Below are 54,383 nucleotides of genomic sequence, written 5' to 3'. Positions count from 1 at the left end.
CGAGCTGGGAGCGGACCCGCACGCCACCGTGGCGGCCGCCCGCGACACCGAGCGGCGCGCCGTGGAGCGGGTCGCGCAGGTCACCGCGCAGGCCCGATCCGGGAACCGTGGCGCCGAGCTCGACCTTGCCGGGGCCGAGACCGAGGCGCGGCACGCCGCGGCGGACGCCCGCCGCATGGAAGAGGCCTACAACCGGGCGCTGCGGGAGGCCTCGCTGGCCGCCCTCAGTGACATCCGGCCCATGGGCCCGGGCGCCGACACGATGGCCGTGGGCGGCCCCGACGGCGACAGCAAGGAGGCCGTGAAGCGGTCCCTGCAGTTCCTGCCCACGGACTGGCTGAGCGCGGCCGAGGAGCTGACGGTCCACCCCGACGGCCTCACCCGCGGCTACTACAACGTGGACCTGGGCGAAGCCGCCCTTGGAAGTGAGGGCGCCTCGGTGGCGTCCGCGCCGACCCTGGACGCGCAGGCCCTCCACCAGCTCGGCCACCACATGCAGCACTCCATCCCGGACCTGGCGGCCGCCTCGGAGGCCTACCACTGGCTGCGGACGTCCACCGGCCGCATCGGGAACCGCAAGCGCAACACGCAGGTCCGTCTCGCCGACCGGTTCCCCACCCGCGGGCACCGTGCCGACGCGACGGCCCGTGACGGCTACTGGGCGGACCTACTGGCCGGCATGGACGCCCGCGACGGCAAGTCGTGGCAGCTCCTGCCCGTGGGCCTTGAGTCACTGTTCTCCGACTCGTGGTATCTGGACGACGACCTGCGAAAGTTCCTGTTCGGCGCACTCGCCGTACTGGGCCGCAGGCCGTGACGGCGGAAGGGATGTGGCGGCGGTGAGCGTCGTGCAGGTGAAGGGCGCATTCGATGACGGGTCGCTGTACTCGGTGCGACTGACCGGGCAGCGGGCCCGGCCCGTCATCGGGTCGCAGCGGGTCGCAGCAATGTTCACGCGGCTGCCGGACCTGGACGGCACCAACGCCCGCGCGGTGCTGGGGGTGCTGGAGTCCTGGACGAAGGTGATGGAGGTGACGGGGCAGGTGCCCGCTCCAGCGGGCCCGCCCCGCCCCGCCGGGGCCGTGCACTGACCGCAGGAGACGCGGGAGAATCGCCACCCGCATCAGCAGCGGCCCGGAGCAACTCAGGCCGCGCAAGGCACCGGAGGGGCAATGCTGGCAAGGCAATTGACCATGACCGACGACTACGCGGCCATCGTATCCGCCGTAATCGCGGCGGTGTTGGTGCTCGGCTTCGTTGAAACGCATGCCTTCCTCCACATGGGCAGCGAGCACGCGAAGAACGCGTTGGCTGAAGGGCTCGCTGCCAAGGCCGATGCAATGCGCAACATCGACGCGGGCATCGCCCCCTCTGAGGCTCAGCTTGCACGGCTGGCCGCCATGGATACGCGCGCCTCTAGGGCCAGAACAGCCGCATCCGGCCAGTTAATGGCGGCAGGTTGCGTATGGATCGGGCTCGTTCTGGCCTTGGTTGCAGCTCTATGCCTGGTCGTTCTCTGGGCAGCGGTGGATGGGCATGGGCCCGCGCGTTGGCTGGCGATCTACTCCAGCTTCTGTGCCGCGCTTGGCGTCTTCGGAGTTGCCCTCGGTGCGCTGGCACGGGCACTGCAACCGCTCCTCGGGGCGTTCCGGAACTATTTGCGGGCCGAGCGGTTCGAGCTTGACATGGATCCGCAGAAGGCCGCAGAGCTACAGCGCCACCTCGCCGAATACAGGCGCTCCCATCCCGCCCCTGCCCCCGCCGAGCCGGGCACTGCCCCCTGAAGGCAGCAGCCGGTCCCGCCGGGCTCGACGCAAGGCCGCGCCGCGCTCCAGGGTGCGCGCCATGAGACCGACTCTTCGCCGCTCGCCCGACTTCCACGCCGTCATCGGCGTCCTGGTCCTGCTCGTCATCGTCGTCCTGATCGGCGCCGTCGTCGCCGCCTGCGCCCCGTCCAACCCGGGCGGAAGCGCTCCGGTGTCGAGCCGCTGGGACGACGACGACCACCACCACGGCGGTTGGCACCACGGCAAGAGCTCCACCAAGCCGCCTGCCCGGAAGCCCCAGATCAAGACGCCCCGCGCGAAGACCCGCAGCGGCACCGGCCGGGGCCCGTCCCTCACCAAGTCGGCTCGCCGATGAGGGGCGACGCGACGCAAGGCCGCCCGGGGGGTCATGGTCCGGCCCGTGCGTAGATTCCGACTGCAGCTCCAGGTCAAGGGCGCCCCCGGTGGAGGCCCCGCCATACCGCCCATGGACCCCGCCGCCGCCGATCCGGCCGCGGCCGCCGACCCCAACGCCGGCCAGCCACCCATGCCCACCGACGACTCCCGCCCGTGGGCAGGTGACCTGTACGACGAGGGGGACGAGACGCAGCCCGACGACCCGTCGGTCACCGACCATTTCTCCGACCCGAACGGGGAGGAGGCTTGGCTTGAGAAGGCCCCGGACGGCACCCTCACCGGGTGGGTCCGTGACGCCACCGGCCAGGTCTACCGGTACTCCGACGCCGACGCGTGGGCCACTGACGTGGACGACGCCGGGATGACGCCCTCCGGCGGCGGTGCGCCCGCCCCCGACGACATGCCCGACGGCGAGCCCGCCGACGGCGAGGAGGGAGACGGCCTGGAGGAGGGCGACGAGGGCGACCTGCCCGGCCTGGACGAGGAGCCGGACGACGAAGAGGACGAGGACGACCCTTCCTCGTCCCCCAACCCGTTCAAGAAGTGACCCGGAGGCAGGCACGATGAGCGACACCACACCGCCCGCCACGCTCACGGAGGGCTTCCGCTCCGCCAAGGCCGGAGCGGAGGCCGCGCGCACCGGCAAGGCCGTGGAGGCCTGCCCGTACCCGGCCGACGGAGACGTAGTGCAGCGCTTCCACCGGCACTTCTGGATGCTCGGCCACGACAACCCCGGCAGGCACGACACCCGGTGACCCGCAGGCCTTCCCGACAGCCGGCACCCGTCGACCAGGAGCTGCACGACGCGATCTACCGGGCGCTGCGGACCGCCCGCGTCATCGACCCCGACGACGGCACCGTGCCCTTCTACAAGGCAGACGAGTACGTGGTGTGGACGGGCCCGGAAGCGCTCATCGCCACCATCGCCGCGCACGTGAAGCCCTTCACCGCCATCGCCCCGGCGGTATAGCGCAGGACGGTAGGCACACGCGGCGCGCACGGTACGCAGGCCAACGCCCCCGGCCTGGAAGGACCACCGTGCCGCCGCGCCCCCGCCCTCAGCCCCCCGAGCGGGGGACCTCCCGAGCCATAGCCGCCGTGACCGGTGTCGAAGACGACGTCGGCGACGTGATCCTTCCCGGCGCCTTCACCGAGACGCTGCGCAAGCGCCCGGTCAAGCCGGTGTTCTCCCACGAGTGGAAAGACCCGATCGGGGTCTGCCGCGGCGTGGAGGAGTGGATGCCGGGCGACTCCCGGCTGCCGAAGTACACGCCCATGGGCGAGCCGTGGCCCCCGGCGGCCGGCGCCCTGGTCGCCGACGTCGCGTTCAACATGAAGACCACCCGCGGCCGCGACGTGTACGAGCAGGTCAAGCAGTGGCACGAGGAGGGCGGGGGCGCCCAGTGGTCGATCGGCTACACCGTCCCCAAGGGCGGTGCGACCAAGCGCGCCGGGGTGCGGCTGATCCGCAAGCTCGAACTGTTCGAGGTCAGCCCCGTCCTGCACGGCGCGCACCCGCTGACGATGAGTCTGCAGGTGAAGGGCAACCCCGCCGGGGCCAACGGTGAGATGGAGTACAAGGCCACCCCGGGCCAGCCGCACGGCGAACCGAACGTCGGCGAAGGCGTAATGATCGCCCTGTACCCGGACCTGGACACGGCGGAGCGGATCGCGCACCCCGACGGCACCGCCCCGGAGGAGCTGCACGTCACCCTGGCCTACCTCGGGCAGGCTGGCGACCTCGGCGGGCACCCCGACGACCTGCCGGACCTGGTGCGCGACCTGGCGGCCGACACGGAGCCGCTGCAGGGCACCATCGGCGGCATCGGGTTCTTCCCGCCGAACGAGGACGGCACCCCGTGCTGGGTGCCCGTGGACGTGCCCGGCCTGACCGCGCTGCAGGACCGCGTCGCGTCCCGCCTGGCCACGTCGGTGTTCTCCGAGCAGCTCCGCACCGACCACGGGTTCACGCCGCACCTCACCCTCGGCTACGACCTGCCCGCGGACACCCCGGCCGTGCCCCCAACCCCGGTGCATTTCGATCAGTTGTGGGTTGTGGTCGGGCAGGAGCGCACGCCGATCCCGCTGTCCCTCCTTGAGGAGGACGCCCAGCCGCCCGCCGCGCCCACGCCTGCGGCAGCGCCCGCGGCCGCGCCTGTGGAGACCAAGTCGGCCCGCGCCGCCGTGGCGGCCGCCCGCCGCCAGACCAAGACCGCACGCGCCGCCGTAGCGGCCGCCCGCCGGCCCCCGAGCCGCCCCCGCACCCGCTACCAGACCAAGACCGCCCGCGCCGCGGTCGCGGCCGCCCGCCCGCCCCTGGAGACCAAGAACATGACCGGCCACATGCCCGGCTCCTTCGAGGAGCAGCGCCGCGCCCTCACGGACGCCATCCGCACCCTGTTCCACCCCGACAGCAACGACGACTCGGGCCCCCTGGACCACTGGTGCTGTGTTGAGGCGACGTACCCCACCCACGTGATCGCCACCGTCGGCAGCCCCGACTACTCCTCGCCCGCCACCTACTCCGTGCCCTACCGGTTCGAGGGCACCGACCCGGTCCTCGGCGCCCCGCAGCGCGTCGCGGTGACCGTCGTAGCCGTCCCCAACGACGAGGACTACGACGAGGACGACGCCCCGGCGACCCCGCAGGAGACCGCCGACGCCCGGTACATCGAGCCCGCCGCCGCAGGCCTGGACGACGCCACCAGCGCCCTGGAGGCCTCCGAGGCCAGCCCTGCCGCCCTGGCCGCACTGCGGCCCGTCATGCAGCGCCTGATGGCGACCTTGGCCCGCAAGGGCATGCCGATGGACGCGCCGCAGCAGTCCACCGTCCCCCTCGGCGACGGAACCGGCCCCGACGACGAAGACGACCAGGAGGACGACGACGAGATGGGCTGGGATGACTGGGACTACGGCGACGACGGCGACGACGGCATGAACAGCGGCCGGCCCGTGCCGCCCCCGCCGCCCAGCAGCGACATGGGCAGCGACTACGCCGGGGCCGATGACGCCGCCTACGACGCCCTGGACTACGGCGGCCGCAGCGACAGCGACGGCGACGGTGACGGCAGCTACGACAGTGACGGCGACGGCGACACGGTCACGCTCAACCCCGACGACGTCCACAAGCAGCTCGCCGAACTGGACGACTGACCTGCGCGATTGCTCCCCGCGCACCTGGTGCGGGGAGCACGCGACACAAGCACTCCACCCCCTGTCACATGACTCCGACGATCGGGTCGTCCCGGTGCTGGCCGGGCGAGCGACCGCGCCCAAACGCACACCCACCAGCACCCCCGAGGTATTCACCCCATGAGCACCGAAGGCATCAGCCTCAAGACTCTGACGACCGAGCTCGCCGCCAAGCGCGCCGAAGCGCAGCGCATCGCGGACACCTGGCAGGTCGACGAGAAGAACCGCTTCACGATCTCCACCGCCCAGAACGACGCCTACCGCAAGGCCATCCGCGAGGCGCAGGAGATCAAGGGCCTCATCGACTCCCGCCGCCAGGCCGACGAGATCGACGCCTACCTGGACGCCCCCGAGACCCCGTCGGCCGCCGGCCGCTACTACGGCGGCAGCGACAACGGCATGGAGGCCAAGAGCCTCGGCGACCTGTTCGTGGAGTCCCCGGAGTACAAGCGTGCGGCCGCCAACGGCTTCACCGACCGCCCGTACATCCGCACCGAGCTGGAGGGGAAGTCGATCTTCTCCCTGTCCGCCGGTACCCAGACCATCAACGCGTTCGGCTCCGCCCAGGACATCGGCCTGGTGGAGTACCAGCGCCGGAAGACCCACATCCGGGACCTGTTCCCGAAGGCCACCACCAAGGCGAGCATCCTCTACGGCATCCGCGAGACCGGGTGGACCAACAACGCCGCCCAGGTCAAGGAGCGGTACGCCGCGGACGGCGTGTCCCCGGCGACCGGCGGCCCGACCGACGTGTTCGGTAAGGCGCAGGAGTCGGACATCACGTTCGAGCCGATGATGTACCCGGTCGTGGAGATCGCCACGATCCTCCGCGTCCACAAGAACACCCTCGCCGACGAGCCCATGCTCAAGAGCTTCCTGTCGGGCCGTCTCACCGAGGCCCTGAAGTTCCGCGAGGACGTCGACCTCCTGTCCGGCACGGGCGGCTCGCAGGCCCTCACCGGCCTGTTCAACACCCCCGGCGTCCAGACCTACACGGGTTCCAACCAGGACGGGTACTCGGTGCAGGTCCGCCGCGCCATCACCCGCTCCCTGCTCGCCGAGTTCGAGCCGACCGGCCTCGTCGTGGCCCCCGACATGTGGGAGAAGGTCGAGCTGGAGACCGACGACACGGGCGCCTTCCGTGTCGCCATGTCCGTCGCCGTCGGCGCGGAGAAGAAGGTCTGGCGCATCCCCGTCGTGGAGACGACCGCGATGCCGTCCGGCAAGTACCTGCTCGGCGCCTTCGGTATGGGCGCGCAGATCTACGACCGGCAGAACACCACGGTCACCGTGTCCAGCGAGGACCAGGACAACTTCCAGCGCGGAGCCGTCAGCATTCGCGCTGAGTCCAGGGTTGGCTTCACCGTCGACCGTCCCGAGTCCTTCGTGATCGGTTCGTGGACGACCCCCGCCTGATCTGACCGCAGGTAGGGCATGAAGCGGCCCCGGGCACACGCCCGGGGCCGCTCTGCGTGCTGCGGGCGACGCAAGCCGGGCCGGGCAGGCACCGTGACCGCCGACCGTGCCGCACCCCTGGAGGACCACGATGGCCGCCCGTACCCGTAAGCCCGCCGCCGAGGCGGAGGAGCCGCTGCCCGAGCAGGCGCCGGAGGAGACCCCCGCCGCCCCCGAGCCCGAGCCCGAGGTGACCCCGGAGCCGGAGCCGGAGCCCGTGACGCCGCCCGTGTCGGCGGCCGCGCCACTGGAGGCGCCCGCGCCGAAGCCGGAGAAGACCGAACCGGCCGCGCCCGCCCCGAAGCCCGCCACCGACGTGCTGCCCGAGCCGCCCGTGATCGGCCTCATCGTGGACGAGGAGACCGGCGAGCCCCCCGCCGACCTGGCGGCCCTGTTCACCCCGTTCACGACGTTCGGCACCGTGATGGTCTCCCAGGCGCGGCTGATCGAGCACGTCGCCGACGCCTACGGCCGCCGCTCCATGCGGCTGCTCGTCGCCCGGCACGCCCAGGTGTCCGCCGAGACCGCCGCAGCCGTCCTGCAGCGCCTCCAGGACCAGGCTGACGTGCGCGCCGTCATCGAGGACTGACCGGACCAGCAGAAGGGAGGGAGCACCGTGGGCACGTGGGAATGGCGTCCGGTCGTGGACATCACGGCGGCCGGCGGCCGGGCGCTCGCCGTGGAGCTGTACGACACCCCGGACCGAACCGGCACGCCAGTCGCCACCGTCCCGGCGCCCACCGGGCCCGACGCGGCAGGCCGTTGGGTCTTCGACCTGCCGGACCTGCCCGACGGCCGGTACTGGGGGGCGGTGCAGTACCTTCCGCGGACCGGGGCCGCGCAGGCACGGGACCGCAACCCGCGCATCGACCTGCCGACGGACACCGGCCTTGTCACCTCCCCGGAGGAAGTCGCGGTCCGGCTCGACATCAAGCTGCCGCTGAGCGCGGAGCAGCGCGACCGGTTCGCGCAGGCCATCGAGGACGCGCAGGGCGACGTGCGGAACTACCTCGGGCGTGACCTGGCCGTCGGCTACGCCACGTACCCGGGCGTCTCGCCGAACTGGGCGGCAGCGCGCCGCATAGACGACTGGCGGACGTGGCGGCACCTGGTCGTGGGCGACGACTTCGACGTCGTCGCCGTCGTGGACCGCGGGCACGGCCTGTACGACGTGACGGTGCGCACCGGGCTGGAGCCCGAAGCGGAGACGGCGGTCCGCCGGTACGTCACCGCGCACGCCGGGGAGGCCCTGCGCTCGCGCGGCAGTGACGGCACACGGCGCACCACATCGGTGTCCGCCGAGGGCCAGTCCGTGTCGTACGAGGCGACGCCCACGACCGGCCAGCCCGGGTCGCTTCCCTCGCTGGAGGATCTCGCGCCGTACCGGGCCATGCCCGTCGGCAGCCCGCCGCGCATCCACCGCATGCCCTGGCCCTACTCCTGACCGGCACCGGGCGACGGTAGCCCCGCCCAGAAGCCACCATCCGCCCGAACCAGCCACCCACGCGCAGGGAGAGCACCCCCATGGGCATCTTCAAGGCATCCGACGGCAGTCGGGTCACCAAGGCGGCTTTCCCCGCCGTCGCCGACAACTCCGACCCGCTGATGGTCGTCTCCGAGGATCTGACGTCCACCCGCCGCTGGGACGGCGACGCGCTGCCGCAGGGCACCATGCAGATGATCTCTCTGCGCGCCGGCACCAAGCTGCGCCAGTCGAAGATCAACGAACTGTTCCCCCCGGCGACCATCACCTCCGTCTCCCCGGCTACCGGCGGCGTCGCCGGCGGCACGGTCGTCACCCTCAAGGGCACCTTCCTAGACGGCGTCACGGCCGTCACGTTCGGCGGCACGGCGGGCACGGCCCTGACCGTCGTCTCCGACACGGAGGTACGCGTCACGACCCCGGCGAAGGCGGCGTCCACCGTCGACATCGTCGTCACCGACGACGGCGGCACGGTCACCAAGACCAGCGCGTTCGTCTTCGCCTGACAGGTCGGGTCGAGCCGTGGCCGTTCTCCTGCCGAACCGTTCCCTGTCCGTCCAGCGGGCAGGGACACACCCGTGGGACCGGGACGCCTACGGGCAGCCCGTCCCCCCGGACCCGGCGACCGTGACGGCCCCGGCCGGCCCCGCCCTGCCAGGCGCAGCGACCGAACAGCCCGACGGGTCATGGACGCTGCGCCTGGACCCCTCGCAGTGGCCTGTGCGGCCCGGCGACCGCATCACCGACGGCACCCTCACGTGGGTGCTGTCCGGGGCGTGGCTGCGCGCCGTGCCCGTCGACAGCGGCGCCGACTACATCCAGGCCAACGGCGTACTCGACCCGCCAAAGGCGGTGTGATGGCGAAGTTCAAGGCCGTGCCGGGACTCGAAGAAATGGTGGCCCAGATGGTCGCCCCCGACGTCGAGCGGATCGCCCGGCAGGTGGAGACCGAAGCGAAGCGGTTCGCCCCGCCCACCAAGAAGTGGATCACCGTCGGCGACGAGCGGGTGCGGCCCACGCACGCCGAGGCGCACGGCCAGGAAGTCCCCGACAACCTGCGGTTCGTCGTGACGTCCATGGACTGGGACCGGCAACACCGCGGCGTCGGCGAGAAGACGTACTTCCGGTGGCCGAAGGATGAGACGAGCCGGGCCGTCGCCAACCTGTTGAACTGCCGGTGCGCCCGCCAGGTCGACAAGGACGGCATCGCCCGCCTGATCCACACGGCCCCGCCCGTCATCACCGGGAAGAAGGTCACGGCCACCGTGGTCTGCCAAGGCAACTGGGTGGTGCAGTCCGAGTACGGCACCGTCTACGAAGGTCAGCTTGTCGCCACAGGCGCGCACTTCATGGCGCGGGCCGCCGCGGCGGTCGCATCCCGCCGCTGAGCAGGCGACACAAGGCCAGGCCGGGCCTCAACCTCCCGCCCATGACTGACTCCACCAGCACCAGCAAGGCCACCAAGGCCACCGCCGCGGCCGCCGCGTCGACCGTCGCAGTGCCCGCCATTGCGACCGGCGCCCCCACCGAGCAGATCCCCGCCGTCGGCCCCGCGCTCGCCCTCGGCGAGGCCCCCACCGTCGTCACCCTCTCCCACCACATCAGGATCGACGGCCGCGACTTCCTGCCCGGGGCCAAGGCCGCCGTGTCCGCCGCCTACGCCCGCCAGCTCCGCGCCAACGGCTACGCCGCCCGGACCTGACGATGAGCAACGCGGCACGGCTGGCCGGTGCGGACCCCCTCCCGCAGGTGCTGGCCTACCTGCAGCAGCACCCGGACGTGACCGAGGCCCTGGGCGGCCCCGGTCACGTCTCCGGGCTGCTTGAGGAGCCGTGGCCGCACATCACCGTCACCCCCGGCCCGGGCGGAGACCTGCGCACCCTGCGCTGGGACACCGTCATGGACATCTCGATCGAGGCGTACGGACACCCGTCGGGGTGGCCGGGGCCAGCGGAGCTCCGCCGCCTGGCGCTCCTCGCCGTCGCCGCGTGCATCGACCTGCCCGACGCGGACCGCCCGCCGGGCGCACCCGTCATCACCGCCGTGTCCCCGTCCGGGTCGCTGGCGTGGACGCCACTGGAGACCGGCCAGCCCCGCTGGTCGACGGGAGTGCTCGTCACCTCCCACCCGGCCCCCGCCTGAGCACGCGACGCAAGCACCCCCCAGCGGTGAAGCTCCCCAGCGCGATCCGCCCCCACCACGTCCGGGAGAGCCCATGCCAGGCGCCGTCACCAACCCCCAGCAGCTCGTTGTCGCAGCGCGCACGTTCGTCTACCTCGCGCCCGTCGCCACCGCGTTCCCCGCCGACGTGGACACCGCGCCCGCCGCGGAATGGATCAGCGTCGGCCTCACCGAGGAAGACGGCCTCAAGTTCTCCACCGAGCCCGACTTCCAGGAGATCACCTCCGCCCAGTCCGACTTCCCCGTGCGCCGTGTGCAGACCAAGGACGCCGCGTCGATCGAGGTCACCCTGCAGGAGTGGTCCGGCGCGAACTTCCAGGCTGTGTTCGGTGGCGGCACCATCACCAAGACCGGCACTGCCCCTTCGGAGGTCTACAAGTTCACGCCGCCGCAGATCGGTGAGCGCATCGAACGCGCTTGCATGCTGGAGACCTACGACGGCGACAAGATCTACCGCTTCGCCTTCCCCCGCGTGTTCCAGATCGAGGGCGTGGAGCTGGAGTTCAAGAAGACCAACGCCTCCACCCTGCCGCTCAAGCTCGGCATCCTCGGCGGCGACGGCACGGCTCCTTGGTACGCGATCACCAACGACCCCGCGTTCGACGTCGCGCCCTGATCAAGCCGGTTATACGCACCCCTTCCCACAGAGCCTTGGAGCCCTGCCGTGTCTGCCCCCCTCATCGACCTTGACGCCCCGCGCCGCGAGTCCGCGCACCCGGACGGCATCCCGGTGCGCTTCGGCGGCCGGAGTTTCACGCTCCCCGCGGAGCTGCCGCTGGACACCCTCACCGGCCTGATCCTGGATCCGGACCTGGACCTGCCCGGCATCCTGTCGCGCCTCAACCGGTCCACCACGGCCACCTTCGGCAATGACGTGGTCGACACGCTGCTCGACCGCGCCGACCTGCCGCACAGCGTCCTCAAGGCCTTCACGCGCGCCCTGGAGTCGCTGTTCGGCGTGGAGGCGTACGCCGAGTTCACGCGGCTGCGCCCGTCGGTCCCCGACTACATCCGGCTCATCAAGGCCCTGTGGTCCCTGTACGGCGTGAGCCTGGGGGAAGCCGCACGGTCGCTCACCTCGTCCACGAGCGGTGGAGCGACCTCGAAGCGGACTTCGCGCACTACTACCCCGGGATCGACCTTCGCGGCGTCTTCCGGCGTCCCGGACAGCCCGGCTTCTTCGGAGTCCGACGGCTGATCGTCCTCGTCGCGGGCCTGCCAGAGCACGCGCAGGTACGCCGCCCAGACCGGGCCCGCGCCCCATGGGGGCAGGTCGAAGAACTGCTTGCCCAGCTTGTCGAAGAGGTGTCCATCTTGGCGTCCGACCACCGCCGCAAGAAGCCCCGGGAGATCCCGCGCCCCTACCGCGCGGCCGACCGGGCGCCTCGGCAGGCTGCGCACCTGCAGATGATGGCGGCCGCGGCGGCCGCCGGCCGGGTCCGCCATGGCTGAGGGCCAGGTCGCCGGACGCCTTGAAGTTCCGGTCGTCGCGGACCTGTCGAAGTTCGCATCCGAGCTGCGGACGAAGGTCGAAGAAGCCGCGAACGGGGTCGTTGCCAAGATCAGCGCAGCGTTCGATGCGGTGCAGGCACGGGCGGACCTGACGGAGGCCATCGACACCGCGGCGGAGAACGTCAAGGCCCGCGTGGACGTGGCGTTCAACGTCGCGCAGGTCCGGGCGGCGCTGGAAGAGGCCGTCAAGGAGGCGTCGACCGGCACCAAGGCGAAGGTCGCCGCCGAGGTCGACAAGGGCCAGGTCCGCACCGCGCTGCGGGACGCCGTCAACGGCGCCATCGACAGCAGCGAACCCGCCGAGGTCCGGGCCCGCCTGGACCGCAACAAGGTCCGCTCGGAGCTGCAGCGCGCCCTGGAGCAGGCGGAGGAAGACGGCGCGACGACCGTCAACGTGCGGTTCGACAGCGACGGGCCGCTGCAGGAGCTCGCCATCTCCGAGCTCCGCTCGGCCCTGGAGCACATGCAGGCCGAAGCGAACCGGCACCCGGTCACGCCCCGCATCAGGCAGCCGAAGGTCGGGTTCCTGGGCACGCTCCTCAAGTTCGGCGGCCTGGCGTCGCTGGTGCAGCCGGCCGTCGGCACGATCGGCGCGGCCCTCACCGGTCTGACCGCCGAGATATCCGCGCTGGCGCCCGCCGTCGGCGTCCTCGGCGCCATCCCCGGCCTGATCGGCGGCGCCGGACTGGCGTTCCTGTCCCTCAAGACCGCTTTCAGCGGGGTGGGTGCGGCCGCGCAGGCCTACGCCCAGCAGCAGCAGGCCCTCAGCAGCGGGACCAAGCTCACCAAGTCGGAGCAGGCGAAGCTGCAGCAGGCCATCAACGGCGTGGACGGCAGTGTCATCAAGGCCATCGCCGGGGTGAGGGGCCTCGGCAGCGCGTGGAAGTCGATCAAGCTCGATGCGCAGCGGGCCGTCTTCAAGCAGCTCGCGGACGAGATCAAGCCCACCGGGGAGCGCGTCCTGCCGATCCTGGGCAACGCGATCCACGACGTCTCCAGCGCGTTCGGGAACGGCTCGAAGAGGGCCGCGCAGTTCTTCCGTACCCCCCTGTTCCGTGCCGACTTCACCCGCGTCATCGGCTCCTCGTCGTCCGCGCTGCAGCGCATGGGGCAGGCCCTCGGGCCTCTCGGGCACGCCGTGCTGGACTTCCTCGCCGCGTCCGCCCCGTTCACGCAGCGGGTCGCCGGGTGGATCGCCCAGTCCGGGAAGTGGCTGCAGACGTCCATCGCGGTGGGCCGGGAGACCGGCACCCTCGCCCGGTTCCTGGACCGCGCCGGGGACAAGGCCTCGCAGTTCTCCCTCGCCACGCGGGACCTGTGGCGAGGCCTCAAGGCGATGGGCCGCGCGGCCACCGACTCCGGCGACTCGATCCTCAACGGGCTGACGCACTCCCTGCAGGAGTTCAGCGTCTGGTCCAACTCCGTCGCGGGCCAGCAGAGGATGAAGGAGTTCTTCGACGGCGCACGCCCCGCGTTCGCTGAGGTCGTCGGCATCCTCGGCGACATCGGGCGCGGCCTCGGGCGCATGTCCGAGGACAACGGCCTGGTCCGCATGCTCCGCGACCTGCGCTACGACCTGCTTCCCAGTGTGGGGCACTTCCTGGACCAGCTGGGGCGCAGCGTGGGCCCGTCGGTCATCCACGCGTTCGCGGCCCTGGCGGATGTGCTCGCGGAGCTGGAGTCGGCCGGCGGCGGCCTCGGCGCCATCATCCACGCCATCGACGTACTCGCGTCGTCTACCGCGTTGCTCCTCCGGTCCGTGCCGGGCCTGGGCCTGTTCGTCGGCGGTCTGCTGTCCCTGCTGACCGTCCTCAAGGCCGTGCGCCTGGTCGGCAACGTCTTCGACCGGCTCATCGGCATCGGCACCACGGCGCAGCGGGCCGAACAGGGCGTGTCCCGGCTGAGCGCCACCGTCGACCGGTTCACCCGCCAGTCCGGCACGATCGCCGGAGTCCAGCGCGCCTACGCCCGGGGCTTCGCCAGCGCCGCAGAAGGCGCGAACCGGTTCACCCGGACCGTGTCCGGTGTCGGCAGCGTCGTGCAGGCCGCAGGGCGCCGCATGGGCGGCCTCCGGGGCGCGGTGAGCGGCCTCACCGGTGCCCTCGGCGGCCCGTGGGGCATCGCCATCACCGGGGCCGTGATCGGCCTCGGCCTGCTGATGGACAGGCAGCGCAAGAACGCCGAAGCGGCCCGGGCGCACCGGGCGGAGATCGAGGACCTGGCGCAGGCCCTGCGCGACTCCAACGGCGAGATTGACGAGAACGTGCGCGGCCTGGTCGCCAAGGCTTTCCAGGAGAAGGAGGTTGGCGACACCGGCAAGACCGTCGCCGAGGTCGCCGAGGCGCAGGGCATCAGCCTGCGGCAGCTCACCGACTCCGCCCTCGGTCTGGCCCCGTCCCTCGGGACAGTGGCCGACCAGATGCGCGACACCGCCCAGGGCATGACCAGGATGCAGGTCACGGCCGAGGGCGTGCTGCCGATCATGACGCAGGAGGGCCACACCGCCCTCGAAGCGGCGGACGCCATCGACGGCATGTCCGGGAACCTGAACAAGGCGCAGAAGTCGAACGCCGACTGGGCGTCGGCAGCCAAGCAGGTCGGAGCCGACGGCACCACCATCTACAGCCGCCTCACCAAGGCCGTGCAGGTGCTCGCCGACACCACGCTCGACGCGGACTCCCGCACCGACGCACTGCGCGCCACCATCGACCTGCTGTCCGGCAAGCAGCGCTCGTACGCCGACGCGCAGCTTGAGGTGAACCGGGCCATCACCGAGGTCACCAAGGCGACGAAGGCCAACACCAAAGCCAACAAGGAGAACGAGAAGGCGGGCAGGAAGACCAAGCCGCCCAAGGGGCTGCTCGACAAGAGCGGCAACCTGTCGTCGGTCACCGAGACGGGGCAGACCGCGTACGACCTTCTGCAGCGCCTGGAGCAGCAAGCCGACTCGGCCGCCATCGCTGCCGCCGACCGGGCGAAGTCGCAGGGCGGCGACCCGGCGGCGCAGGCCAAGGCAGCCGGCCAGGAGATGGTGCGCGCCCGCGAGGCAGCGATCGACTACGCGGAAAGCCTCGGGCTGACCGCCACGCAGGCCGGGAAGATCGCCGACCAGTTCGGGCTGATCCCCGACACGGTGAAGACGGCGTTCGAGTTCCGCGCCGAGTCCGAGGCCTCGCAGCAGATGCTCGCGGTGCAGAAGCAGCTCGACAACATCAAGGGCAACAAGGTCACGACGGTCTCCGTCCTGGCCCCGCAGGCTCGGGCCGCGCTGGAGGCCATCGGCTACTCCGTGAAGACCCTGCCCAACGGGCAGATCGAGGTCCGGGCGCCGATCGGCAAGCCCCGCGCGGACCTGGCGAACATCATGGCGCTGGTCGATGAGGCCGACGCCAAGGGCGTCAACATCAACGTCAAGGCCGAGATCGACAAGGCGGCCACCGACCTGGCGCGGGTCCGCACCGCCGTGGACGGCATGCCCAAGGGCTCCAGCGTCGTCGTGAAGGCCCCGACCGCGCTCGCCGAGAAGGAACTCAAGGATCTCGGCTACAAGGTCACGCACCTGGAAAAGGGCAAGGTCGAGATCACCGTGCCCAAGGCCCAGACGATCAGGGAACTGGACGCCATCCAGGACCGGGTGTACTCGCTGCGCGGCCAGGCCATCGACATCCCGGTGCGCTACCGCAGCTCGGGCCTGCCGCAGGGCGTGCTCAAGGCGCAGGCGAACGGCGGCGTCATGGACTTCTACGCCGACGGCGGTGTGCGGGAGTCCCACGTCGCACAGATCGCCCCGGCGGGCGCCATGCGGGTGTGGGCGGAGCGTGAAACGGGGGGCGAGGCTTACGTACCCCTCGCGGCCAACAAGCGCTCCAGGTCAAAGGCCGTCGTGGAGAACGTGGTCGACCGCTTCGGCGGCGCCGTCGAGTGGTTCTCCGACGGCGGGTTCAGCGGCGCCGACGCCCTGTTCCGGTCCTCCCGCAAGGCCGGGCAGGCCGGGGTGGCCGGCCGCGGCCCCCTCGCCCTGGTGGGCGGCGACCTGACCATCACAACGCAGGCGGAGAACGTCAGCGACGGCATCGGCGACGCCCTGTTCGAGCTGCGCCGCCTGCGCATGGGAGGCATCTGATGCGGCCAGGACAGTGGCGCCTGACGTACAGCGCCAGGGGGCACATGCCCGGCGCCGACCTCACCTTCGGCACCGAGGACACCGGCATGCTGCTCACGCAGGAGCCGGACATCACCTTCGGCGACGCCAACAACGGTGAGCAGCCGCTTCCCGGCGAGGACGGCATCCGCTTCGGCCGCGACTACGTGGGGCCGATGAGCGTCACCTTCGAGGCCGCCGTGTCCACGTGGGGGCCGAACAGCCTCAACACGGTCACGGAGGCCGCGGAGTGGATAAAGGTGAACGCCCTGCACCTGCCGACGGGCACCCTCATGGGACGGTCGAACCAGAACGCCCTGAGCAAGCTCCGCTCGATCTGGCGGGCCGACGCGGTGCGCGCGGGTGCCGGAACCGTCGCCTCGCTGTACCACGAGACGGAGGCGCGGACCCGGGTGGCGTACGGCAGGCCCCGGCGGTTCGCCCCGGCGCACTCCAAGCTGTTCCGGCAGGGCTACACCCCGGTCGTCGCCGACTTCCAGTGCGCCGATGACCGCTGGTACGACTCGGCACCGAAGGTCGCCACCATCCAGAAGTCCTGGCGACCGTTCCCCACCGGGCCGAAGCCGATCCCGCCCCCGGCCATCGGCCTGGCCCGCGGCTCGGTGACCATGCTCGGAGACATGTCCACGTGGCCTGTCATCACCATCAACGGGCCCGCGGTGAACCCGGTGGTGTGGATCGGCGACCAGGTCAAGTTCAAGCTGCTGACGTTCGTCAAGCCGGGTGACTGGGTGCGGGTGGATCCGCGGCCGTGGGTCCGCACCGTCCGCAACGCCGCCGGCACCTCAATGGGGCACCTGCTGGACCGGTCTTCAACGCGCCTCGCTGAAATGTTCGTTCCGCCGGGAACCTACTCCTTTGGTGCGGATTTCGACTTCGGGACGGGCGCGTGGGGCCCGGTCACCTGTTCGTGGCAGGACGCCTATGGCTGGTTCTGACCGATGACCGGGCGTCAGTCTCGGGGGTGGTTTGGGGCGTCCGGGGGATTGCCGACACGCAATCCCGTAACCCCTTGGTGTGTGCCCAGGGGGGTCAGATAGGGCTAGGATCGGCCGCAGTCAGCCAAAGGTGTGCCCGACACACCGAGGAGCTGTCGCCAGCCAAAGAAAACGGCCCCTTGCCAGCCGCAGCGATGTAGGAGTCGCTGTGCGCGGCGGTTCGGGGCCGGAGACCTAAGCAGGAGGTCTATGCGATGCAGCGTACCCGCATGCGCCCCCCCGGACGCAACATGACCCACCGAGAAAGTGCCGCGCCTCATGCGCGCCGCTCGGTGGGTCTCTCCATGCCTCCCCTTCCGGACACATCCGGTGGGGGCTTCCCGTCGTTGGGCTCAGTACGGAACACGTCCGCTGACCCCATAGGGGGATGGTGATGATCTAAGTCTCCCGGGGCGGATTCTCCCGGGCCGGCTTCCACCCCGGCCCTTCATCCTCGCCCCGCCGTCCTGGCCTCCGGTGGCTTCCACCCCACCTGAGTCCGATTGACGGCCTCACGTCAGCGCTACCGGGCTTCCACCCCCGGCGGCGTGGCCCTCACGGGCCGAATTTCACTGCTCTCCCAGCAGAGGCCCCAAAAAGGGGCCAAACCCCAAAAAGGGGCCCACGCCCCCGAAGGGGCTTTTCCATGCCCTCCGAACGGAAGGAGGCACCGGCAATAATGCCGCATGCCCTCGCGCAGTGCCACCCACCCTGGGTCGCGCGTCGCGCGGAACATCACCAAAACGGCCTCGCGTCACCGCCGCCGCCTCCGGCCGCGGCCGCCGTCGAGCTCGTCGCCGATCAGGCATCGCAGCAGCTCAACGCCACCGCGTCCAGGGCCATTCACGACCCCCGCGAGTTCCTGCACGCCGCGGCATGGGCCGTCGGCACAGGCCTCCATCCGAAGGCCGGCGCGTCCACCATTCGAGTGGCCGAGGACATCGCCGCCCGTGTCGGGTGGCGCGGCCAGGTCGTCTACGACTGGGACGGCACCGCGGCCCGCGTCGGGCTGAGCCGCCGCAGAGTCGCCGACCATGTCCGCTACCTCCGGGAGCTCGGGCTGCTGGTGTGGCACACCCACGGCAGCCGCGCCAACGCGCGCAAGCGGCGCGGCCGGGACGGGTACGCCGCTACCGCCACCATCTACGCCCTGGCCGTGCCCCGCATCTGGGATGAGGCGATGGGGCGACGCATCGCCGGAGAGGGCTACTACGCCCGCATCACCGGCTACACCGCCGAGGGCCGGGCGCGGGCTGTGGACGACGCCCGGGTCGTCTCCCGCCGACGCAAGCCGCGTTGCACCCCTTCCCTCCGGTCCCAGCCACAGGAGTCCTGTACTGCTGAGGTAGGTGGGAAAGAGACAGACCCGGCACAGCCGGAACCCAAGATCGAAGCACCTGTGGAAAACCCCCGCCGCAGGCCTGCGAAGCGCCCCGCCAACAACCGGCCCGGGCGCCACCCCCACCAGGTCCGGGCAGGTCTGCAGGTGGCCGCCAAGGTCCGGCCCCTGGTCACGTGGGCGCAGCGCATCCCCCTGCGCCGCCTGGAAGTTGCCCTGCGGCCACTGCTCGATCGCGGGTGGGATCCGGAGCTCATCGCCATCGAGCTGGCCATGTGGGCGCGCGGCTGGGGACTGGACCGCACCGGGCACCCGTGGCGGCCCGACGATCCGGCCGGGTACCTCCACGCCCGCATCCGCCGCATGTTCGCCCCCGCCGGCCCCGAGCTGCTGCCAGCCGACGACGAGACGTGCCGCTGCCAGGCCTGCCGGGAGAACGCCCCTGCCAGCGCCATCCCGAACCAGGCCGCGCGGGCCGCCATCACCGCCAACCTCGCCGAGTACCCCGTTCCGGAGCCGCCGCAGCCCCGCAACGAGTGGGAGGACCGCGCCGCAGCGAAGGAGGCCTTCACCGCCCTCGCGGCCCGGCTCGCCGAGGAGGCCCGCACCGCCACAACGACGTTCGCCCAGTGGTGTGTTTCGGACGCCGAGCCGTCCGGCGCCTGGCGCAAGCCGTGGCTGACCCCGGACGGCGCCCGGTGACGCCGCGACGCAAGCCGACCCACCCGCGCACCCTGCTCCGCGTCCCCAACAGACGCCACAGCGAGGAGAGTGCCCGTGAGCTGGGACGGTGTGCCCTGGTACGTCGACGGGTCAACGACGCCCAACGAGATCGTGCGTGCCCTGGCGTGGGCCGGGGCAGGTGGCGACGAGGGAATCGTGGAGGCCACCGACCTGCGGGTGAGCGCTCTCCCGGCCCCCAGCGATGCCGTCAGCGTCGCGCCGGGCCTGGCCGTCATCCATCTGCCACTGGGCGGGCAGGGGTCGGAGGCCTACATCGCCCGCATGGCATCTGGGGAACAGGTCGACATCGAGCCCACGGACTCCTCCGGCCCGCGCTCCGACCTGATCATCGCCCGCATCGAGGACCCGAACACCGACAGCCAGTGGCCGATCCCGGAAGACCCCACGACCGGCCCGTACGTCTTCACCCGCGTGATCACCGGAGTCCCGACCGGCACCACCAGCATCCACGACGTACGCCCGGACGACTCCGCGATCACCCTCGCCCGCGTCGACCTGCCCGCGAACACCTCCTCGGTCACCGCGGCCATGGTCACCGACCTGCGGCAGCTCACCCAGCCTCGCGTGCGGCGCACCGTCAGCACCCTGACCGGGCAGTGGGCCACACCTGACGACGTCGGCCCGATCACCGACGAGTGGGAGGAATTCCCCCTCAACGCCACCATCAACCTGCGCGTCCCCACGTGGGCGACCCGCGCCGTACTGGAAGGCACCTGGGCCGGGCTGCTCAAGCCGGACACCACCGAGGCCCGCGGGCAGCTCCGGGTCCGCCTGGGGGATCAGACGGTCGTCGCCAACTACTGCACGAGCTCCGCCGGCCGCACCACGCTCATCGCCGGGGGCGAGGTGACCGTGGCCCCCGAGCTGCGCGGCACCGTCCAGCCCGTCGCCCTCGAAGGGATCGGCACGGCCGGGTATGACAAGCCGCTGACCGCCGACATCGGCACCACGGTGCAGCTCGCCGTCACCTGGGTCCAGGCCCCGAGCGCCGACTGATGACCGCCGCAGGCTGGCGGTTCATCGCCCAACGTGCCACGACCGGCCAGTTCCTGGACTGGGACGTGCCGCTCGTCCTGGACCAGGCCCCGAAGCGGGAGCTCAACGGGCCCGGGCAGCTCATCGGCCGCATCAATCCGGAGTACGTGCGCCTCCAGGCCAAGCCCGACGGCCTGCGCATCCTGGAGGAGTGGTCGACGGCCTTGTACGCCGAGTTCCACGGCCGCATCCGGTGGGGCGGCATCGTCACGCACATGTCCTGGGAGGGGCAGTCGTACAAGATCGAGTGCGCGGGCTTCAACGCCTACCCCAACGGCATGGCGTACACCGGCCCGGAGATCCACTCCGGCCTCAAGACCGTCGTCAAGTCCAAGTACAACGACAAGAACCATGACGGCTACATCGACGGGTCCAAGCCGAAGAAGAAGATGCCCAAGGAGAAGTTCAACATCTCCAAGCGCATCGACGCCTACGACATGGTCCGCACCGTGTGGAGCCACCTGCAGAGCAAGAAGTTCGGCAACCTGGGCCTGGTCGTGGACAAGCACGACAGCGGCTACCTGCTGGGCGCCTCCAACGGTGACGACCCGTACGAGGTTGTGTGGTGGGAGGCTCCCGACTGCGGGGACCTCATCCGGCAGGTGATGAGCCTGGCGCACGCCGACTTCGCCGAGTACCACCAGTGGGACGGCGACAAGCAAAAGATCAGCCACCGCCTGCTGCTCGGCAAGCGGCGCCTCGGCCGCACCCGCAACGACCTTCGGTTCTGCCAGGGAGAGAACATCATCGCCCTGGCCAACCCCGAGGGGCAGGGCGAGGACTACGCCAACGAGCTGCTCGTCCTCGGCAAGGGCACCGGCCGGAAGATGGCCAAGGTGACCGTGCACCGCGGCGGCGACAACCGGCTGCGCCGCGCCCGGGTCATCACGTCGAAGGGGACGAGCAACGCCGCGCTCCTGCGGAAGTCCGCCGACACCTGGCTGGCCAAGCACACCCAGCTGCTCACCGTGCCGCAGATCGCCGTACGCGACCACCCCAACGCGCTCCTGGGGTCGTGGGCCATGGGGGACCGCATCCTCGTCCAGGTCGACGTGCCGTGGGTGGGGGAGCTCGCAGTGTGGCATCGGGTCATGGCGGAGGAGATCGACCCCGTGGCCGGCACCGCCATCCTGACCCTGTCCCGTGCCGATGCCGTCAACTCCTGAGCGGGCGGCCGCAGCGGCCTACGCCAAGGCGCTCCGCACGCCACCGCCCGCAGAGGCAGGCGAGTACATGCGCAGGCGCCTGGCCGCCCGTGCCGCTCAGGCCTCCGGCTCGGCGAGCGGCCCGAGAGCGGTGTAGCAGGACCGGCACACGGGCACCGGCCCCTCGGTCTTGAAGGAATCGCTCGCCACCCGGATCAGCAGACCCGGGTCCGCGGCCTCCATGCACACGCCGCCCTCCGGGGCCGCGTGGTACATCCGGCACGCGCAGCGGCAGCCGCCCGGGCGGTGCTGCTCCCACGCGAAGAAGAAGCGCAGCCGGATCGTCAGGACGGGATGCTGCGCCTCGGTGCTCATGGGGGCAGTCTGCCGCCTCCGGGAGGGGTGTCGACACCCCTCCAAAATTGCCTGTGATTCTGGGACTTATCACAGGTAAGGCGGCCCTAACTGCCCCGGTGAGGGCGCGACCTTAGCCCCTGCGGGCTCGCACCCTCCGCCCCGTGATCAGTAACGAGGATCTGAACGCGCGGGTACGGATCACGCGCTTCGCACAGCAGCTCGACCAGCTCTCCCGCCGACTCGACACCATCGAGCGGTCCGCGCAGGCCAGCTTCACCTCCGTCGAGGGCGGCACCTTCGACGTGTTCGACGCCGACGGGGAACTCGCTCTCTCCATCGGCGTCCAGGACGACGGCGCGGCCGCCGTCGTCTACCACTCCCCGGAGCCGCCGCCCACGCCGAGCACGCCCATCGCCGAGGGCGTCATCGGCGCCATCCAGGTCACCTGGGACGGCCAGTTCACCGACGCGGGCACCGCCCCCACCGACTTCGCCCGCATCCAGATCCACCTGCTCCCGTCAGCCGAAGCCCCGGTCGACACCGGAGCGCCGGCCGCCACCATCGAGACCGCCACCGGGGCGTCCGTCGCCGTCGCCACCGACCTCTACACCCCGCAGTACGTGCGGCTCATCGCCGTCAGCAAGGCCGGAGTCCCCGGAGCCCCGTCCGAAGCCGCAACGGCCGCCGCGCGGAAGCTCGTCGGCGACGACCTGCTGAACGGGATCATTGACGATCTCAAGTTGGCCGACGACGCGGTCACCGAAGGGAAGATCGCGCTCGGCGCGGTCAAGAGCACCGCCATCGCCGACGGGGCGATCCTCGAGGAAAAGCTTGCCGCCAACGCGGTCACCCTCGGGAAGATCGCATCCGGCGCGGTCACCATCAACGCCCTGGGCGGCGCGCTCTCCGACCTGGCCGCACAACGCTACGTCGACGCGATGGGCGACCCGGCCGCATGGCAGGTCACCGACTCCCAGCCCGGATCCACCTGGCAGCACCTCTCCGGCATCACCGACGCGCCCACCGGGCAGACCGTCGGCCAGGCAAAGGGATACAACCGGGTCCGCGGTACCACCCTCATCGCGTACGAGCCGGGAACGGTCTACCGGATCAGCGGACGCGTCCGTCTCACCGGCCCGGTCGCCGGCAACGAGGCCTTCTACGTCGGCGCGCTCGGCATCGGCGCCGACAAGACGACCCTCGTCAACCGGTCCGGAGCCAACTCGCCGTCGTCGCACTACTACGTCGCCGCGTCGGGGAAGCCCATCGCCGACTCCGACGGCTGGGTGACGGTCGTCGGCTACCTCAAGGACCGTGCGGCCACGGGCGTGAACGGTTCGGCCGGGCCGAACACCGACCCGCGCGCGGCTGGACTCGTTCACGCGGACGTCCGCTTCATCAGCCCATACCTGTGGCTGAACTACCTGTCGGCGACCGTCCCGAACAGCACCAGCGTCATGCAGGTCGACTGCGTCACCGTCGAAGCCCTGAAAACCGGCCTGGTCGACAGCACGAACTTTGTCGCCGGAAGCGTCACCACCGCAGCGCTCGCTGCCGACGCCGTCACCGCAGGGAAGGTCGCCGCCGACGCCATCACGGCGCGGGAGCTCGCCGCGAACTCGGTCACAGCAACCGAGATCGCCGCGGGCTCGGTCACCGCGGCGGCCGTCGCGGCCGGAGCCATTACCGCCGACAAGCTGACCATCAGCGGCGGCGCCAACATCCTGTCGGACCCTTCGTTTGAAGGCGCGTACACCGCGCAGATCGTTGCCTCCAGCAGCGTGTGGTCGGTCGACTCCACCAAGGGCAACGGCAGCGCCAAGAGCCTCAAGGTCAACGCGGTCAACACGGGCTTGGCTACCAGGACGCAGATCCTCACCACTCTGCCGATCAGTCCGGGCGACCAGCTCTACATCGCGTACGACTACCAGGCCAGCACCGACTACACGCCCGGCGCCATCATCAAGATGTACGCCCGCTGGGAGGACAGCAGCGGCACCGCTATCGGCTTCGGGTCCACGCAGACCGCCTCCCCTGTCCTGGGCCCCACCTGGCAGCGCCTGTCGAACACCGTCACTGCCCCGGCGAACGCTGTCCGGGCCGTCATTTGCGCCGAGTCCTTCCAGGCGCAGGCCGGGACGTTGTGGTTCGACAACGCCGCGGTGCGGCCAGTCCTCCCGGGCACACAGATCGCCGACGGCGCGATCACCACCGCCAAGATGGTCGCCAACACCATCAACGGCGACCGGATCACCGCCAACACCCTGGACGCCTCCAAGATCGTCGCAGCGTCCATCACGGCGGCACAGATCCAGGGTCTCGCCATCACAGGCGACAAGATCGCCGCCAACACCATCGACGCGACCAACATCAAGGCCGGAGCCATCCAGGCGGCCGCCCTCGCCGCCGACGCCATCACCGGCAAGACCATCACGGGCGGGACCATCACCGGAGCCATCGTCAACGGCTCCACCCTGCGCACCGGGGCAACTGGCACGCGCATCGAGCTGGTGCCGGACGACGGGTCAGCCCAACACGACCCCGTCCTGCGGTTCTTCACGGGCGCCGCAGGTGAGACGATCCCCGCCACGGCGGAAGCGTCGGGCACCTTCGGGTACTTCACCCTGTCCGCCCCGCAGTACGGGCAGGGCAGCGCCCTGGTCAACGTGGCGACCCCGAAGGATGCCGGCGACCACGGCTTCATCGAGCTTTTCATGGGGCAGAACGGCGGCCGCCCGAACCCGAACCTCTACATGGACGGCGGCACGGGCACGATCAGCCTGTTCGCGTCGAACGGCGGCGGCAGCGGCGGCACCTTCTACGAATTCTCCGGCAAGGCCCTGACCGTCGATACCTGGCACACGGCCACGCTCAACAGCGCCCAGTGGGTGCCCTACGGCGCCCCCTACGCGGCGCCGGGCTACCAGGAACGGCCGGACGGCACGATCGACCTGCGCGGCACCATGAAGCCCGCCGCGAGCTTCACCCCGGTCAACGGCGGCGTCCTGTTCACGCTGCCCTTCACCCTGCCCTTCCAAGAGCGCTGGGACTGCCGCACCAACTCCACCAACGGCATCGCCACGATCACCGTGCGCACCAACGGCCAGGTCGCCATCGACGACATCTCCGGCACCGTGTCGTGGGTGATGCTCGGCGGAGTCAAGGGCATCCCCACGCAGTGACCTCGGCAGCCGCCCCCCACCACCCGAAAGGACACACCACCCATGACCGAGCGCCAGGTCACCATCATCGGCAACGACACCCTCGGATACCGGTGGACGTGCGGCCAGTGCGGCGTCTACGCACAGGACCCGCTGATCACCCGCGACGAGGCCCTGCAGGCCTTTGATCTGCACTGGACCACCGCCCCGTCCGTCCCCGTGCCCGAGTGGATCGGGGCCCTGCTCACCGCCGGGCAGGCCCTCACCGACGCGGCCGCCACCGACGGCAGCATGCCCGTGCAGCGCACCGCATGGGCCACCGCCATCAGCCGCGCCCCCGCCGCGACCATCGCCGCCTGGCAGTCGCCCGGCAACGTCCACCCCGCGTGACCCGGGCCAGCGCGGGACGGTAGCGCCGACGGGCGTGCACCGTACGGCACAACGCGCGGGCAAGGGAGCTCTCAACGTCCCTTGTGCACCGGGGCCCCTCGCCCGCGCGCCCCACCCCCACGCAAGCCGCCGGCGAGAGGAACCACCGTGGCAACCGGTGCCTATGCCGCCCTGGTCCCCCTCGGCGTCGCCGCCGTCGGAGTCGCGGGCCCCTACCTGACCTACCGCCTCGGCGTCCGCAACGCCGCCCGCACCGAGGAGCAAGACGACCGAGCCGCCGACGCCAAGGGCGTCGAAGCCGTCGTGGAGGGCTTCACCGCCCTCCTCACCGAGTCCCGGTCCGTCCGCGATGACCTGCGCGACCGCGTGCAGGCCCTCGAAGCCCGCTCCTCCGAACAGGGGGCGAAGATCGCCGTCCTGGAAGAGGGCCGCGCCGCCGACCGCCGCCGCATCACCGCCGCCGTCCGCTACATCCGCGCCCTGCGGTCCCTCCTGGTCGAGCGCGGCCAGACCCCGCCGCCCGTCCCCGAGGAACTGAGCGACGACATCGCCGACCCGACGCACGGGCCGGCACCCCGCAGCACGGCAACCCCCGCCGTCGACCACCTGGAGGCCACCCCCTCATGACCTTCTCCCACGTCCTCGCCCACTCCGCCGCCTACGGTGCCGCCGTCGGCTCCGTCCTGCCGCTCGTCGCCGCGGTGATCCTGCGCCCCCACTGGTCCAAGGGCGTGAAGCAGGGCATCGTCGTCGTCCTGGCTGTCATCGCGGGCTTCTCCACCGTCGCCGCCTCGGGCGCCTTCACCGACGCCACGTCCCTCGCGGAGCTCGTCGCGCAGGGCGGACTCACCGGCTTCGCCGTCATCGCCGCGTGTGAGGCCGCGTACAGCGCCCTGTGGCACCGCTTCGGAATCGCTCAGGCCCTCGAGGTCGCCACGTCTCCGGCACCCAAGGCAGTGGACTGCGGCGGCCAGTGCGCCACCCGGGCCGCTGGCGGCCTGTGCCTGGAGCCGTGCGGCCAGGAGGTCGCGCGCGAGTAGGGGCCGCAGGCGCCCGAGGGGGCGCTACTCTGGGAGCACCGGTGGCCGCCTGGCCGCCGGTGCCTTCCGTTGAGGGACGACGGGATGCCGGAACATTCTGCCTTCGGAGTGCGGGCCGGCATCCACCTCCGTTCCGAGACCACTGGCAGCGCCCCACGGGCGTGCGCCGGGACCGGGGAGCCTGCCGAGCGAGGATCCGGTACACGGAAGGCACCGACGCCCAGGCGGCCACCACCACATGCAGGCCCGTCCAGCACACGGGCCGCCCGCACACGAGAGGCAGGCACCATGGCCCGGCAGCCCGAGGCCGACCCGGACAAGGTCGCCGAAGAGGTCGAGTTCCTGATGACAGCCGACCGCGACACGTTCGCGGCCGAGCTGATCGAACACGTGGCGCTCCGCAACCGTCAGCGCGACGCGGCCCGCACGGAAGCCTTCCGGCACCCCGACATCGTCGCCCGCACCGAGCAGGAGGCAGACCGGCTCCTCCGCAACCACGGGCCCCTGGTCGACATGGAAGATGGCGAGACCCGCAAGGCCTACAGGCGCCGGACGGACGGCATCCGCCGGAACCTGGAGTTCGAGCTGCGCCTTGCCACGCTCATCGTGGACGGCGACCGCGCCCGCCAGGGCCGCATCACCACCGACCGCAACCCCGTCCGCCGCGCCCTGCTGCGCCTGGCGGCCGAGAACCCGCAGCGGTTCATCGCCCTCAAGCGCGAGGAACGCCACGCGGCCGGTCTGCAGCCGGACGAGTAGCCGCGTCTCACTGTGAGACACGCGAAGGGCGCACGCCCGCACGGGATGCGCCCTTCGTCGTTCAGCGGGTCCGGTCAGCCGCCGGCACCCTCCTCGGGGGTCTCTTCCAGGATCTTCGCCTTACCGAACACCGAGTCCTCACGGGTGGCCGCGTAGGCCTCGGCGGTGGTGGCGCGGCCCTGCTGCCGGAGCGCTTCGATCACCTTGTGGCGGTTGCCCTTGATGATGGCGGTCAGGCGCATGGCGTCGACCTTGGAGGGGTCGGCGCCGTCGGCCAGGCCGAGGTGCTTGGTCAGGCTCGTACCGAGGATCTTGGCCTGCGCGTTGGCGTGGTTCAGCAGCTCGGTGTACGCCATCTGCTGCGGCGACTGCGGCATCTGAGCCGGGGCGGGCCGGGTGGCGGCGGCGGGCGTCTCACTGTGAGACGCGGGCGCGGCCGCCGCGGTGGGCTTCTTCGCGGCCGCCTTCTTCGCGGGCGCCTTCCTCGGTGCCTGTGCCTTCGCGGGCGCGGCGGGTGCGGTGGGGGCGGGCGTCTCACTGTGAGACACGGGCGCGGCCGCCACGGCGGCGGGCGCCTGCTGGCCGGGGGCCGGGGTAGCCCACTGGTCGGGGTCCGGTTCCGGGTGCTCCGCCATGAGCTGCCGGTGGATGTCCTCCTTCTCCGCGGCCCGCCGGGCCTGCCGCTGCTCCTCTTCCGCCACCAGGAGCGCGGCGCGGCCGCCGATCAGCTCCCCGAGGGTCGTGGTGCCGCCCTGGCCGTCGTCCACCGGGTGGGCGAGGAGGTTCGCGGTCTTCGCCTTCTGGAACAGGTCGTTCAGGGTGTTGGGGTTGTACCAGACTTCCCGCTGCTGGAGTTGGTGGATGTAGTAGTCGATGGGCGTCGCCACGGCCTGCGGGCTGTGCTTGTCGGAGTCGTCCATCCAGTCCGTGGGGATCATGAAGACCTGCAGCAAGGCGTACTTGAGGGCGGCGCTCATGGCCTTGTTGGTGGCCTTGTCGTACTGGTCGGCCGCCTCGCCAACGATCGTGGCGGACCGCTCCCCGCCGTCCGGGCCGACGAAGGTGTACTTCACCTTCACCGTGGCGACCGTGTAGTGGCCGTTCTTGCCGCTGCGGATCTCGTAGCCGTGCTCCACCACCTCGGGGAACATCAGCACGCTGTGGGCGCGCATCGGCCCGGCGACCGCGTTGACCAGGTCGTCAATGCCGCGGAACTTGAAGTTCTGCTGCCGGTTCTCCCGGTTCTTGCCTACGGCGCCGATGTCGCACATCACCGCCACGAGCGCCTGCAGCACCGTCTTGGGCGGCTTGGTCTCGGCGGTGGCGTCGGGGGTGGCGTCGGGGGTGGTCTCGGGGGCGGTGGCGGCAGTCATCGGCGCGGCCTTCCAGTGTGCGGGTGTACCCGGAATTCATCGTCCGGGTGAGGATGCGCGGCGGGAGGTGCTAACCTCCCGCGCTGCCCCAAATACTACACCCGCAGAACCGTCAATGACCGTTCTGGCGCAGGATTCGTGACACAGGATCGGACGCTTCCTCGTCCAGCAGATCCACGCCGTCCCGGTGCCGGGCGTACCAGGCATCCAAGGCCGCCGCGGTGCCCTCCACGTCCCGGTCGCCGGCCTCTCCGGGAGCCGTCCACGTGGCCGCTTCCGGACGCGCCCACACCCGCGCCGTCTCCTCGTACCGCGACTGCGTGGTCTCTGGCGTCAGTCCCAGGGCGGCCGCCACTTCCTCCCAGGAGGCACCGCCCAGTACCTCGGCGAGCACCGTGCGGTCCAGCAACTCCAGGGTCAACACCCGGAGCTGGCGCGCGGCTTGGATGCGCGTCTCCACCGACTGCGGCATCCCCGCGGCACCGACCAACGCCCGGGCATAGTCCGAGATCTCCCACGCCGAGACGGCCGCCGCCACCAGCGCCCGATCCGCCGGACGGACGTCAACCCCCACCGCGACACCCCCCTCATCTGGCGTTCCCGTCGGGAACAGCCTCCCGCGCAGACTACCCTCACATCTGACACAGCCCCCCGCCCCCTGGAGCACCCGATGAGCGAAGCCGTCCCGGCGCCCGCCGACGACGACGGAGACGTGCTCCACATCCCCATCGGCGACATCGCGCCCAACCCCTTCAACGAGAGGGACATGGGCGACCTGGCAGGCCTGGCCGCGAGCATCACCCGGGACGGCGTCCTCGAACCCGCCACGGTGTGCACCGCAACCGCCTACCTCGAAGAACACCCCGAGCACCGGGAGCTCATCACCGCCCGCTACGTGCTCATCTTCGGTGAACGCCGCTGGCGTGCCTCCCTCATGGCCGGACAGCGTGACCTTCCGTGCCTGCTCCGCGACGACCTCGCCGACTCCACCGACCTGCAGCGCGTCCAGTTCGCCGAGAACTACCACCGCAAGCAGGCCACGCCGATCGAGGAAGCCCGCATGTTCGCCCGCCAGGCCAAGGGCGGCATGAGCTACCGGCAGATCGCCGCCGAGTGGGGCACAGCGGCGTCCCACATCTCCCGCCGCGTCGCCCTTCTCGCCCTGCCCCACGACGTACAGCGCGCCATCGACGCCGGGCAGCTCGGCGCCGACGCCGGCCGCGCGCTCCGCGACCTGGACGACCCCGAGCAGCAGAGCGCCGCATGGCGCCTCATCGAAGCGACGGGCATCCACGTCGAAGAGGCCAAAGCCCGGGTCCTCGCAGGGCCAGTAGCCGCGGCCGTGCCCGCGTCTCACAGTGAGACGCCCGCGCCCGACGCTCCGGCCGCGTCTCACAGTGAGACAGCCATCCCCGCACAGAAGCCCGCCCCGCTCACGTGGGACAGGGAGGACAAGCAGCGCCAGGCCGCGGCCGCCGACCGGCAAGAGGCCTGCAAGCACTGGCTGTCCAAGGAGCTCCCGCCCGCCGAGCAGCTCACGCCGATCCTCGCGGGAGCACTGCTGACGCCCATGCAGCAGAACAGCGCCCACACCCTCGCCCTGGCGTGGCTGCGCGCCACCGGCAAGCAGGGCATCGACGTGACGCCGGCCCCCGCATACTTCCAAACCGTCCTGGACCGCGACGACGAGCAGCTGCACCAGCGTGCCGCGCTCGCCGTCGCCCTGGCGGCCGCGGAGCTCCGCGCCGCATCCAAGCGCCGACCCGTATGGGACGGGCGCGACATCGCCTACGTCAAAGCCCTCCAGGACCACGCCGGGTACGTCCCGGAGACGCCCTGGGAGCGCAAGCAGCTCAACGCCTGAGCCCCGCCCACCCGAGAAAGGAACCCCGTGACCCAGTCCGTACCTCCCGCCGGAGGACCGAAGATCCTCGCCGTCGGCGGCCTCAAGGGCGGCGTCGGCAAGACGACCACAGCCGTCCACGTCGCCCTCGAATACGCCCTGCAGGGCAAGAAGGTGCTCCTGGTCGACGCCGACCCGCTGAGCCAGACCGCCTTCGACTGGTACAGCACCACCGCCAAGAAGGGCGCCCCGCTGCCGTTCGACCTGGAGGTGTGGCCGTCGCCCCGCGTCGGCGACCTGGTGGTCGCGCGCGCCCAGGACTACGACGTGGTCGTGATCGACTGCGGCGGTGAGTCCAGCGACATCTTCGGCGCGGCGGCCGCCGTCGCCGAACACGTCCTCCTGGTCACCTCGCCCCGCAAGGCCGAGCTCCGCCGCATCAAGGGCACCCTCGCCGCGGCGGTGTCCGCCGTGAAGGAGGTTGGCCGGCTGGACGAGGTCAGCCTGAACGTCCTGCTCACCCGGGTGAAGAACTCGCGTGGCGCGCACAACGACGCGGCTCGGGACCTGATCCTCAACGCGGGCCTGCCGCTCCTCGCGGCCGAGGTACCCGACCTGGTCGAGTACGAGGACGCCATGGAGACCTGCCCGGCGAGCTCCGGGCACTACGCGAACATCGTGAGGGAGCTGGAAGCCGCGTGACCGCGAAGAACACGCCCACCCGGAACCGGGGCGGCTCCAGGAAGCTCGCGGACTTCGACCTGATGGACGGAGCGACGCCCGCGACGTCCCCGGCCGTGGCCGCTCTGCAGGTCGAGAGCGCCGCCGTCCCGGCCGTGGTGCCCGCCCCCGCGGCAGCCCCGACGACGGTGGTCACCCCTGCTGCCGCCACCCCGGCCCCGGCGGCCGCCGAGCCGCCTGCCGACGCCACCCCGGCGGAGAAGCTCTCCTTCTACGAGCGGATCGTCCACGACGCGCAGACCGCGCACGCGGCCGCCGCCCGCGCGGCCGATGCGCGATTCCTCAACGCCGCCGGCCCGTCCCTCCGCGCGATCCACGAGCAGGGCCTGTACCTCGAACTCGCCGGGCCCGGCGGACAGCCCTACAGCACCTTCCAGGACTACCTCCAGGACCGGTGGAACCTGTCGCGGGCCGCGGGCTACCGCATCCTCAACGCCGAGCCGGTCAGGGAAGCTCTCGCGCCGATCACGGACGTGCAGCCGTCCACCCGCCAGGTCGGTGTGCTCTACCCGGTGTGGAAGGACTTCGGGGCTGAGCAGGTCCGCGAGGTGTGGCAGAAGGCCGAAGCCGCCGGGAAGACCTCTCCCGACGAACTGCGCAAGGCCCGCGACCTCCTCGGGTACAGCAAGAGTCCCGAGCTTGCAGCGCCCCCGAGCTCCACGCCGTCGACCGCGCTCGCCCGCGTCGACAAGGCGCTGACCCGCGTGGACGCCAACGCCGCGCTCCTCCTGGCCAAGGAGAACCCCGAGCGTGCAAAGGAAGTCGCGGCCCATCTCAAGGAGCTGGTTGCCATCCTTGAGATGTGACACACGCCCGTGTCTCACAGTGAGACACGGCAACGACGATGCCCCCCGCCGGAGTCCGGCAGGGGGCATCGGTCTGTCTCGGGGGTCAGCCGTCCAGGGCGACGCGGATCCCCGTGTCCGGCTCGAAGGCGGCGGCCGTGTAGCCGTCGGCCGCCGCTTGTGCGATGTACCGGCGCGCCTCGTCCGCGTCCTGCGCGACCCGGATGCACACCACGCCACGCCGCGGCCTGAACTCGGGGGCGCTGGAGAACACGCGGACGTCGAAGGGGCCGGAGCTCACGATCGGCCCCACCGCACCGGGGCCCGGCGGTCAGGCGCCTGGAACTCCAGCACCAGAGCGTTCTGCCCGATCCGGGACGCGAACCGGGAGCCCAGCACAGCCGCGACGTGGTCGAACGTGACGTTCGTGCCGAACGCCGTCGGCAGCCCGGACGCGGACCGCGCGTCGATCAGGTCGGCCGTCTCGCGGCGGGCGAACTCCGTCGCCTGGCCGTCCATCTCCCCGCACAGCTCGTCCAGGATGAGCAGCCCCGCCCGGTCGTGGAACTCGCGGACCTGCAGCGCGGTCATGCCCGGCGGGGCACCGTCGGGTCGGGTCCACCGCAGGTAGTCCCCGTGGCGCACGTAGCGGGTCATGATGCCCGCCCGCACCGCCGCGTTGCCCAGGGCGATCAGCGCCGTCGACTTGCCCGAGCCGACGCCACCCCACCCGATGACGTGACGCTTCTTGCCGGTGCCGGCCGCAAGCCGGTCCAGCCACCCGCGCAGCATGGCCGGGTGCTGGTGGTCGTCCAGCAGCGGCAGGTCGCCACCGGGCAGCCGGAAGTCCGTCGGGTCCTCCTGCAGGGCCTGATCATCGAGCCGCCAGCCCGCGTAGGAGGTGTGGCGGGCGCGGACCAGCGAGTTGCGCCAGGCCTGCGCGAAGATCAGGCGCTGATGTTCGTCCACGGTGGCGGTCTCGTGCTCCGGCGCGGCCTCGACCACCGGGCGGCCCCGGTCGCGCTGTTCGGCGACTCCGGCAGCGATGAGCTTCCGTACGGCCGCCACGTGGCGGGCGAGGCCTTCGCCGTCGACCTTCGCGGGTGCGGCAAACGCCAGGGTGGGCGCAGACACAGGAACCTCCCTCAGTCGAGTGCTGCGGCGATCTCCGCCGCCGTGGGCTTGCGGGCGGGGCCGGAGCTCCGCTCGTGGATCGAGTCGTCATACATGGGCGCGCGGCCGGCGGGGACGCGTGCGGGTCGCCCGGTCCGCTCGGCAGCCAGAGCGCTGCGGAACCGGTCGGGCTGCGGCTTGTAGTCCCGCATGGCGCGCAGAACGGCCCCGATCTCGACGTTTGTGTATCCGGCGGCCAGGGCGTCGCGGATCATCCCGCGGAGGGCGAAGAACGCCGACCGGGTGTTCCCCGCGTACGGGGCCCCGATGACCTTCGGGCCCTCGTCCTTGAGCCACCAGTTCGCGGCCGTCTGCGCGCGGCTGACGAGCGCCTTCTCCTCCTCCGCCTTGCGCTCCTTCTCCGCGGCCTTCTCCTGCGCCTGGCGCTCCCTCTCCTCGGCCTTCTTCGCCCGGGCGGCCGCGACAGTCTTCTGCCGCTCGGTGAGCGGCTTGGCGGCCGCAGGAGCGTCCTCGCTGTCCGGCTTGGGCCTGGACCTCCGGCGGGGCTTCTTCGGGGCGTCAGTGGCCGCCTGAGCGGCCGCCGTGGCCTCTCCTCCGGCCTGGCCCTGCCGTCCCTCCTTCGGGGCGATCACAATGCCGTCCTCGGCTTCACCGCGGGCCGCATAGAAGTCCTTGAAGGACACCGGGCCGGTGTAGCCCTCCGGCGGGTTCTCGTGGACGGTGTACCGGTACCGCTGACGGGAGTTGCCCGCGTACCGGATCAGCTCCGACTCGATGGCCCCGATCTCAACGAGCTGATCGAGGTACGGGGTCAGGGACTGAGTCCGCGAGAACCCGCAAATCTGGGCGAGCACTTCCTGCGTCGGCCACACGTCGGCGTCGCCACGGGTCATCGACACGTGCGCGGACAGCGCCCAGTACAGGGTGTGGGCCGCGGGCTTGACGCCGGACAGCAGCACCCAGTCGCCGACCATGGTGAAGGGGGCGCGGCGTCCGGCGCGCACCTCCAGCTCGGCGTCAACGGTGTCATGCGCGGTCATGCGGCAGCGCCTTCCAGGACGGGGCGGTAAGCGACGGGGACGGGCTTCCCGCCGGCCATGTGGCGCTTGCGGCGGGACAGCAGCCCTCGGCGGATCAGCTCCCCGGCGAAGAACCGGGTCTCGTGCGGCGTCAGGCGCGCCATGGTGGCGGCGTCCGCGCACGACACGTACTCGTCGGGGCGGGTGAAGACCAGCGCGGCGTACAGGACGAACGCGCGAGGGGTGAGGCCTGCCGCGTGCGCCGCGCGCAGTGCGCGGCACGGCTCCGGGCAGGCCGGTTGCGTGGTGTTCACAGGGAGAGTCCTTGTGCAGGTGGCCGGGGCCGCCCTTGCGGGCGCGTGGGCGGCCCCGGTGCCGGTAGGGGGCGAAGGTCAGGCGGCGGCCGCGTCGGCGGCCTGCTTGGCCGCCTCTCGCGTGAGCCTGCGGTTGCGCTTCCGCATGGCCTTCCGCTCCTCTGCGGTCGTACCGCCGCGCACCCCCGCCTGGTCCTTCGACGTCGGCAGGGCCAATGCGTCACGCAGGCACTCCGTGGCGACGCTGCAGAACTCGCACGCGGACTTGGCGAAGGCGATGCCGTCCAGGTCCGTGGGGTGCGGGTACATGTCGTCGGGCTTCACATCGGAGGCCGTGACGCACACCCCGCGGCGGAAGGTCGGCATGCGGGACACGTCGATCACGCCTCCTCCTCCCAGCCGTGCTGGAAGACGGTGGCGAACATGTTGGCGATGTCCTCGACGGAGATGTTCTCCAGGATCCGGTCCTTGCCTTCCGGCTTCCACGACGGGGAGATGCTGGAGGGCTTCGGCGCCATCCACTCGACGCCGTCCACGATCAGTCCCGTCGCGGGGTCCACCACTGCGTCGGTGCCCGGCACCCGCTCAAGACGCTTGAGCAGTGCCTTCTGGAAGGCCGGGTAGACCTCGAACACCATCTGGACCTGGTCGGGGAAGTTCACGCCGATGAAGGAGGTGAAGGCGTCCGGCTTGGTGATCCTCGGCCCCGGGGCGGGCTTGTTGACGGCCCAGCTCACCGTCTGCTTCTCGTCCAGGTAGCTGCCGATGCGGTCGAGCTTCTCCGTGTCGAACCGCTCCAGCAGTCGCCAACGCAGCTCGGCTTCCCGCTCCTCCTTCAACTCCTTCGCGCGCATGGCGATCACCCAGTACGCCGACACCTCGTCGGCCAGTTCGTCCAAGGGCCGCTTGGGCTTCGTCGTGGCGGCCGTGTCGGCCGCGGTGGGGCTCGCCTTCGATTCGGCGGCGGGGACCTCGTCCAGCTCGTCCGGGTGGGAGATCTGGCCGGTCACCAGCAGCTCGTTGACGGCCTTGTCGAACGAGGTCTGGATCGCCGCGCGGTGCTCGTCGGTCGGCTCCGTGATGCCCCGGTCCCCCGGGATGGCGTCGGAGGCGCCGAGCGGGCCCTTGTAGCCCAGGTCCACGCGGAGGGGGTTGGCGCGAAGCGCATCGAACGCGGTGTGCCCCCTGCTGATGAAGGCGTCGATGGTCGCTTCGGGGTCCATGCCGGGGGTGGTGAGGTCGCTCGGGTTCGTACCCGTCGTGTCAGTCATGACGGACGTGCCTTCCGTAGTGCGGTAACGGGGCGGGACCTTTGCGGCGCCACACCTATAGGGAACGGCGGAGTTGCCGCAGGTGTGACAGGCCCCGGGGGGCTGAGAGCTACCTCAGCCCGACACCCAGAACATTACACCCGCACAACTGGAAGTCAACGGTGCCCCCCTGGTGCAACGTCAGCACGCGACACAACCCAACACCGGGCCTACCGTGCGCCCCGGCCTGCCCCGGCGCCACTGGCTGCGCACCATCGGCGCCACCCGGGCGGGCCCCGGCCGGCCCCTACCCGGGAAACCAGGGGCCGGGCGGAAGCACCACCCGGACGGGCAAGGTGCGGGCGACGTCCTCCTGGTTGCCCCGCACAGCGAGCGGGGTGCGCGGCGTGGAACCCGCGGCACTCGCTGGCCTGCGCCCTGCCCGTCCGGCCCCAACCTGCACCGGAAGGAAGAAGAGGCCCGAGCGTGACGACCACCCCGAGCGTTGTCGCCCCACGCTGGACGGCCTACATGCCCCTGGAAGCCCTCACCCCGGCCGCCCGCAACCCCAAGCGCCACGAACTGGCCCGCATCAAGGCGTCGATCCGCGACCACGGGTTCGTGGACATGCCGATCGCGGACGAGCGCACCGGCCGCATCATCGGCGGCCACGGCCGCCGTGAAGCCCTCATCGACATGTACGCCGAAGGCGAGTCGATGCCCGGTGGGCTGATCCTGGACGAAGACGGCGGATGGCTGGTGCCCATCGCGCGCGGATGGGCCTCCCGCAACGACCGCGAGGCCGAAGCGCTGATCATTCAGCTCAACCGGCTCACGGCGGCCGGCGGCTGGGACGAACGGGTACTCGCCGCGATGCTCGAAGACCTCGTCACCGAGGAACCGGACCTGTTCGACAGCCTGGCCATGTCCGATGAGGAGATGGACGAGCTGCTGCGCGCGGCCCCCGCCGCGTCGCTCGGCGAGGAGGACCAGGCCGTGCCTCTGCTCCACCTCGGCGACGACGAAGACGACGCCGACACCCCGCCCGGGCAAGGCGAGCTCGGTGTTCCCGCCGGGAACAGCTCCGACGGCACGTGCCACGCCTGCGGCCGCCCGATCGACGGCTGACCGCCTTGGCGCGCCGCAAGCCCCGACAGCGCACTGGGGCACTCCCAGCCCACCGCCCACGCCTGCTCAGCCCAGACGTGGAGAACAAGTTGATCGACGCCACCCGCCAGGGCGCGCCCGTACAGACGGCCGCCGCGGTGGCAGGCATCGGCCGGACCACGTTCATGACCTGGCTCGCACGCGGCCGCGACGAAGCTGCACGGATAGCTGACGGTCTCGAGCCCGATCCGGCCGAAGAACCGTTCGTGACGCTGCTGGAGAAGATCGCCCACGCCCGCGAGCTCGCCCACGCCGGGGCCGTCCTGCAGCTCCGCCGGCTCATCAACGGTGGCTACATCACCAAGGAAGTCACCCGGAAGATGCGCGACCCGGAGACCGGCCAAATCGTGGAAGAGACCACCGTCGACAGGGCCGGGCCGGACTTCCGCGCGATCTCCTGGTACCTGGAACGCGCCCACCGGGCGGAGTGGGGCAAGGACGCCACGGTGCTGGAGATCACCGGCCCGCAGGGCGGCCCCGTGGCCGTGGAGACCACCGACGCGGACGCGCTCGCCGAACGCCTGGGCATCACCCTGCACGCCCTCACGTACCCCGACGACGAGGACCAGGACCCGGGCGACGACGACGCCAACTGAGGCCGCGACGCAAGCCGTACCGGCCCGCCACGCTGCCGACCTTCCCGCATCCGACCCGGAAGGCACGCCAGCGATGACCGCCACCCTGTACCCCGGCGCGGACCGGACCAAGAACTGGTTCGGCAAGAAGTACCCCGGCGACAAGATCAAGCCCAAGCGCGGCATCCTGCACACCACCGAGGGCACCGGCTTCACGGACTACGCGGGAGGCGCCAGCGCCCCGCACATCACCGGCGGCCCCGACTTCGCCCGCAAGCGGCTCGTGTTCCGCCAGCACCTGCCGTTCGACCGCTCCGCCCGCGCGCTCGTCAACGCCCCCGGCGGCGTCGAGACCAACACCGCCGACGCCCTGCAGATCGAGCTCATCGGCACGTGCGACCCGGCCACGCACAAGGCGTGGGCGAAGCGCGGCATCCAGCACATCTACTGGCCCGAGGCGCCAGAGTGGGCGATCCGCGACCTGGCCGCCTTCATGGCCTGGCAGTACCTCAAGAACGGCATCCCGCTGTCCGGCCCGGGCGCGGGCGACTGGCCCGCCTACCCCGCGTCGTACGGCGCCCACAACGGCGTGCGCTTCTCCGGCAGCAAGTGGAACACCTTCCGCGGCTGGTGCGGCCACATGCACGTGACGGAGAACCTGCACGGCGACCCTGGGCACATCCCCTTCGCCGAGATCCTCGCCGCCGCCAAGGCCGCGGCCGGCGCCAAGCCCCCGGCACACAAGCGCGTCATCGTGTGGGCCGGGACGACCGCCACCGCCATCGCTGCACTCGCCGGTATCACCCTGGCCGCGCTCAGCGCCGCGAACCCTGGCACGGACCTCAACCACATCAAGCCCGGGCAGCCCCTGAACCTGCCCGACAGCGCCCACGACGTGACCCCGCCGCCCAGCAAGCCGCCCGTGAAGCCGCCGGTCAAGCCGCCCGTGAAGCCCAAGCCGCCCGCGGCCCCGAAGTTCCCCGGAGCAGGTAAGTTCGGCCCGGGCAAGTCGAACACCTACGTCACCCAGCTCGGCAAGCAGCTGGTCAAGAAGGGGTACGGCAAGCACTACAGCAAGGGCCCCGGCCCGACGTGGGGCGAAGCCGACCGGCTCAACGTCCGCGACTTCCAGCTCTCCCGGCCCGAGCTGCGCCGCGACGCGGACGGCATCCCCGGCCCGCTTACCTGGAAGCTGCTGTTCTCCTGACCCCCGAGGGTCGGCCCGCAACGCGCGGGCCGGCCCCACCCCACCCCGCGAAAGGCCCCCCGTGGCAGGCGAGACCGTCATCACCGTCATCGGCAACCTGGTCGATGACCCCGAGCTGCGCTTCACCCCCTCCGGTGCCGCAGTCACCAAGTTCCGCGTCGCGTCCACGCCGCGCACCTTCGACCGCCAGACCAACGAGTGGAAGGACGGCGAGAGCCTGTTCCTCACCTGCTCGGTCTGGCGCCAGGCCGCGGAGAACGTCGCCGAGTCCCTGCAGAAGGGCATGCGCGTCATCGTGCAGGGCCGCCTCAAGCAGCGCTCGTACGACGACCGCGAGGGCGTGAAGCGCACCGTCTACGAGCTCGACGTGGACGAGGTGGGCGCGAGCCTGCGCAGCGCAACCGCCAAGGTCACCCGGGCCAACGGTGGCGGCGGCCGCCAGCAGGGCGGCCAGCAGCAGGGCGGCGGCTGGGGCAGCGCCAGCGGTGCGCCCACGGGCCGCCCGGACGACGACCCGTGGGCGAGCGGCCCGCCCCAGGACGAGCCCGCGTTCTAGGCGACAGGCGCGCCCCAACGAAGACGGCCCCGGCATTGCCGGGGCCGTTCCTATGCGTGCACCTTGCGGTGCCTGCCGGTGGGCTTGCGGTGCTTGCCGTGCCCGCTGTGCGCGGACCGCGCGGCGTGCCTGCCCGTCGCCTGCTGGGGAGGATCCGACGGCGCGGGATCGGCCGTCGCCGGGTCCGTCCACGGGTCAGTGGTCGGCTGCGTGGGGTCCGTCGGCTGCGTCGGGTCCGTGGTGGGGTCCGTCGGGACCGTGGGGTCGGTCGGCTCGGCCGGCGGCTGGTCCGGATCCGTCGGCACGTCGGGCACGTCGGGCACGTCGGGCACGGTCGGCTCGTCGGGCACGGTCGGCGGCGGCTCGACCGGCAACGTCGGCACGGTCGGCGGCGGCTCGACCGGCAACGTCGGCACGGTCGGCGGCGGCTGCGTCGTGTCGGTCGGCGGAGGTGTTGTTCCGGAGCTCGGCGACGGCGTGGTGCCCGAGCTCGGCGGCGTCGTCCCGGACGTTGGCGCAGTCGGCACGGTGACCGGGGTCTCGACCGGCGGAGCAGGCGGCGTGATCACCGGAGCAATCGGCACGGTGACTGGGAGCGTGACCGGGGTCGGGGGCAGCGGCTCCAGCGCGTCGAACGGAGAGGTGCCGGTCGGATCGAAGACGTCGACACCCACGCCCATCACCAGCGCGCTGACCGCACGCCTCGCGTCGTCCGAGACGGGCGCCCCCGGCTCGACGCCGAGCGTGCCCAGCGCGAGCGCGGCCAGGCGCTTCGGGAGCGCAACGACCTGCCCGGGCTTGGTGTGGGCCGCCTGCTCCTCGATCAGGTCGCAGTATTCGCCAATGCGGATCGGGTCCGACCCCCACAGCACGAACCGGCCCTCTCGCCGCAAGTTCCGCGTGCTTTTCTTGACGCCCAGCGACCTCGTCCAGGCCTCCGCCGCCGAATCGCTCGGGAAGATCCGCAGAATGAGGCGTTCGTCGTCGTACTCGAACCAGTACGCCGCACTGGTGGCGTCGACGCTGGCGGAGGCCAGCATCACGTGCCCGTCAGCGTCCACGCACCGCGCCTTGAACGCGGCGATCGTGGCGCACGCCTCGTGCCCGGCCGCGGCAAACTCCTGGAATTGCGGGTCATCCGCGAAGGCGCCCACCGTGGGGTCGTCGGTGCGCGGTTGGACGTTGCTGACCGCGTAGCCGAAGCCGACGCTGGTGGCCGCGACCGCAGCAACGAGCGCCGTCCGCCCTATGCGGCGCCGCAGGGGCGTCGCAGCGTGCGCGGGCCCAGTCGGGTGTGCAGGTGCCGGCGGCGGCGCGTCTATGCCGGGGCCGAAAATCTCGTCCAGTGACAGGGCCTGCGGCATCGCCGGACGGATCAGCTCCTGGATCGCGTCCGGGTGCAGCATCGGGTAGTCGTCCCTGAGCGCTTCCTGTGCGGCCCGCACAGCGGAGGCGAGAGTCTGGGCGGGGTTGAGCGCCAGGACGCGCATGGCTCCGCGCTTGATCAGCGCAGCGTCAGAGCGAAGTTTGCCGCTGACCAGGACGAGAGGCAGCGGCGGTTGTGCGGCGGTACTCATTTCGCACTGCCGTCCTTGACGTGCTCGGCCAGCAGCTCGGCGGCGTGCTCCAGGATCTCCTGCGCCTCGATGGCGCCTATTCGCTCCTTGCCGGTGGCGATCACCTCGGTGCCGCCGTCGTCGGAGGTGACCCGGGCCGCGAACCGTGCCTCGGCTGTGTGGTTGTCGCGTGAGCCCGCGTCGGGGCGCACGGTGACGCGCTCGGCGCGCTCCTCGGCCAGGGCGCGGTGGATGGCCGCGAGACCGGCCAGGCGCACGGACTCCGGCGGTGCCTCACGGGGCAGCAGCAGCGGCGGGTGAACGGCACCCACCTGGGTCGGCTCCGGCTTCCGTGCGCGCCTGTGCCTACCCGTCCCAGCCATCAATCCCACCCTCATCAGCCCTGCCCCCCAACGGGAACAGGGTTCGCGTCCACGGTCGCCAGAGCGAACCGATACTCCGCGATCCTACTTTCCTGGGGGACCGCGGCCCGCAGCTTAGCCCTGGCTCGGGCGTGCCTGGCGCGCGCCGTGGCGTGCGAAATCCCCAACAGGTCAGCGGCCTCAGCGGCGTTGACGCCGACGTAGTCGATCAGGGTCAGAATTTCTCGGTCGATGCGCCGCATTCGGCCCACCTCCCGGACGACGGCCTCCGCCATCTCGTTCTGCTCGGCGACCTGCTCCGGCCCGGGCTGCGCCGCCGGGGTGTCCACGGCGATCATGTCCGCGCAGGGCACCTCCCACATGCGGCGGCCGCGCGCCCGGGACCAGTCGATCGCGGTGTTGCGGGCAATGGACATCACCCAACTGGTGACTCCGCCATCGCTGGACAGACGGTAATTGCCGATCGAGCGGACGACCTTGACCCAGACTTCCTGGGTGACCTCCGCGACGGCCTCGGGGTCGCGCACATAGCGCTGCACGTCGCGGTACACCTTCTGCCACAGCGCGGAGTACAGCCCGGTCAGGGCGGCCTCCTTCTGCGCGTCGCCTTCCCGAGCGGCCGCGGCCAGCGCTTCCAGCTCCGGGTCGGGTGCCACCGGCTGTGAAGACCGGCGGGTGTAGGTGATACGCACAACTAACCCCTTCGGAGGGAACGAGTCCGGGGCGCCATGCCCCCACCTGTATTCGAACACATATGCGATACGTTGCAGGTCTGCGGGTTTAGCGTTACGGTGCGGGACACGCCGGGCGTAGCTGCCCGGAGAGCCCGCAGCGAAAGGCGTCCGCCGTGTCCTCCCCGTCCCCCGCACGTGACCTGTTGGCCACCGTCGAAGCTGGACGGTGGCTGACCCACGATGAAGCGGCCGACGCTGCGCGCCGTGCCGGCCGTCGCGTGACCGGCTCGTCGGACGACCTGTGCATCGACGGGGTTCCGCTGCGATCCGCCGTGCGATGTGGCCGCCGTTCGGGCGCCGTCATCACCGACGCCGGGGGCCGCTTCCTGGTCCGCCGCCCCGCCTGACTTCCGGCGCGAAAGCGGGTTGGCCTTCCACGCCGATGGGGTTGTGGAAGTGGATGTCTCTTCCACGTTGATGCTGCTGTGTTGGTCGGTGTCCCCTCCACGCACTAAGAGGGGGGTGCGTGCGCGGAGGGGAACTCAGATTACTAGCCGGTAAAGCAAATTTTCTGGCCAGTAAAGCAACCCTTAGTTCATTCCACTCTTCGCTCGGTCGAAGTGGAATGACGCGGGCGTGATTACCAGCCGAGATCGCCGTCGGTGTGCATGCCACCGCCGGAGGTCGGGGCCACTACCCAGCCGAGGTCACCCTGCGGGGCGACGACGGCGGGGGCCGTCGTTGCGGACTCGGACTCGGCGGCGGACGCGGTGGTGGCGAACAGCGTGGTCATGGCGGTGGCGGCGAAGGCTACGGCCACGACGACGCCCAGGGTGCGGGACATAAGGACTCCTTGGGGTGTGGCCCGGAACAGGTCAGGTCCCGGGACGATCTGCTCTGGTTTGTCACCACAGAGTGATCTTGCGGCCCAACCATGGTCTACGCCACGGGTACGATCAACCGGAATGGCCGTAAGAAATGACGTACGTAAAAAGTGGGCGTGTGTGTTGCGGGGAAAAATCGACGTTTCGGACAGTGACGTGCGTCACATCATGTTTGAGGACGACGTCCTCAAGGCGTACGCCAAAGCCAGGGAAGGCCTGTATCTCGACCCGATAGATCGGGCAAAGCTCCTCGAATGGGAACTTGCAATCCCGGACCCGACCAACCCTGATCAGGTGGTCCCCAGGGAAATCGAGCGGATACCCGAGGTGTACCGCGACAACGCCATCAAGTCCCTCACCGGAGCCCTGACCGCCCTCGAACGCGTCAGCCACGTGATGGACGCGCTCCGCCGCAACTACCCGGCCAACGGGGGCACCACCGACCTCGGCATCACCCTCATGCGGGGCGACCGTGACCGCGTCACCGCCGCCATCGCGCGGGCCGCGGACGCGTCCGTCCTCGGCGTCTGGACCTCCAACCCGAACATGCGTCCGGCCGCGGAGCTCGCCCGACTGGAGGCCCACGACGTCGAGTTCCGGCGGTCGGGCCGTGCCATGTACAGCCTCTACGCGGACGAGTTCCGCACCGCCGAGCCCATGCAGGCATGGGTGCGACGCGTCAACGAGCAGCAGGCCGGGCAGGTCAGGACGCTGCCCGCCGCTCAGTTCTGCAAGGTCAAGATCGTGGACCCGGGCCTGCCGCATGGTCAGGCCTTCATCGAGGACTACCTGGACGGAGACCCGGACAGCGCGCTGCACGTCCGCGATCCGCGCATGGTGGCGTGGCTCGGCGCCGAGTACCAGCGATGGTGGAATGCTGCCCTCCCGTGGGACGGCACCGAGCGCTTCCTGCCCGACGAGGACGCCGGCACCACCATCCGCGTCACCGACGAGCTCGACCTGTGCATCCTCCTGTTCACCGAGCAGGACAAGACGCAGGCCTGGATCGCCGAACGCCTCCACCGCGCGGAGCGGTTGATCTCCGGGCGCATGACGAAGCTGCGCCTGCAGCTCGGCTTCAAGACCAAGGGCGGCCTCATCGCCTGGTGGATGACCTCGCCGGACCGCGCCGCGTACCTGGCCGCCATAGAGGGCCGCGGAACGACGATCGCCACGCACCGCAGGAGTGCATGAGGGGCGACCGCTGAAACACGACCGCCGCGCACCCCCAGGTCGGGGTGCGCGGCGGAGTCGTGTGCGGCCCGGGCTACCCGGTGACGGGCAGCGGGTACTCGGGGATGTCCAGCCAGTACCGGTGCACCCCGTCCGGGGACACCGTCAGGCCGAACCGGTCGAAGTCCGGGCGCTCATGCCCGTCCCACCAGGCCCACGCCGCGGCGACCTCATCCCACAGGCGCCGCGGCCCGTACTCCACGACGTGACTGACCGGCTCGCCGGGCACATGGTCCGCAGTCGCCCACGAGTCGCCCGCCGTGTCGGTCAGCCACAGCGTGAACTTCCCGCCGCTGTACCGCTCCACCTCCATGGCCACAGTCGGCACCTGCAGACCGACCGCGAACTGAGCGATCCACGGCAACAGCTCGTCCACGGGCACGCCCGTGGTCGACCGGTCGCCGTCGCCCGGCCACTTCTTCCCGCCCAGGTACTCGATCGGCGGACGGGCCTGCGGCCGCTGCTGCCGCAGCCGCATGAACGCCGACGACATCACGAACAGGCCCGTGGCCGATCCGTCCTCGCGCACCGTCAGGCGCACGATGCCCTCACCGCCGTAGTCCGGGCCGAGCGGCGCCAGGACCAAGCCGCCGGGCCGGGTCTGCTCGATCCACGCGGGCGGCACCGTCGTCACCGAGCACGTGGCGATGACCCGGTCGTACGGGCCGCCGGCCGCATACCCGACCGTGCCGTCGCCCACCACCGTGGTCACCCGGGACCCGGCCGCCTTCAATGCCTGCGCGGCGGCCGCCGCAACCGTCTCGTCGTACTCCACCGTGACGACCTGGTCGTGCCCGAGCCGCGCGGCGAGGAGAGCAGCGTTCCAGCCGGTGCCCGTGCCGATCTCCAGCACCCGGTCACCGTCCTCCAACTGCAGCGCAGCGAGCATGCCGAAGACCATGCGGGGCTGACTGTTGGACGACGACGGCAGGCCGCTCGGCTCGGCGGCCTCCCCGTCGCTGAACTGGGTGGTGATCGGGGAGTCTTCCGCGACCGCCTCCCACCACCCGGCGGGGTCCGCGTCCCGGTCGATCTGCCTGTGCTTGCCGCGCCCCTGGTCGGCCCGCGCCCACGCCTGCGGCGGGATGAACAGGTCACGGGGGGCCGCTGACAGTGCGGGCAGCCACTCCGCGGGGAGATCCCCTGCCTCAATGAGCGCGGAGGCCAGCCGCGTACGGCCGGCCTCCGGCTGGTGCTGGTCGCTCATCGACTACCGGCCGCTGCTGTCGGAGTGGCCGCCGTCTTCCTGGCCGCCCTTGCCGCCGTGGTCGTTGCCGGAGCTGCTGTCGCTCTCGCCGCCGTCGGCCGCGACCACGCCGACGTGGGTCTCGGTGGCCTCGGTGATCTCGTCCATCGTGTGACCTCCTTGGTCTGTCCGCGCGGGGACCATCCTCGCGCGGGTCGTGCGTCTTGCGGGCCCCGTTCCGGCCGGCTGACCTCCGGCCGGAACGGGGAGTTGGAAGCCGTCTCCCGGGCGAGGCCCCAGCCCCGCGCGGGAGACAGCCGTTCATGGGAGGGACGGGGCGTAGGGCCGGTGAAGGGCATCCGCCGTGGCGCGCTGCAGGCACAGGCCCTCGGCCATGCAGGCGCGGCACTTCCCGCGCGGAACCGCCAGCCCGGCCGGGTACACCGCGACCACTGGGGTAACCGGCACGCCGTCGACCAGGCACAGCAGGCACGTCCCGGGCGCCCACGGGCGGGCGTCGAGCAGCTCCGCCTCCTCGTCGTCCAGGACCACCGCGGCGGCCGCCATCACGCCCGCACCATCACCGGCATGGGCGGCGCCAGCTCGAACCGGTCCAGAGCGTGCGCCAGCAGCTCCGGCACGATGAGTCGATCCGCCGACTGCGGCACCCGCCAGTGCGGGCCCGGGCCCTGGCGCTTGGCCGGCGGCGGCACCGGGATGCGGAACGCCCGGCCGTAGCAGAGCCCGCGCGGGTGCATCCACTGCGCGAGCGTGCCCGGGGGTACCAGCCACAGAAGCGAGTCGCCGTGCGCGATGACCGGGCCGCAGCCGCCGACCTGGAACCGCTCCATCCATCGCACGGCCCGCTCGCCTGCCGCGCCGTACGTGGTCAGCACCAGGTCCCAGGCGTGCCCGGTCGGGCGCAGAGTCCATTGGCGGACCAGCTTGGCGAGCTCGGCGAACTCGTCGGCGGCGGGCGCGTCCTGGCCCGTCGTGGTCGGTGCGGCTGCCGTCATGGCGACCCCCTGTCGATGCGGTCACTGTCCACACAGGTAACCGCCCGATCACGCTCCGCAGTAGGGCAAACAGACGGCAATGTGCCCGCACGCCCTAGGGCCAATTTGCGATTCCTTTACTCGGAGGGGAAGGCTCCGCCGTACCTTTGACGCATGGTCAGCACTCCCGACGCGAGCCGAAACGTCATCCTGGAAGCCCGGATGACTGCCGCCGGCCTGAGCGCGAGCGACCTCGCAACGGCGATGAACGACGCCTTACTTGCCCGCACCGGCCGCCGCGGCGAGCTCACCGACCGCACCATCCGGCGCCTCCTGAGCGGACAAACCCGATGGCCGCAGAGCAGACAGCTCCTGGCGCTGGAGGCAGTATTCGGCTGTACGGGTGAGGCCCTGGGCTTCACCAGGCCCCACCGCTCCAAGCGGCCGCGACCAGAGAAGGCACCAGTGGACCGCCGCGCATTCATCACCGCCACCGCGGCGGCCGCCGCCCTCAACGCCGCGCCCGCCGCCGCATCCCCCCGCATCGGGCGAGCCGACATCGAGCGCCTGCAAGCCGAACTCGACGCGCTGTCCGCGCAGGACCAGAGATCCGGCGGCTCCGCAGCCATCGAGACCCGAGCCCTCGCCCAAGCGCAGATCGCCACCGACCTGATGAACAGCGGGCAGGCCACCAGCAGCATCCGGCGCGCCGCATACTCCCTCGCCGCCAACGCGACCATGGCCGCGGCGTGGGCAGCGCTCGACACGCACGCCATGGACCGCGCGCAACGCCACGTCGAACGCGCCTTGACCCTCGCAGGTCTGTCCGGCGACTCCGTCGTCGTCCTCCGCGCGTGGAACTACATGGCCCTGCTGGCCTCCCAGCAGCAGCGGCCGGCCGACGCCCAGGCCGCCGCCGAACGCGTCCGCGGCAACGCGATGACCCGCCGCGACCCGCTCTACGCATCCCTCGGGCACGCCCGCTTCGCCCTGGCCCTGTCCCAGCAGAACGACACCCGCCGAGCCCTGCGCGCCATCCGGCTGTCCGAGGACGCCCTACACCGCGCCGACCCCGCCGCGCCCCGCCCCGCATGGTTCGGCTTCTACGACATCGCCGAATGGCACGGCCTGTCGTCCCTGGTGCACCTGCGCATCGGCCGCCCCGACGAAGCCGAGTACCACGCCCACCGGACCCTCGCCCAGATCCGCCCCGGCTACGAGCGGAACCAGGCCTACTACACCGCGCAGCTCGCCCTGGCCCAGGTCAGGCAAGGCGACCTCGAACAGGCCTGCCGCACCGCTGACGCCCTCTACACGCACGGCCTGCCGAACTCCGGGCGCGTGCGTGCACTCCTGCGCAACTTCCGCACCGAAGCGGCCGCAACGGGGTCAGCCCGCGCCCGCGCATGGCTGAATGACACCCGGACCAACACCCTGTGAAAGGACTCGCACCCATGGACCTGGAGCTCCGGCGCGTAGGACGGGAAGGCCTTGACGAGGTACGGCAAACGCTCCTGGACGTGTTCGCCGAGGTGTACGCCCACCGCATGAGCGATCCGTTCTTCAGCGTCGAACGCTTCGATGAGCGGCTGACCGGGCACGCCGGCCGCAACTCATGGGAGGCCGTCATCGGGTACGACAACGGCACACCCGTCGGCTACGCCTACGGTGCAGCGCTGCAGCCCGGAGCCCGCTGGTGGATGCACCAGCTCGACCCCCTGCCCGAGGACTACACGGAGGAGACCGGCGCCCGCACCCTCGCGCTTTTCGAGCTCATGACCCGCGAGCAGTGGCGCGGCCAGGGGATCGCCCGCCGCATCCACGAGGAGCTGCTTGCCGGTCGCGCCGAGGAGCGCGTCACGCTCCTGGTCGACCCGCGCAAGACCGAGGTCAAGGCCACGTACGAGCGATGGGGCTACACCAACGTCGGCGAGCAGAAGCCCTTCCCCGACTCCCCGCTGTACGCCACCATGGTCCGCCAACTCCGAGCCCCCACGGCCGCGTAGCGCCGCCAGCCACCGCCCGCCCGCCACCCTGCGGGCGGGCGCCGTGCTCCGCGGACGGTGGCACACTGATCGTGGGGCGGCAATGATCCCCGGGACGCTCCCGGGACACCTGGCGGTGACGGCCGCCGCCCCCGTCGACCGTCTGCCGGGACCAGGCAGGGACCAGGTGACTGGACCCTCCCGCTACGCGGTGCCCCGCTCAGGGGATCCCCACCGTGCGGGGCGAGATGCCCCCGGAGACGCCGAACGCCCCGCCCCGGGAATCCCAGGGCGGGGCGTTCGCTTTCGCGCTGCTCAGTCCCGCAGCGCCTCGAACCTGGCCTCCGCCTGCAGCAGCAGATCCACGCTGGAGTGCCGGGCGTACAGGGCCCGGATCTCCTGCCCGGCCCGCGCGTCGTCGCGCTGGACGCCCTGCTGCCGGGCGGCCGCGGTGCGCAGCGCGTCGCAGAACTCCTGCGGCGGGGTGACCGCGCGCAAGGCCTGCACCACGCCGTTGACCGCGTCGACCAGGACCAGGCGCAGCGGGAACACCGCGGCGGCCGGGAGCTCGACCGGCTCCGCGATGGCTTGCCGGTGGTACTCCCACGCCGCATCCGACCACGGCAGACCGTGCTTGGGGTTGCTGTCGCGCGGGTCCGTGAACCGGTACAGCAGCATGGCGAAGCGGTCGAACGATACGATGCCGAACTCTGCCGTGCCCTGCCCGAACGCCTTGACCTCATGCCGGGCCGGAGCGTCGATCGGCAGAACGAACTCCGCCCCCGACAGGGTCAGGCGAAGTTGCCCCATGCCCCCGGGCCACTGGGTGATGCGCGCGTTGTACGGCTCGCCCACCGCGAGCCGGTGCAGCGCGGCCGCCGGCTCCGGGCCGCCGTCGAACTCGTCGTCGCCCGGATCGGTCACCAGGCCCAGCGTCGGGTCATAGGGCAGATCGGCCACGGGGTAGCCGTCCCGGAAGGTGTACCCGGCCCGCAGCACCGTCTTCACCGGGGCGGGCACCATGAACGCCCCCGGGTCGACGCCCGCCGCGTACAGCGACCCGAGCGCGACCAGCAGGGAGTGCCCGCCGTCGAGCAGGTAGCAGTGCCACGGCGCGATGTCCGCGGGCAGCTCACCCGGGTACGGGTGCCCCTCCTGCTGCCCCATGGCGAAGCGGTCGATCAGGTCGGCGGGGTCGGGTGTGGCAGTCATGCCGGTGTCCTCCTACAGTCGGTGTGGGCGGGGCCGAATTCGCCTCGGCCCCGCCCGCTCTCATCCTTGCTCACTGGCCACCGCGCGCGGCGGCCTTCTGGACCTACTCGCCCGCTACCGGGCGAAGCACCATGTGGGATCCGTTGCCCTGGCGCAGCCGCAGCGTCACGCCGTCCGCATGCCGGTCCACCCGCATCCCGTTCTCGGCAAGCGCATCGGCCACCTGCCGCGCCACCTCGTCCCCGGGCACGGCCTGGTCCTCGCCGACGTCCCCGACCGTGACCCGGTACGCCGCGCCCAGGTCGACTATCCGAGCCGCGATCCCGGCGCGCTGGTGCTCCGAGTAGACCGGCAGCCCGCAGGCCTCCAACTTCCACTCCCGCGGCGGCAGGTCCGGCAGGCCAAGGATCTCCGTCCAGCCGTCCAGCAGCCACACGGTGGTGCCCACGACGGGGCCGCGCTTGCGGATGGCGGGCGTGCCGTCCATGCGGAACCGGTCCCCGGTCACGTGCACGATCCCGGACGCCGGGTCGGACGTCATCTCGGCTTCGGTGATCCGGAGCCGGTAAGGCCGGCTGTTCGGCATCCCCGACAGGGCCTCCGTCACCGTGATGGTCTGGCCCACCAGGGCGCGCACCGCCTCCGGCTGCTCCATCGCCGCCGCCATCACAGGTCGCCCTGGCCGTCCTGGTCGATGCGGCGCGCCTCGCACGTCCACTCGCGGGCCAACGGCTCCCACGACGTTCCGACAGGCTCGTACGCCCGGCCCTCGTCGTCGTAGACGGTGCAGGACTCGGGCCCGTCGGGGTTCACGCGGACCGTGCCCCGGCCGATGACGACCGGGAATCCGTCCTTGCCGCCGTCGGCGTCGCTGCCGTACAGGCGGACCGTCTGCGGACCGGTGGCGCGGCCAAGGCGCGTGTCCCGGCCGGTGCTCATGCTGAAAGCCATGTCGTGCTCCGTTGGGTCAGGCAGCGGACTGCCGAAGGGGTATGCGGGCGCCGGGGGTTGCTGGCCTCCGGAATCCCAGACACTACACCAGCAGAACCCTGCGAACCAGGGTCGTACAGCAGAATGCCCCGCCCCGGAACGAGTCCAGGACGGGGCGCTGCGCCGCGCTCAGGTCAGCGGCGACGCTCGCTCAGCAGCATGCGGCCCAACTGGGCCAGGTCGACCACTCCGCCGACCTTCCGGTCCACCTTGCAGGCCTCGCACGGGGCGATCAGCGTCAGCGTCTCCTCCACGCTGCCGCCGCCAGCCCACCGAAGGATCAGGCCCGGCGACCCGGGCACGGGCGCGTCCGCCTCCGCCTCCGCGTCCTCCGACGGCAGCGCGTTGGCCGTGAACGTCAGTTCCGCGGCTGCCTCCTCGCCCAGCGTCCGCTTGGCGAATCCGAGGGCGTACGCCGGCCACGCGGCACGGTTCGCGGCCTCGGCCGCGCCAGACGCCTCCCACTGTTCGTTCTCGGCGGCCAAGGCCAGGTCCGTCAACGTCTCACCCATGGGGTTCTCCTCGCATGTCTCGCAGGTGGTGCCCGCACGGCACGGCGCCGGGCGGGAAGTCTGGGGGTGCTCAGCCGAAGAGGGCGAGCTGTCCGGCGGGGTCGCTGGCGAAGAGTGCGATCTGCCCGGCGGGGCCGCCGTCGTCCTGGGCGGGCACCTCGCCGGGGCCGCAACCCTGCTCGGCGTGCTCCCAAAACTCGATCGTGTACCGCATCGAGTTGCGGTCTTCGAGGTAGCAGACCGTCCACGGGCACCGGTCGCACTTGGACCAGATCCACGTGCGGGTGTCCTTGGGGCGGGCCGGCGGGTACGGGCCGATGTACGTGCGAAGGTGGCTCGTGTCGGGGAGGGCCACGGGGGTTGCTCCAGTCTCGTCAGGGGGTGTCGGCGCCCGCCCGGCCCAGCACGGAGGGCGGACGCCGAAGTCATGGGGGCGGTCAAGCCGCCAGGGCCTGCGACCCGTCGAAGCGGATCCGCTTGAGCCGGGCGAGTTGCTCGCCGATGCCGCGCGTCCCTGCCAGCGGCGCGGCCGCATCCGGGAACACCTCGCGGGCCAGGCGCACGTACCGGCTGCCCGCGAGCACCGTCACGTCCGCATCGAGGACGCCCATCGCCTCGGACTGGCGCCGGATCGTCTCGGGCTTCACCGTGCGCGGGTCGCCGACCGTGACGTCGTACGTCCACAGCGGCCGCTGCAGCGACACCAGCCCGTACCAGGCCGAGAGCACGACGACTCGCGCGCCGGTCTCCGCCGCCAGCCGATCCGCGGCCGCCCGGCAGGCCCGGTGATACGAGCCCACGTAGAGCTCACCCGCAGGCCACGACCGCCACTCCGTCCGTTTGGCTCCACCGCACGGAATCACCAGGAGCCGCGAGGGTGCCGGCGCCGCGCCCAGCCGCTCAGCCTCCGCGCGCCCAGCCGGAGTGATCGGCACATCGAGCGGCCACGTCGGCAGGTCCGCGATGCGCGTGGGCTTCCGGCCCGGCAGCAGCGGCCACAGCCCGACGTATCCGCGCTCCTCCAGGGCGATGGCCGTCCGCTGGTGCACGTCGGTCAGCATCCCGTCGGGGTGCGCGGCCGCGCCCAGCAGTGCGGCCCGTGCGACCTTGCCCAGCGCGCTCATGCCGCCAGCCCCAGACCCGCCAGGTACAGGCGCGTCGCATCCCAGCCCAGGTGCTCCGCCATCGCCGCGCCGCGCGCCACCCGCACCGGGCCCTCGGTGGCGTTGAGCTCCAGGGCGCGCGCCAGCACGTCGGCCATGGACAGCCCCCGCTTGAACGTGCTCCCCGTCTCCCGCTCGACCGCCACGTACTCGGCCGCCAACTCCGGGTCCTGCCGCGCGGCCAACACCAGATCATCGAAGGTCGCCATCATGCAGAAAACGCAGCTCAGGCGGCGCATACCCGTGTCATAGACGGCGCTGTACGGCAGGCCCGAAGCCTCGATCATCCGCCACACCGCGGCGTCGGACAGGTGGTGTACCGGCATCCACGTCACGACCGTGCGGCCCTGCGTGCTCGCCCGCTTGTCGATGACGAGCGGCAGCTTCTTCGCCCGGGCCTTGCTCTCGGCGGCCCGCTGGCCCATGCAGTTGAGGATCCGCAGCGGCCGCCCCAGGTCCCCGTGCTCCTGCTGCAACGCGGCCATGAGCTGCCCCACCACGTCCCGCTTGTTGTTGGACGTGCAGTAGCGCGCCGCGCTCGAAAACCACGCCGGAGGCACCGGCAGCGCGCCGGCCGCAAGACCCTGCTTCTCCTCCTCGGTGGCCGTCTTCGCCACCAGCCGCACGTGCCGGTCCCGGACCTGCTGCAGGAGATCCCCGCCGTTGCGGCGCACCGCGATGAAGTCCAGCCCGAGCGCCCGGGCCTGCTGCTCCGCCAGCTCCCGCGTGCTGCCCCACTCGACGCGGCCCAGGTCGCAGTGCACGACCAGGATGCGATCCGTCACCCCGGCCGCCTTGGCCAGCAGGTAGACGTGCCACAGGAGCGCCAGGGAGTCCTTACCGGCCGACGACGACACAAGGATCACGTCGGCCCACTGGACCAGGCGCAGAGCCTTGGTCGGGATGCCCGCCGCCAGGCGGGTGCGGGGAAGGGTCGTGCGAGACACGGCGAAGGCCTCTCTCAGTGCGGGTGAGGGGGCCGCCCCGCCCGTTGCTGGCGGGCGGGGACGGCAGGTTGCGGCTGGTTCGGTCAGCGGGTCAGGGCGCGGCGCCCAGTGGAACCGGTGCGGGACTGCCCCAGGTCCGCGCCGTAACCGGCGCGTCCGCCCGAGTAGTACGCGTTGGCGTTGACCGAGCTGCGCGCGTTCCGGGTACGGGGGAACAGCTCGTTGAAGCGGCGCCGCACCAGTGACGCGCGCTCGGCGAGGACCAGGTCCGCCCCGGGCCGGCCGCTGTCCGGCATGCCGCCGTACGCCGCGGAGGCCTGCGCCTTCGCCCGCCGCTCGATCTCCCGCAGGCGCCCTTCCACCGTGGCGATGTAGCCGAGCATCCACGCCCGCTTAAGTGACCTGGCGTTCTTCCCGCTGAACCCCTCGCGGTTCGCGGCGCTGATCATCTGCATCTGCAAGGACGCGTGCATGATCTTCGCCCGCTCGACGTCGGCCCGGAAGCCCACCAGATGCACGCGGGCCGCCGTGACCTTCTTGCCGTTCGCGCCCATCGTCGTCTCCCGGCTGAGCATGATCGGACGGCAGCCGTACGCCTCGGCGACGTAGTACAGCAGGCGCGCCAGCTCCTGCGACCACGCGGCCGTGATGGTCACGATCTCGTCTTCCGGCACGTCCGGGCGCACGCCCGTGTTGTGGAGCGCCGCGGCGTCCAAGCCGTACTTCGACAGGATCTCGGCCGCCTTCGCGGTCAACGCCTCGGCCTCTGCGGGGAACGTGGTCGCCTGCGCCTTGGCCAGCAGCGCGCGGGCACGGTTCAGGGCGCTCTCGGGGGTGGGGGTGCTCATGGTCGGTGGTGCCTTCCTTGGTGCGGGGTGGGGTTGCCGGGGCGGATTGCTGGCCCGCCCCGGCGGGGTGATGTCGGGGGTGGTCGTCAGTGGCCGGCGGGCGCGTCCTGCTCCTCGTTCATGCGCGCGGCCATCTCCTCGGCCGCGTCGCGGTCGTCCAGGGCGCGCACGTCGACGCGGGTCCAGGTGTCCACGATCAGGGAGCCGCCGCCGAACGGGAGGCCGCTGTCCGCCACGGTGTACCGAGGAGCGTCGCCACGGTCGCCGACCCACACGCCGAAGAACTCGGGCGTGATGGCGAGCGCGAACCCGGCCGCGTCCAGGGCCTCCGCGAGCTCCCGCCGCTTCGACTGCTGCCGGGTGGTGTCCGCCGCGACCTTCCGTGCCAGGTCCCACGCGACGAACCAGCGGCCGTTGCGCTCCAGGACGACCCAGCCGGCCCGCTGCCCGGGCACGTGCTCGGGGAATCGGCCGCGCAGGACGTCGGACACGCGGTCCGCGAGGGTCTTAGGCTGCGCCCACAGCACCGAGCCCGCGAGCGGGACCGCGTTCCACCCGGCCGCGATCAGCGCGCCGATGTACTCGTCACGCATGGCCCGGGCGTTGGCGCGCTCCCCGGGGAGCTCGGGGCCGTGGGCGATCAGCAGGGCGCCCGTGCGGCTCGTGCCGATGGTCTCGACGCGGAAGCCCTGGCGGTCGTCGGTCGCGGGCGTGAACCCGGCCGCCGTGAGGATGC

65 protein-coding genes (2 of these 65 cut by a window edge) are annotated in these 54,383 nt (G+C 71.6%); 39 read left to right on the top strand and 26 right to left on the bottom strand.

The window, feature by feature from the left end:
• The 24 genes from AC3EUJ_RS03785 to AC3EUJ_RS03670 all read left to right on the top strand — a co-directional run.
• Positions 1–817 carry the 3' portion of a hypothetical protein gene (locus AC3EUJ_RS03785; protein ID WP_431959457.1) on the top strand. 80 nt of this gene lie to the left of the window's left edge, so only the last 817 of its 897 coding nucleotides appear in the window; the start codon falls outside the window, past its left edge; the stop codon is at positions 815–817.
• A gap of 22 nt (positions 818–839) precedes the next feature.
• The gene (locus AC3EUJ_RS03780) at positions 840–1,091 is read left to right on the top strand and encodes a hypothetical protein (RefSeq protein WP_431959456.1); all 252 of its coding nucleotides are present in this window, start codon (positions 840–842) and stop codon (positions 1,089–1,091) included.
• A gap of 102 nt (positions 1,092–1,193) precedes the next feature.
• Positions 1,194–1,784, top strand: coding sequence for a hypothetical protein (locus AC3EUJ_RS03775; protein ID WP_431959455.1), 591 nt, complete (start codon positions 1,194–1,196; stop codon positions 1,782–1,784).
• A gap of 61 nt (positions 1,785–1,845) precedes the next feature.
• Entirely contained in the window at positions 1,846–2,142 is a 297-nt protein-coding gene (locus tag AC3EUJ_RS03770; RefSeq protein ID WP_431959454.1) for a hypothetical protein, read from the top strand.
• A gap of 45 nt (positions 2,143–2,187) precedes the next feature.
• Positions 2,188–2,730, top strand: coding sequence for a hypothetical protein (locus AC3EUJ_RS03765; RefSeq protein ID WP_431959453.1), 543 nt, complete (start codon positions 2,188–2,190; stop codon positions 2,728–2,730).
• A gap of 16 nt (positions 2,731–2,746) precedes the next feature.
• Positions 2,747–2,938, top strand: coding sequence for an Rmf/CrpP family protein (locus AC3EUJ_RS03760; protein ID WP_431959452.1), 192 nt, complete (start codon positions 2,747–2,749; stop codon positions 2,936–2,938).
• The gene (locus AC3EUJ_RS03755; RefSeq protein WP_431959451.1) at positions 2,935–3,153 is read left to right on the top strand and encodes a hypothetical protein; all 219 of its coding nucleotides are present in this window, start codon (positions 2,935–2,937) and stop codon (positions 3,151–3,153) included. The genes AC3EUJ_RS03760 and AC3EUJ_RS03755 overlap by 4 nt, the downstream gene beginning before the upstream one ends.
• A gap of 128 nt (positions 3,154–3,281) precedes the next feature.
• Complete coding sequence (locus AC3EUJ_RS03750; protein WP_431959450.1) at positions 3,282–5,336, top strand: 2'-5' RNA ligase family protein; 2,055 nt, start codon at positions 3,282–3,284, stop codon at positions 5,334–5,336.
• A 159-nt stretch (positions 5,337–5,495) separates the two neighbouring features.
• Positions 5,496–6,791, top strand: a complete 1,296-nt coding sequence (locus AC3EUJ_RS03745) for a phage major capsid protein (RefSeq protein ID WP_431959449.1) — start codon at positions 5,496–5,498, stop codon at positions 6,789–6,791.
• 130 nt (positions 6,792–6,921) lie between these two features.
• The gene (locus AC3EUJ_RS03740) at positions 6,922–7,419 is read left to right on the top strand and encodes a hypothetical protein (RefSeq protein ID WP_431959448.1); all 498 of its coding nucleotides are present in this window, start codon (positions 6,922–6,924) and stop codon (positions 7,417–7,419) included.
• 27 nt (positions 7,420–7,446) lie between these two features.
• Positions 7,447–8,274, top strand: coding sequence for a hypothetical protein (locus AC3EUJ_RS03735; RefSeq protein WP_431959447.1), 828 nt, complete (start codon positions 7,447–7,449; stop codon positions 8,272–8,274).
• 80 nt (positions 8,275–8,354) lie between these two features.
• Positions 8,355–8,819, top strand: coding sequence for an IPT/TIG domain-containing protein (locus AC3EUJ_RS03730; protein ID WP_431959446.1), 465 nt, complete (start codon positions 8,355–8,357; stop codon positions 8,817–8,819).
• Between the two features lie 16 nt (positions 8,820–8,835).
• A complete protein-coding gene (locus AC3EUJ_RS03725) occupies positions 8,836–9,171 on the top strand; it encodes a hypothetical protein (protein WP_431959444.1) in 336 nt (111 codons plus the stop codon).
• Entirely contained in the window at positions 9,171–9,701 is a 531-nt protein-coding gene (locus AC3EUJ_RS03720; protein ID WP_431959443.1) for a hypothetical protein, read from the top strand. The genes AC3EUJ_RS03725 and AC3EUJ_RS03720 overlap by 1 nt, the downstream gene beginning before the upstream one ends.
• Positions 9,702–9,742: 41 nt before the next feature.
• Positions 9,743–10,015, top strand: coding sequence for a hypothetical protein (locus tag AC3EUJ_RS03715; protein ID WP_431959442.1), 273 nt, complete (start codon positions 9,743–9,745; stop codon positions 10,013–10,015).
• Positions 10,016–10,017: 2 nt separating this feature from the next.
• Positions 10,018–10,455 carry a gp17 family tail completion protein gene (locus AC3EUJ_RS03710; RefSeq protein WP_431959441.1) on the top strand — a complete coding sequence of 146 codons (438 nt, stop codon included), beginning with the start codon at positions 10,018–10,020 and terminating at the stop codon, positions 10,453–10,455.
• A gap of 73 nt (positions 10,456–10,528) precedes the next feature.
• Complete coding sequence (locus tag AC3EUJ_RS03705; protein ID WP_431959440.1) at positions 10,529–11,110, top strand: phage tail tube protein; 582 nt, start codon at positions 10,529–10,531, stop codon at positions 11,108–11,110.
• 48 nt (positions 11,111–11,158) lie between these two features.
• Positions 11,159–11,692 carry a hypothetical protein gene (locus AC3EUJ_RS03700; RefSeq protein ID WP_431959439.1) on the top strand — a complete coding sequence of 178 codons (534 nt, stop codon included), beginning with the start codon at positions 11,159–11,161 and terminating at the stop codon, positions 11,690–11,692.
• Positions 11,693–11,808: 116 nt separating this feature from the next.
• Complete coding sequence (locus AC3EUJ_RS03695; RefSeq protein ID WP_431959437.1) at positions 11,809–11,946, top strand: hypothetical protein; 138 nt, start codon at positions 11,809–11,811, stop codon at positions 11,944–11,946.
• On the top strand, positions 11,939–16,129 hold the full coding sequence (locus tag AC3EUJ_RS03690) for a hypothetical protein (protein ID WP_431959436.1): 4,191 nt from the start codon (positions 11,939–11,941) through the stop codon (positions 16,127–16,129). The genes AC3EUJ_RS03695 and AC3EUJ_RS03690 overlap by 8 nt, the downstream gene beginning before the upstream one ends.
• Entirely contained in the window at positions 16,129–17,106 is a 978-nt protein-coding gene (locus tag AC3EUJ_RS03685; RefSeq protein WP_431959435.1) for a hypothetical protein, read from the top strand. Before AC3EUJ_RS03690 ends, AC3EUJ_RS03685 begins: the two co-directional genes overlap by 1 nt.
• Positions 17,107–17,824: 718 nt before the next feature.
• Positions 17,825–19,186, top strand: coding sequence for a hypothetical protein (locus AC3EUJ_RS03680; RefSeq protein WP_431959434.1), 1,362 nt, complete (start codon positions 17,825–17,827; stop codon positions 19,184–19,186).
• A gap of 75 nt (positions 19,187–19,261) precedes the next feature.
• Entirely contained in the window at positions 19,262–20,224 is a 963-nt protein-coding gene (locus AC3EUJ_RS03675) for a hypothetical protein (protein ID WP_431959433.1), read from the top strand.
• Positions 20,224–21,429 carry a hypothetical protein gene (locus AC3EUJ_RS03670; protein WP_431959432.1) on the top strand — a complete coding sequence of 402 codons (1,206 nt, stop codon included), beginning with the start codon at positions 20,224–20,226 and terminating at the stop codon, positions 21,427–21,429. The genes AC3EUJ_RS03675 and AC3EUJ_RS03670 overlap by 1 nt, the downstream gene beginning before the upstream one ends.
• A 96-nt stretch (positions 21,430–21,525) precedes the next feature.
• Here AC3EUJ_RS03670 and AC3EUJ_RS03665 read toward each other — a convergent pair whose 3' ends face one another.
• Positions 21,526–21,783 carry a DUF6372 family protein gene (locus tag AC3EUJ_RS03665; RefSeq protein ID WP_431959431.1) on the bottom strand — a complete coding sequence of 86 codons (258 nt, stop codon included), beginning with the start codon at positions 21,781–21,783 and terminating at the stop codon, positions 21,526–21,528.
• A 143-nt stretch (positions 21,784–21,926) separates the two neighbouring features.
• Here AC3EUJ_RS03665 and AC3EUJ_RS03660 point away from each other — a divergent pair, with 143 nt between their 5' ends.
• From AC3EUJ_RS03660 to AC3EUJ_RS03640, 5 genes are all read left to right on the top strand, one after another.
• A complete protein-coding gene (locus AC3EUJ_RS03660; protein ID WP_431959430.1) occupies positions 21,927–24,947 on the top strand; it encodes a hypothetical protein in 3,021 nt (1,006 codons plus the stop codon).
• A gap of 42 nt (positions 24,948–24,989) precedes the next feature.
• Complete coding sequence (locus AC3EUJ_RS03655; RefSeq protein WP_431959429.1) at positions 24,990–25,316, top strand: hypothetical protein; 327 nt, start codon at positions 24,990–24,992, stop codon at positions 25,314–25,316.
• Positions 25,317–25,463: 147 nt separating this feature from the next.
• Entirely contained in the window at positions 25,464–25,943 is a 480-nt protein-coding gene (locus tag AC3EUJ_RS03650; RefSeq protein WP_431959428.1) for a hypothetical protein, read from the top strand.
• The gene (locus AC3EUJ_RS03645) at positions 25,940–26,356 is read left to right on the top strand and encodes a hypothetical protein (RefSeq protein WP_431959427.1); all 417 of its coding nucleotides are present in this window, start codon (positions 25,940–25,942) and stop codon (positions 26,354–26,356) included. Before AC3EUJ_RS03650 ends, AC3EUJ_RS03645 begins: the two co-directional genes overlap by 4 nt.
• A 288-nt stretch (positions 26,357–26,644) precedes the next feature.
• Positions 26,645–27,115 (top strand): hypothetical protein, encoded by a 471-nt coding sequence (locus AC3EUJ_RS03640; protein WP_431959426.1) that lies wholly within the window; start codon positions 26,645–26,647, stop codon positions 27,113–27,115.
• Between the two features lie 74 nt (positions 27,116–27,189).
• Here AC3EUJ_RS03640 and AC3EUJ_RS03635 read toward each other — a convergent pair whose 3' ends face one another.
• Both AC3EUJ_RS03635 and AC3EUJ_RS03630 read right to left on the bottom strand, forming a co-directional pair.
• Complete coding sequence (locus AC3EUJ_RS03635; RefSeq protein ID WP_431959425.1) at positions 27,190–28,488, bottom strand: ERF family protein; 1,299 nt, start codon at positions 28,486–28,488, stop codon at positions 27,190–27,192.
• A gap of 112 nt (positions 28,489–28,600) precedes the next feature.
• On the bottom strand, positions 28,601–29,062 hold the full coding sequence (locus AC3EUJ_RS03630) for a hypothetical protein (RefSeq protein ID WP_431959424.1): 462 nt from the start codon (positions 29,060–29,062) through the stop codon (positions 28,601–28,603).
• 96 nt (positions 29,063–29,158) lie between these two features.
• Between AC3EUJ_RS03630 and AC3EUJ_RS03625 the strand changes: the two genes are divergently transcribed.
• Genes AC3EUJ_RS03625 through AC3EUJ_RS03615 form a run of 3 tightly spaced genes read left to right on the top strand, consistent with a single transcriptional unit; the run spans position 29,159 to position 31,878 of the window.
• Positions 29,159–30,352, top strand: coding sequence for a ParB/RepB/Spo0J family partition protein (locus AC3EUJ_RS03625; protein WP_431959423.1), 1,194 nt, complete (start codon positions 29,159–29,161; stop codon positions 30,350–30,352).
• Positions 30,353–30,379: 27 nt separating this feature from the next.
• On the top strand, positions 30,380–31,033 hold the full coding sequence (locus AC3EUJ_RS03620; protein WP_431959422.1) for a ParA family protein: 654 nt from the start codon (positions 30,380–30,382) through the stop codon (positions 31,031–31,033).
• The gene (locus AC3EUJ_RS03615) at positions 31,030–31,878 is read left to right on the top strand and encodes a hypothetical protein (protein WP_431959421.1); all 849 of its coding nucleotides are present in this window, start codon (positions 31,030–31,032) and stop codon (positions 31,876–31,878) included. The genes AC3EUJ_RS03620 and AC3EUJ_RS03615 overlap by 4 nt, the downstream gene beginning before the upstream one ends.
• An 85-nt stretch (positions 31,879–31,963) precedes the next feature.
• On the opposite strand, the gene AC3EUJ_RS03610 is transcribed toward AC3EUJ_RS03615, so the two are convergent.
• From AC3EUJ_RS03610 to AC3EUJ_RS03585, 6 genes are all read right to left on the bottom strand, one after another.
• Complete coding sequence (locus AC3EUJ_RS03610) at positions 31,964–32,158, bottom strand: hypothetical protein (protein WP_431959420.1); 195 nt, start codon at positions 32,156–32,158, stop codon at positions 31,964–31,966.
• Positions 32,155–32,991, bottom strand: coding sequence for a P-loop NTPase family protein (locus tag AC3EUJ_RS03605; protein ID WP_431959419.1), 837 nt, complete (start codon positions 32,989–32,991; stop codon positions 32,155–32,157). The genes AC3EUJ_RS03610 and AC3EUJ_RS03605 overlap by 4 nt, the downstream gene beginning before the upstream one ends.
• Before the next feature lie 11 nt (positions 32,992–33,002).
• On the bottom strand, positions 33,003–34,031 hold the full coding sequence (locus AC3EUJ_RS03600) for a hypothetical protein (RefSeq protein WP_431959418.1): 1,029 nt from the start codon (positions 34,029–34,031) through the stop codon (positions 33,003–33,005).
• Positions 34,028–34,324, bottom strand: coding sequence for a hypothetical protein (locus AC3EUJ_RS03595; protein WP_431959417.1), 297 nt, complete (start codon positions 34,322–34,324; stop codon positions 34,028–34,030). Before AC3EUJ_RS03595 ends, AC3EUJ_RS03600 begins: the two co-directional genes overlap by 4 nt.
• A gap of 78 nt (positions 34,325–34,402) precedes the next feature.
• On the bottom strand, positions 34,403–34,708 hold the full coding sequence (locus tag AC3EUJ_RS03590; RefSeq protein ID WP_431959416.1) for a WhiB family transcriptional regulator: 306 nt from the start codon (positions 34,706–34,708) through the stop codon (positions 34,403–34,405).
• A complete protein-coding gene (locus AC3EUJ_RS03585; RefSeq protein ID WP_431959415.1) occupies positions 34,705–35,595 on the bottom strand; it encodes a hypothetical protein in 891 nt (296 codons plus the stop codon). The genes AC3EUJ_RS03590 and AC3EUJ_RS03585 overlap by 4 nt, the downstream gene beginning before the upstream one ends.
• A 465-nt stretch (positions 35,596–36,060) precedes the next feature.
• Between AC3EUJ_RS03585 and AC3EUJ_RS03580 the strand changes: the two genes are divergently transcribed.
• From AC3EUJ_RS03580 to AC3EUJ_RS03565, 4 genes are all read left to right on the top strand, one after another.
• Complete coding sequence (locus AC3EUJ_RS03580; protein WP_431959414.1) at positions 36,061–36,702, top strand: ParB N-terminal domain-containing protein; 642 nt, start codon at positions 36,061–36,063, stop codon at positions 36,700–36,702.
• A gap of 77 nt (positions 36,703–36,779) precedes the next feature.
• Positions 36,780–37,337 carry a hypothetical protein gene (locus AC3EUJ_RS03575; protein ID WP_431959412.1) on the top strand — a complete coding sequence of 186 codons (558 nt, stop codon included), beginning with the start codon at positions 36,780–36,782 and terminating at the stop codon, positions 37,335–37,337.
• A 73-nt stretch (positions 37,338–37,410) separates the two neighbouring features.
• Positions 37,411–38,523, top strand: a complete 1,113-nt coding sequence (locus tag AC3EUJ_RS03570; protein WP_431959411.1) for a peptidoglycan-binding protein — start codon at positions 37,411–37,413, stop codon at positions 38,521–38,523.
• Positions 38,524–38,584: 61 nt separating this feature from the next.
• Positions 38,585–39,079, top strand: coding sequence for a single-stranded DNA-binding protein (locus AC3EUJ_RS03565; RefSeq protein ID WP_431959410.1), 495 nt, complete (start codon positions 38,585–38,587; stop codon positions 39,077–39,079).
• Between the two features lie 50 nt (positions 39,080–39,129).
• Here AC3EUJ_RS03565 and AC3EUJ_RS03560 read toward each other — a convergent pair whose 3' ends face one another.
• The 4 genes from AC3EUJ_RS03560 to AC3EUJ_RS03545 all read right to left on the bottom strand — a co-directional run bounded on the left by AC3EUJ_RS03560 (position 39,130) and on the right by AC3EUJ_RS03545 (position 42,536).
• Positions 39,130–40,569: a hypothetical protein gene (locus AC3EUJ_RS03560; protein ID WP_431959409.1), complete on the bottom strand. Its 1,440-nt coding sequence runs from the start codon at positions 40,567–40,569 to the stop codon at positions 39,130–39,132.
• Between the two features lie 83 nt (positions 40,570–40,652).
• Positions 40,653–40,967, bottom strand: a complete 315-nt coding sequence (locus tag AC3EUJ_RS03555) for a hypothetical protein (RefSeq protein WP_431959408.1) — start codon at positions 40,965–40,967, stop codon at positions 40,653–40,655.
• A 65-nt stretch (positions 40,968–41,032) separates the two neighbouring features.
• On the bottom strand, positions 41,033–41,710 hold the full coding sequence (locus tag AC3EUJ_RS03550) for an RNA polymerase sigma factor (RefSeq protein WP_431959406.1): 678 nt from the start codon (positions 41,708–41,710) through the stop codon (positions 41,033–41,035).
• Between the two features lie 622 nt (positions 41,711–42,332).
• On the bottom strand, positions 42,333–42,536 hold the full coding sequence (locus AC3EUJ_RS03545; protein WP_431959405.1) for a hypothetical protein: 204 nt from the start codon (positions 42,534–42,536) through the stop codon (positions 42,333–42,335).
• Between the two features lie 208 nt (positions 42,537–42,744).
• Between AC3EUJ_RS03545 and AC3EUJ_RS03540 the strand changes: the two genes are divergently transcribed.
• A complete protein-coding gene (locus AC3EUJ_RS03540; RefSeq protein WP_431959404.1) occupies positions 42,745–43,770 on the top strand; it encodes a hypothetical protein in 1,026 nt (341 codons plus the stop codon).
• 73 nt (positions 43,771–43,843) lie between these two features.
• Here AC3EUJ_RS03540 and AC3EUJ_RS03535 read toward each other — a convergent pair whose 3' ends face one another.
• From AC3EUJ_RS03535 to AC3EUJ_RS03520, 4 genes are all read right to left on the bottom strand, one after another.
• Positions 43,844–45,016, bottom strand: coding sequence for a methyltransferase domain-containing protein (locus AC3EUJ_RS03535; RefSeq protein ID WP_431959402.1), 1,173 nt, complete (start codon positions 45,014–45,016; stop codon positions 43,844–43,846).
• 3 nt (positions 45,017–45,019) lie between these two features.
• Positions 45,020–45,163 (bottom strand): hypothetical protein, encoded by a 144-nt coding sequence (locus AC3EUJ_RS03530; protein ID WP_431959401.1) that lies wholly within the window; start codon positions 45,161–45,163, stop codon positions 45,020–45,022.
• 153 nt (positions 45,164–45,316) lie between these two features.
• Entirely contained in the window at positions 45,317–45,562 is a 246-nt protein-coding gene (locus tag AC3EUJ_RS03525; RefSeq protein ID WP_431959400.1) for a hypothetical protein, read from the bottom strand.
• A complete protein-coding gene (locus tag AC3EUJ_RS03520) occupies positions 45,562–46,011 on the bottom strand; it encodes a hypothetical protein (RefSeq protein WP_431959398.1) in 450 nt (149 codons plus the stop codon). The genes AC3EUJ_RS03525 and AC3EUJ_RS03520 overlap by 1 nt, the downstream gene beginning before the upstream one ends.
• A 153-nt stretch (positions 46,012–46,164) precedes the next feature.
• Here AC3EUJ_RS03520 and AC3EUJ_RS03515 point away from each other — a divergent pair, with 153 nt between their 5' ends.
• Both AC3EUJ_RS03515 and AC3EUJ_RS03510 read left to right on the top strand, forming a co-directional pair.
• On the top strand, positions 46,165–47,430 hold the full coding sequence (locus tag AC3EUJ_RS03515; RefSeq protein ID WP_431959397.1) for an NsdA family TPR-like regulatory protein: 1,266 nt from the start codon (positions 46,165–46,167) through the stop codon (positions 47,428–47,430).
• 14 nt (positions 47,431–47,444) lie between these two features.
• Positions 47,445–47,996 carry a GNAT family N-acetyltransferase gene (locus tag AC3EUJ_RS03510; protein WP_431959396.1) on the top strand — a complete coding sequence of 184 codons (552 nt, stop codon included), beginning with the start codon at positions 47,445–47,447 and terminating at the stop codon, positions 47,994–47,996.
• Positions 47,997–48,290: 294 nt separating this feature from the next.
• On the opposite strand, the gene AC3EUJ_RS03505 is transcribed toward AC3EUJ_RS03510, so the two are convergent.
• The 9 genes from AC3EUJ_RS03505 to AC3EUJ_RS03465 all read right to left on the bottom strand — a co-directional run.
• Complete coding sequence (locus AC3EUJ_RS03505) at positions 48,291–49,187, bottom strand: hypothetical protein (protein ID WP_431959395.1); 897 nt, start codon at positions 49,185–49,187, stop codon at positions 48,291–48,293.
• A 103-nt stretch (positions 49,188–49,290) separates the two neighbouring features.
• Entirely contained in the window at positions 49,291–49,842 is a 552-nt protein-coding gene (locus tag AC3EUJ_RS03500) for a hypothetical protein (RefSeq protein ID WP_431959394.1), read from the bottom strand.
• 11 nt (positions 49,843–49,853) lie between these two features.
• Positions 49,854–50,138, bottom strand: coding sequence for a hypothetical protein (locus AC3EUJ_RS03495; protein ID WP_431959393.1), 285 nt, complete (start codon positions 50,136–50,138; stop codon positions 49,854–49,856).
• Positions 50,139–50,311: 173 nt separating this feature from the next.
• On the bottom strand, positions 50,312–50,689 hold the full coding sequence (locus tag AC3EUJ_RS03490) for a hypothetical protein (protein WP_431959392.1): 378 nt from the start codon (positions 50,687–50,689) through the stop codon (positions 50,312–50,314).
• 70 nt (positions 50,690–50,759) lie between these two features.
• Positions 50,760–51,044, bottom strand: a complete 285-nt coding sequence (locus AC3EUJ_RS03485) for a hypothetical protein (RefSeq protein WP_431959391.1) — start codon at positions 51,042–51,044, stop codon at positions 50,760–50,762.
• Between the two features lie 82 nt (positions 51,045–51,126).
• Complete coding sequence (locus tag AC3EUJ_RS03480) at positions 51,127–51,813, bottom strand: DUF6884 domain-containing protein (RefSeq protein ID WP_431959390.1); 687 nt, start codon at positions 51,811–51,813, stop codon at positions 51,127–51,129.
• Positions 51,810–52,799 (bottom strand): phosphoadenosine phosphosulfate reductase domain-containing protein, encoded by a 990-nt coding sequence (locus AC3EUJ_RS03475; protein ID WP_431959389.1) that lies wholly within the window; start codon positions 52,797–52,799, stop codon positions 51,810–51,812. The genes AC3EUJ_RS03480 and AC3EUJ_RS03475 overlap by 4 nt, the downstream gene beginning before the upstream one ends.
• 83 nt (positions 52,800–52,882) lie before the next feature.
• Entirely contained in the window at positions 52,883–53,647 is a 765-nt protein-coding gene (locus AC3EUJ_RS03470; RefSeq protein ID WP_431959388.1) for a DUF2786 domain-containing protein, read from the bottom strand.
• An 86-nt stretch (positions 53,648–53,733) separates the two neighbouring features.
• Positions 53,734–54,383: the 3' portion of a hypothetical protein gene (locus tag AC3EUJ_RS03465; protein WP_431959387.1), read on the bottom strand. Its footprint extends 46 nt past the window's final position; the window shows 650 of its 696 coding nt (coding positions 47–696); the start codon falls outside the window, past its right edge; the stop codon is at positions 53,734–53,736.

Source organism: Actinacidiphila sp. bgisy160 (assembly GCF_057707815.1).
Note: the sequence above shows the minus strand (reverse complement) of the source record. Positions and strands in the feature narration are given on the sequence as shown.

Bases quoted from the DNA above. Each gene is read 5' to 3' on its own strand.
- AC3EUJ_RS03685 (WP_431959435.1), top strand. From the start codon at position 16,129: ATGCGGCCAGGACAGTGGCGCCTGACGTACAGCGCCAGGGGGCACATG.
- AC3EUJ_RS03730 (WP_431959446.1), top strand. From the start codon at position 8,355: ATGGGCATCTTCAAGGCATCCGACGGCAGTCGGGTCACCAAGGCGGCT.
- AC3EUJ_RS03680 (WP_431959434.1), top strand. From the start codon at position 17,825: ATGCCGCATGCCCTCGCGCAGTGCCACCCACCCTGGGTCGCGCGTCGC.
- AC3EUJ_RS03500 (WP_431959394.1), bottom strand. From the start codon at position 49,842: ATGGAGCAGCCGGAGGCGGTGCGCGCCCTGGTGGGCCAGACCATCACG.
- AC3EUJ_RS03770 (WP_431959454.1), top strand. From the start codon at position 1,846: ATGAGACCGACTCTTCGCCGCTCGCCCGACTTCCACGCCGTCATCGGC.
- AC3EUJ_RS03710 (WP_431959441.1), top strand. From the start codon at position 10,018: ATGAGCAACGCGGCACGGCTGGCCGGTGCGGACCCCCTCCCGCAGGTG.
- AC3EUJ_RS03640 (WP_431959426.1), top strand. From the start codon at position 26,645: ATGGCCCGGCAGCCCGAGGCCGACCCGGACAAGGTCGCCGAAGAGGTC.
- AC3EUJ_RS03745 (WP_431959449.1), top strand. From the start codon at position 5,496: ATGAGCACCGAAGGCATCAGCCTCAAGACTCTGACGACCGAGCTCGCC.
- AC3EUJ_RS03470 (WP_431959388.1), bottom strand. From the start codon at position 53,647: ATGAGCACCCCCACCCCCGAGAGCGCCCTGAACCGTGCCCGCGCGCTG.
- AC3EUJ_RS03635 (WP_431959425.1), bottom strand. From the start codon at position 28,488: ATGACTGCCGCCACCGCCCCCGAGACCACCCCCGACGCCACCCCCGAC.
- AC3EUJ_RS03495 (WP_431959393.1), bottom strand. From the start codon at position 50,138: ATGGCTTTCAGCATGAGCACCGGCCGGGACACGCGCCTTGGCCGCGCC.
- AC3EUJ_RS03600 (WP_431959418.1), bottom strand. From the start codon at position 34,031: ATGACCGCGCATGACACCGTTGACGCCGAGCTGGAGGTGCGCGCCGGA.
- AC3EUJ_RS03775 (WP_431959455.1), top strand. From the start codon at position 1,194: ATGACCGACGACTACGCGGCCATCGTATCCGCCGTAATCGCGGCGGTG.
- AC3EUJ_RS03510 (WP_431959396.1), top strand. From the start codon at position 47,445: ATGGACCTGGAGCTCCGGCGCGTAGGACGGGAAGGCCTTGACGAGGTA.
- AC3EUJ_RS03665 (WP_431959431.1), bottom strand. From the start codon at position 21,783: ATGAGCACCGAGGCGCAGCATCCCGTCCTGACGATCCGGCTGCGCTTC.
- AC3EUJ_RS03625 (WP_431959423.1), top strand. From the start codon at position 29,159: ATGAGCGAAGCCGTCCCGGCGCCCGCCGACGACGACGGAGACGTGCTC.
- AC3EUJ_RS03655 (WP_431959429.1), top strand. From the start codon at position 24,990: ATGACCGAGCGCCAGGTCACCATCATCGGCAACGACACCCTCGGATAC.
- AC3EUJ_RS03525 (WP_431959400.1), bottom strand. From the start codon at position 45,562: ATGGCGGCCGCCGCGGTGGTCCTGGACGACGAGGAGGCGGAGCTGCTC.
- AC3EUJ_RS03530 (WP_431959401.1), bottom strand. From the start codon at position 45,163: ATGGACGAGATCACCGAGGCCACCGAGACCCACGTCGGCGTGGTCGCG.
- AC3EUJ_RS03515 (WP_431959397.1), top strand. From the start codon at position 46,165: ATGGTCAGCACTCCCGACGCGAGCCGAAACGTCATCCTGGAAGCCCGG.
- AC3EUJ_RS03570 (WP_431959411.1), top strand. From the start codon at position 37,411: ATGACCGCCACCCTGTACCCCGGCGCGGACCGGACCAAGAACTGGTTC.
- AC3EUJ_RS03505 (WP_431959395.1), bottom strand. From the start codon at position 49,187: ATGACTGCCACACCCGACCCCGCCGACCTGATCGACCGCTTCGCCATG.
- AC3EUJ_RS03540 (WP_431959404.1), top strand. From the start codon at position 42,745: ATGTTTGAGGACGACGTCCTCAAGGCGTACGCCAAAGCCAGGGAAGGC.
- AC3EUJ_RS03705 (WP_431959440.1), top strand. From the start codon at position 10,529: ATGCCAGGCGCCGTCACCAACCCCCAGCAGCTCGTTGTCGCAGCGCGC.
- AC3EUJ_RS03520 (WP_431959398.1), bottom strand. From the start codon at position 46,011: ATGACGGCAGCCGCACCGACCACGACGGGCCAGGACGCGCCCGCCGCC.
- AC3EUJ_RS03490 (WP_431959392.1), bottom strand. From the start codon at position 50,689: ATGGGTGAGACGTTGACGGACCTGGCCTTGGCCGCCGAGAACGAACAG.
- AC3EUJ_RS03535 (WP_431959402.1), bottom strand. From the start codon at position 45,016: ATGAGCGACCAGCACCAGCCGGAGGCCGGCCGTACGCGGCTGGCCTCC.
- AC3EUJ_RS03545 (WP_431959405.1), bottom strand. From the start codon at position 42,536: ATGTCCCGCACCCTGGGCGTCGTCGTGGCCGTAGCCTTCGCCGCCACC.
- AC3EUJ_RS03740 (WP_431959448.1), top strand. From the start codon at position 6,922: ATGGCCGCCCGTACCCGTAAGCCCGCCGCCGAGGCGGAGGAGCCGCTG.
- AC3EUJ_RS03480 (WP_431959390.1), bottom strand. From the start codon at position 51,813: ATGAGCGCGCTGGGCAAGGTCGCACGGGCCGCACTGCTGGGCGCGGCC.
- AC3EUJ_RS03670 (WP_431959432.1), top strand. From the start codon at position 20,224: ATGACCGCCGCAGGCTGGCGGTTCATCGCCCAACGTGCCACGACCGGC.
- AC3EUJ_RS03560 (WP_431959409.1), bottom strand. From the start codon at position 40,569: ATGCGCGTCCTGGCGCTCAACCCCGCCCAGACTCTCGCCTCCGCTGTG.
- AC3EUJ_RS03690 (WP_431959436.1), top strand. From the start codon at position 11,939: ATGGCTGAGGGCCAGGTCGCCGGACGCCTTGAAGTTCCGGTCGTCGCG.
- AC3EUJ_RS03585 (WP_431959415.1), bottom strand. From the start codon at position 35,595: ATGACTGACACGACGGGTACGAACCCGAGCGACCTCACCACCCCCGGC.
- AC3EUJ_RS03720 (WP_431959443.1), top strand. From the start codon at position 9,171: ATGGCGAAGTTCAAGGCCGTGCCGGGACTCGAAGAAATGGTGGCCCAG.
- AC3EUJ_RS03715 (WP_431959442.1), top strand. From the start codon at position 9,743: ATGACTGACTCCACCAGCACCAGCAAGGCCACCAAGGCCACCGCCGCG.
- AC3EUJ_RS03645 (WP_431959427.1), top strand. From the start codon at position 25,940: ATGACCTTCTCCCACGTCCTCGCCCACTCCGCCGCCTACGGTGCCGCC.
- AC3EUJ_RS03760 (WP_431959452.1), top strand. From the start codon at position 2,747: ATGAGCGACACCACACCGCCCGCCACGCTCACGGAGGGCTTCCGCTCC.